Origin of the sequence: Streptomyces sp. NPDC088707 (genome assembly GCF_044752725.1) — a bacterium.
Taxonomy (GTDB): Bacteria; Actinomycetota; Actinomycetes; order Streptomycetales; family Streptomycetaceae; genus Streptomyces.
Genome location: NZ_JBIVLV010000006.1, coordinates 54,931 through 111,068, shown reverse-complemented (window position 1 = coordinate 111,068; position 56,138 = coordinate 54,931). Strand labels below are relative to the sequence as shown.

The window sequence follows — 56,138 nt, the reverse complement described above, 5'->3', positions numbered from 1 at the left end:
TGGGACAGCCGAGTGAGGACGACGCAGGTGGCGGCACAGGTGACGACGCAGATGACCGGAGAGACGGACGACGCGAGGCGATATGTGACGGAGGCCCGCAGGATCGTCATCAAGGTCGGCTCCTCCTCCCTCACCACCGCCTCCGGAGGCCTCGACGCCGACCGCGTCGACGCCCTCGTCGACGTGCTCGCCAAGGTCCGCAGCGGCGGCGAGAAGGAGATCGTCCTCGTCTCCTCCGGCGCGATCGCGGCAGGACTCGCGCCGCTCGGCCTCACCCGCCGCCCCAAGGACCTCGCCCGGCAGCAGGCAGCCGCCAGCGTCGGCCAGGGCCTCCTCGTCGCCCGGTACACCGCCTCCTTCGCCCGCTACGGCGTCCGCGTCGGACAGGTCCTCCTCACCACCGACGACACCAGCCGGCGCGCGCACTACCGCAACGCCTACCGGACCCTCGACCAGCTCCTCGCGATGGGCGCGCTGCCGGTCGTCAACGAGAACGACACCGTCGCCACCGACGAGATCCGCTTCGGCGACAACGACCGACTCGCCGCCCTCGTCGCCCACCTCGTCCGCGCCGACCTGCTCGTCCTGCTCTCCGACGTCGACGGCCTCTACGACGGCGACCCGTCCAAGCCCGGCACGTCGAGGATCGCCCAGGTCGCCGGTCCCGACGACATCGCCCATGTGGAGATCGGCTCCGCCGGGAAGGCGGGCGTCGGCACCGGCGGCATGGTCACCAAGGTCGAGGCCGCCCGGATCGCCGCCGCCGCCGGCATCCCCGTGGTCCTCACCTCCGCGAGCCGCGCCGCCGACGCCCTCGCCGGACGCGACACCGGCACGTACTTCCACCGCACCGGGCGCCGCTCCGCAGACCGGCTCCTCTGGCTGGCGCACGCCTCCACCCCGCAGGGCTCCCTCACCCTGGACGACGGAGCCGTACGAGCCGTCGTCGACGGCAAGAAGTCCCTGCTCGCGGCCGGTGTCGCGGGCATCGAGGGCGACTTCGTGGCGGGCGACCCGGTCGAACTGCGCGACACCGCCGGCCGGGCCGTCGCCCGCGGTCTCGTCAACTTCGACGCCAAGGAGATGCCCCGGATGCTCGGGCGCTCCACCCCCGAGCTCGCCAAGGAGCTCGGCCCCGAGTACGAGCGCGAGGTCGTCCACCGCGACGACCTGGTCGTCATCCGCTGACCCGCGCGCCCCTCCCGAAACGGCTGAAAGTGCGGCCATCCGGAAGGGACGTTTACCAAAACCGCCCCAAGTGCCGCCTCGGGCTGGTCAACTTTGTCTCGGGGGTAAGAGAGCAGGGGCGGGGTACAGCACCACACGCATCACACAGGAGGCCGCCGGTGAGACGAGCGCGCCCAGGGGCACCGCCCCGAGGGACTGCCGAACGCGCCCTGACCAGTGTCGAGGCCGGAGCCGACTTCGACGAGGCACGGGACAGGTCCACGGACACCAAGACCGAGACCACCACCGAGACACGCGAGGTTCGCGAGGCGCGTGAGGCACGCGCCAGGGAACAGCCCGTGTCCAAACTCTGGCACATCACGCTCAGCGTGTCGGGTGTGGAGTCACCCCTGAAGGAGGTGCGCCGCGGGCTCGAACAGCTGGCCCACGACCACCCCTTCCTGCTGACCAGCAGGTATGCCAACGACCACGCCGAGATCCGGTACTGGGAGGAGGCCCGCGACCTGCACGACGCCGCGGCCGTCGCCCTGCGCCTGTGGGGCGAGCACCGGCAGACCGCCAAGCTGCCGCCGTGGGAGATCGTCGGCCTCGAGGTCATCGACCGCGAGACCTACCACCAGCGGATCGCGGAGGGCTACGGCCCGCCGCCGGCCGCCCCCGTCGGCGTCCACCCGTACTGACGGGGGGCGTGTTCAGGACGCCTCCCCGTGCGGGCCGTCTCGGAACCGCCGTGGCACGTCTCGGAGTGCGGGATACGTGAGGGATGTCCGCAGGGGTGCCAGTACCCTGCGGGCATGACCTCGCTCACGCCCCTCGACAACCTGTCCCCGGTCACCCGGGCCGCCTACCGGGCCCGTGGAGCCGCCGCCGAAATCGCGCCACTCCCGCGTGCGACCAAGGACGATGCCCTGCTGGCGATCGCGGACGCCCTCGAAGTGCGCACCGCCGAGATCGTCGAGGCCAACGCCGAGGACATCGCCAAGGCCCGCGAAGCCGGGACCAGCGAGGCGATCATCGACCGGCTCACCCTCACCCCCGAGCGCGTCCGGGCCATCGCCGCCGACGTCCGCGACGTCGCCGCGCTGCCCGACCCCGTCGGCGAGGTCGTCCGCGGCTCGACCCTGCCCAACGGCATCGACCTGCGCCAGGTCCGCGTCCCCCTGGGCGTCGTCGGCATCATCTACGAGGCCCGCCCCAACGTCACCGTCGACGCCGCCGCCCTCTGCCTCAAGTCCGGCAACGCCGTCCTGCTCCGCGGCTCGTCCTCCGCCTACGCCTCCAACAGCGCCCTGGTGAAGGTCCTGCGCGACGCCGTCGGCGGCGCCGGACTGCCCGCGGACGCCATCCAGCTCGTCCCCGGCGAGTCCCGCGACTCGGTCCGCGAGCTGATGCGCGCCCGCGGCCTCGTCGACGTCCTCATCCCGCGCGGCGGAGCCTCCCTGATCCGGACGGTCGTCGAGGAGTCCACCGTCCCCGTCATCGAGACCGGCACCGGCAACTGCCACGTCTACGTCGACGCCCAGACCGATCTCGACATGGCCGTCGAGATCCTGATCAACTCCAAGGCCCACCGGGTCAGCGTCTGCAACGCCGCCGAGACCCTCCTCGTCCACCAGGACATCGCCGCGGCCTTCCTGCCCAGGGCCCTCGACGCGCTCGCCGAGGCCGGCGTCACCGTCCACGCCGACGAACGGGTGATCGCCTTCGCCGAGGGCTCCAAGGCCACCGTCGTACCGGCCACGCCGGAGGACTGGGAGACCGAGTACCTCTCGTACGACATCGCCGCGGCCGTCGTCGACTCCCTCGACAGGGCCGTCGAACACATCCGGACCTGGTCCTCCGGCCACACCGAGGCGATCGTGACCACCTCGCAGGCCGCGGCGCGCCGCTTCACCCAGCTGGTCGACTCCACCACGGTCGCCGTGAACGCCTCCACCCGCTTCACGGACGGCGGACAGTTCGGCTTCGGCGCGGAGATCGGCATCTCCACCCAGAAGCTGCACGCCAGGGGCCCCATGGGCCTTCCGGAGCTCACCTCGACCAAGTACATCGTCACCGGTGACGGTCACGTGCGGTAACCACTCCTTTCGGTACGGGCGGGGAGGGTTCGCACTCTCCCTGCCCAAAACCACCTCGCGGGTCTACTCTGAAGCCGTGCCGGACGACGTGGGGGGCACGCCGTTCCAGGACGGCGGGGACCCTGAGGACTCTGTCGACCGCGGAGGCGCCGACGAGGTCTACGCCGACGTGGTGTTCGACGAGGACTTCGTACGGGCCGCGACCGTGCACGAACCCACCGCCGTCGAGCGGCTCCTCGCCGCCGCCCAGGCCCGCGCGGAGGCCGAGTCGGCCCGCGCCCGCGCCGGCGGCGGATCGGGCGACGACGACCTCTACGAGGACTTCCACGATTCCTCCGGCCTCACGTACGAGCCGGACGACGTCGGCGACGACGCCAGCCCCTACGGCCGCCACGGCGGCGCTCTGCGCCCCTACCGGGGCCGCGCCCGCTGGCACCGGCCCGTCGCCTGGATCCTCGCCCTCGTCATGGGCATCGGCATGGTCGCCCTGGCGTTCAGCGCCGTCTACCGGGGCGCGGCCGCCAACCGCCAGGACCAGGTCCCGCCGCCGGCGACGACCGGCGTCGACACGCCCAACCCGAACCCGGCCCCGCCCGCCGCCCACGCCCCCGCGGCACACTCCGCGTCCCCGAAGTAGGCCCGTCCCACATTGCCTCGGCAGGCCTCGCCACACCACCTCGCAGGGCCCCTCCACACCGCCCCGGCAGGGGGCCCTCTATCGCCCGGCAGGCCTCGCCACATTGCCCCGGCAGGGCCCTCCACATCGCCCGGCAGGCACGCTCCGGGTCAGCCGTATCGCGGTCCGCGGCCGTCCCGGCGCGTCCCCGTCCCCCGGGTGGCCGAGCCGCGCGGCTCCACGGTGGCACGCAGACACCCTGACGGCGGAATTCTTCCGAACTTGTCGTGTACCTGGGCGTTTATCGAAGCCCCCGCAGACCTACCCTGAAGGTATGGCAGGGCGTGGCGACCCGCCTGAGGGGACACCCGAGGGTCTCCCCGGTGGTGAGGACGAGTACAGGTCCGTCGTCTTCGACGAGGCGTTCGTCCGCGCTGCCCACCTCCAGGAGTTCTCGGCCCGGGAGCGGATGGGCGAGCACACCGAGGCCGTCCGCAGCCGCCCCTCGTCCTGGGAGGGCCGGAGCGGCTCCCGCCAGGCCCTCATGCTGGTCCTGCTGATCCTCCTCGCCTTCGGTACCGCCATCTATCTGGGCGTCCGCAACCCCTACCAGCCGCCCGCCGACCAGCGGGCCGAGCCGCTGCGGACCACCGTGGTCCCGCTCGCCCCGCAGGGCCCCGTCGTCGGTGGTCTGCCCGACCGGCTCTTCGACCACAGCCCGGTCGCCGAGTACCGCACGGGGGCCGCAGGCATCAACCTCCCCGTCGCGGGGCGCACCACCCACTTCGCCGAGAGCCAGGTCGTCACCGCCCTGAGCATCGCCAAGGACTACCTGGTGGCCTCGTCCCTGGAACCCGACGTCCTGTCCGGGGCCACCGTCCGGCCCGCTCGCCTGCTGCTCGACCCCGACCAGCTGGAACAGTTCGACCGGAGCGTGGAGGCACCGGCCGACGACGGTCGGCACGCCCTCGCCGCCTGGCTGGTCCGCTTCGACCCGCGCCAGGCCGTCCTCGCGGACCCCTCGGCCCGTGTCCAGGGCACCCTCCGCTTCGAGGAGACCGGACCCGACACCCTGGACGTCACCGCGGACCACACGTACACCTACGCCCTCCGCCCGGCGGCCCAGGGCGCGGGACCGGTCGGTCAGGCCTCGCTCTTCACCGTCCACCGCGAGGTCCACTTCCGCTTCGACCGCGAGGACCTGCGCATGCACCGGGCCGAGCTGGTGACCAGCACCGCCGAGGCGGGCCCGCAGGCGTGCGGCGCGGACACCACCGGCTCCCTGAAGCCGCTCCTGGCCGGAGCGCGGGCCCCCGAGGCGGGCGGCGGACCGCCGGTCACCGACCCGTACGCCACGGGCCGGCCCGCAGCCCCCTCACTGTGCGGAGCACTGGCGCCGGACGCCCAGCCCTCGCTCTGAGACCGTGAGGGCCCCGCTCTCGCCACCGGTCCCGAGCGCCCGGTTCTCGCTGTTGGTCCCCGAGCGTCCGGTTCCGCTGGTCCCCGAGCGCCCGGTTCTCGCTACGGCGCGTCCCCGGTGCCGCTGTCCGGGCTGCTCTTGCCGTTCTCGGCGGTGCCGGAGGTCCCCTCGGTCCCCGTGGCGTCCGGCTTCTTGGGGCCCTGGCCGCCGCCGAAGGCGTTGCGCAGCTTCCCGCCCAGGTCGCCCGCCAGGTCACCGGCGCCACCGGCTATGTCGCCGACCAGCTTGATCAGCGGATCCTTGCTGGTCCGCACGGTGTCCGCGTAGTGCCCCGCCGACTCGCGGAAGGAGTCCGTGACCGAGGCGTCCTTGTCCTCCGAGCGCTTCGGGTAGTGGCCGTCCATGATCCGCTGGAAGTCGCGGCTCTCCGACCACTTCTTCAGCTCCGCCGCCCGGACGGTGGTGAAGGGGTGCGTGCGCGGCAGCACGTTGAGGATCTTGAGGACCGAGTCCCGCAGGTCCCCGGCCTTCTCGTACTCGTCGGCCTGGGCCAGGAACGCGTCCACGTTCATCTCGTGGAGGTGGTTGCCGCCGGCGATCTTCATCAGACCGCGCATCGAGGCCTGCACGTCCTGCCCGACGAGGAGCCCGGCCCGGTCGGCGGAGAGCTCCGACTTGCGGAACCACTCGCGCAGCGCCGTGACGATGGCCATGATCGCGACGTTCCCCAGCGGGATCCAGGCGATCTTGAGCGCCAGGCCCGTGAGGAAGAGCAGCACCGTGCGGTACACCGAGTGCCCGGACAGCGCGTGGCCGACCTCGTGGCCGACGACCGCACGCATCTCCTCCTCGTCGAGGAGCTCCACGAGGCCGGTCGTGACGACGATGATCGGCTCGTCCAGGCCGATGCACATCGCGTTGGGCTTCGGGTCCTGCGTCACGTACATAGGCGGGACCTTCTCCAGGTCCAGGATGTAACAGGCGTCCCGCAGCATGTCGTTGAGATGGCTGAACTGCGCGTCGCTCACCCGGACGGAGTCCGAGAGGAAGAGCAGTCGCAGACTGCGCTCCGGCAGCAGTCCGCTGAGCGCCTTGAAGACCGTGTCGAAGCCGCTGAGCTTGCGCAGCGCCACCAGCGCCGAGCGATCGGCCGGATGTTCGTAGGCCCGCGAGGAGATGCCGGGGAACCGCTTCCGCTGCCTGCTCGGCACGTTCCCCTGGTCGTTCTCGGTCATGGATGCCCCCTGTTCGTACGAGTCGGTGCTCGTCCCCCTGACGAACCCCAGCCTAGGTGCTGGCGCTACCGTGTGCCGGGGCCTGTGGATAACTCGGGCACCGAGGACGACCGAGGAGCACGACCGACATGCCGGACACCGCCGACACCGCCGCCGCCCTGCTCGCGGCCGCCGCGCAGGAGGGGCCGGGTGACACGCTCCGTATCGTGCTGCTGGTCTCGATCGTGGGCGGCGCGCTGCTCGCCTGGTTCCTGCTGCGCGGCTACCGCACCGACGACTCGGGCGACGCCGGGACCGGCGACGGTGCCGCCGCCGGCACCGAAGGCGGCCCGGACGGCAACACGGACCGTGACGCGAGTGCCTGAGTCGGCGTGAGCCCTTCCGGGCCGCCCGCATACGATGTGCGCGAAGTCTCCGCTCCCATCCCCGATCGATAGGTCTGCCGAAGATGAGCCTCCACAGCACCGCCGCCAACCTGGTCACTCTCGCCGAGGGCGCCGAGCACGGCGGCAACCACGACAGCCTCAGCCCCTACCTCACCGGCTTCGGCGCCTTCGGTGCCCTGCTCCTGCTGCTGTGGATCACCACTCGCTTCAACCGCGACCGCTGAACCGGCGACCCTGATCAGGCGTCCGCTGCCGTGCCAGTAGGCTCTGCACGCATGGGAGAGCAGGAAATGCCTACTGGCGGGCGCGGGAAGCGCCGACTCGGCGTGATGGGTGGAACGTTCGACCCGATCCACCACGGACACCTGGTGGCGGCCAGCGAGGTCGCCGCCCTGTTCCACCTGGACGAGGTCGTGTTCGTGCCGACCGGGCAGCCGTGGCAGAAGAGCGACCGTGCCGTCTCGGCGGCCGAGGACCGTTATCTGATGACGGTCATCGCGACGGCCTCCAACCCGCAGTTCTCGGTCAGCCGGATCGACATCGACCGCGGCGGCGCGACCTACACCATCGACACCCTGCGGGACCTGAGCTCCCTCAACAGCGACTCGGACCTCTTCTTCATCACCGGGGCCGACGCGCTGTCGCAGATCCTCACCTGGCGCGACGCCGAGGAACTCTTCTCGCTCGCGCACTTCATCGGCGTCACCCGGCCGGGCCACGACCTCACTGACGACGGACTGCCCAAGGGCGGCGTCTCGCTGGTCGAGGTGCCCGCGCTCGCCATCTCCTCCACCGACTGCCGGGCGAGGGTCGCACAGGGCGATCCCGTCTGGTATCTGGTCCCGGACGGCGTGGTGCGCTACATCGACAAGCGCCAGTTGTACCGCGGCGAGTGAGCTTCGGGGAGGGCCACCGGTGAACGACCAGCAGCATCCGTACGACCCGTACTATCCGCAGCCGCAGATCATCGGCTACGACGAGTACGGGCAGCCGGTGTACCAGCAGCCGCAGCAGGGATACGGATACGACCCGTACGCCCAGCAGCAGTACCAGGAACCGCAGCAGCAGTACCAGGAGCAGCCCTCGCAGTACCAGGGGCAGCCCCAGCAGCCCCAGCCGTCCCACGAGCCGCAGTACGACCCGTACGGGCAGCAGGGCTACAGCTACCCCTCCTACGACACGGGGCAGCAGTGGGCCGCCCAGCCCGAGGCCGCCGCGCCCGTCGCCCCGGTCGCACCCCCGGTGGCGCAGGCCGCGCCCCCCGTGGCTCCGGCCGCGCCCGTCGCGGCGCCCGCCGGGGTCCCCGGGCAGCGCCCCGCCTCCGAGCGCTCCGCGCCGGCCCGGCCCGCCCCCGACGACGACCGTGGGTACCGGACCGAGCAGTTCTCGTTCATCGAGGAGCCGGACGAGGACTCCGAGGACGTCATCGACTGGCTGAAGTTCACCGAGAGCCGTTCCGAGCGGCGCGAGGAGGCCAGGCGCCGGGGCCGCAACCGGATCGTCGCCCTCGTCGTCGTGCTCGTCCTCGCCGTCGTGGGCGGCGTCGGCTACCTCTGGTCCGCCGGGCTGCTCCCCGGGGCGTCCGAGGAGCAGCGGCAGGGGAGCACCGCGACCGGTCCGCAGAAGCGCGACACGATCGTCGTCCACCTCCACAACACCACGGGAGGCGGGACCTCCACCGTCCTGCTCGTCAACAACACCACCACCCGCCAGGGCACCTCGGTCCTGATTCCGAACTCCGTCGTCGTCGCCGACGGCGAGGGCGCCGCGACCACCCTCGGCAAGTCGGTCGAGGACGACGGGTCCAGCGGGACCCGCGAGGCGATCGGCAACCTCCTCGGCGCGCCGATCACCGGCACCTGGCGCCTGGACACGCCCTACCTGGACACCCTCGTCGACCTCGTCAGCGGTATCGAGACGGACACCGACACCGACGTGCCGGACCCGAAGAAGGGCGCCGACCCCCTGGTCAGGAAGGGCGAGAAGCAGTCCCTGAACGGCCGCGCCGCCGTCGCCTACGCGACCTACCGGGCCCCGGGCGAGGCCGAGACCAAGCAGCTCCAGCGCTTCGGCCAGGTCATGCTCGCGGTGCTGCGCAAGATCTCGGACAATCCGGAGTCCGCCACGATGACGGTCGAGAGCCTCACCCAGATCTTCGACCCCTCGCTCTCCGAGAAGGACCTGGGCGCCGCCCTGGCCAAGCTCGCCGAGCACGCCAAGGTCGGCGACTACAAGACGGCCCTGCTCCCGGTGGGCCAGGACGGCACGCTGACCGAGGGCGCGAGCGACAGTGTGGTGAAGGACATCCTGGGCGGAAAGGTCACCGCCCCCGAGGCGGGCGACGTGCCCCGGGTCTCGGTGCGGGACGCTTCCGGCAAGAAGGCGACCGAGGCGGCCCGGATCGTCCTGATCAACGGCGGCTACACCTTCGTGGGCGGCGGCGACGCGGACACCCGGGAGAAGTCGCAGGTCGTCTACGGTGACGACCTCCAGAAGGCGACGGCGGCCGAGGTGGCCAAGACGCTGGGTCTGCCGGCCGGCTCGGTCACCAAGGGCAAGACCTCGGGAGCGGCCACGGTGACCGTGATTCTGGGCCAGGACTACAAGGTGCCGGAGGCCCCGTAACGGCGCTCCGGAAAACGTTGGCGGGGCCGTCGGCGGTCCGTGAGACCCTGGAGGGGTACTGGACCGCCGACGAAAGCCTGCTTGTGACCGCCACGGATCGTTCCATCGAGCTCGTCAACGCCGCCGCTCAGGCGGCCGCCGACCGGCTCGCGCACGACATCATCGCGTACGACGTCAGCGATGTGCTGTCGATCACCGACGCCTTCCTGCTCGCCTCCGCGCCCAACGACCGCCAGGTCAAGTCGATCGTCGACGAGATCGAGGAGCGCCTCAACAAGGACCTCGGCGCCAAGCCGGTCCGCCGTGAGGGCGACCGCGACGCGCGCTGGATCCTTCTGGACTACGTCGACATCGTCGTCCACGTCCAGCACAGCGAGGAGCGCGTCTTCTACGCGCTCGAGCGCCTGTGGAAGGACTGCCCCGAGCTCGCGCTCCCCGAGGACGCGGCGAAGACCCGCGGCAAGGGCGCCGAGCACGCCGCCCTGACCGGCGTCGACCTCTCCGAGCACGCCGCGGGGCTGCCCGACGGACCCGACGGTGAGCTGAGCTGAGCACCACCAAGGGCGGCACTGGCCGCCGCATCGTTCTCTGGCGTCACGGCCAGACCTCCTGGAACCTGGAGCGCCGCTTCCAGGGCTCGACCGACATCGAGCTGACGGAGACCGGCGTCGCCCAGGCGCGCCGGGCCGCCCGGCTGCTCGCCGCGCTGAAGCCGGACGCCATCGTGGCCTCCGACCTGAGGCGGGCGGCGGCCACCGCCGCCGAGCTCGCCGTGCTCACCGGCCACGCCGTCGCCCACGACTCCGCGCTGCGCGAGACGTACGCGGGGGAGTGGCAGGGACTGACCCACGACGAGATCGTGGGGCGGTTCGGCGAGCAGTACGCCGCGTGGAAGCGTGGCGAGCCCGTGCGCCGGGGCGGCGGCGAACTGGAGACCGAGGTGGCCGACCGGGCCGCCCCGGTGGTCCTGGAGCACGCCGACAAGCTTCCCGAGGACGGCACGCTCGTCGTGGTCAGCCACGGCGGCACGATCCGCACCACCATCGGCCGGCTCCTCGGCCTGGAGTCCCAGCACTGGGAGAGCCTGGGCGGCCTCTCGAACTGCTGCTGGTCGGTCCTCGGCGAGGGTGCGCGCGGCTGGCGTCTGATGGAGCACAACGCGGGCACGCTGCCCGAGCCGGTCCTCGGCGACGACGACTGAGCCCCACGTCCGGCCTGCCGGACCCGGATTTCACTTTCCGGCAGGTCACAGGCTAAAGTTCTTCTTGTTCGCAGCGCAGAGCGCGAAGAACACGAGGGGCTATAGCTCAGTTGGTAGAGCGCCTGCATGGCATGCAGGAGGTCAGGAGTTCAATTCTCCTTAGCTCCACAATCACCGGATCCCGTCCCCAGCAGGGGGCGGGATTCGTCGTTCCCGGACCGTCGCTCGACGAGGTCCGTCCGCCCGTCGGCGGAGCCCGCCCGTCCTACGGGGTCCGTCGTTCCGTCATCTCCCGCAGGGACGCGAGCGCGTGGCGGCTCTCCTCGTCGTTCGGCGTGTAGGCCACGATCCGGCACTCCGGCATCCCGTTCACGGAGAGGGAGACCGAGGTCAGCCGGATCTCGCCGGTCCGCGCGTGACGGAAGGTCTTCACCCGCGTCCCCGGGGGGACCACGTCGCCGCTGCGCCACAGCCGGGCGAACTCCGAGCTGGCCTCCGCCAGAGCCCGTACGAACTCCTCCCAGGCCGGCTCGCCGACGTGGCGGCCGTACGCGCCCCGCAGCTGGGCCACCATGAGGGGCAGCTCCCGCTTCCGCTCGACCACCGGGCAGGTGGGCCCGGTGTCGCTGAACAGCGCCCACAGCACGTTGCGTATGCCGAACGGGCCGGTGTCCTGGTCGTCCCGGCCCTCCTGGAAGAAGAGCAGTTCGTACATCGCGTTGGTCGCGAGCACGTCGTACCGCGCGTTGTAGAGCACCGCCGGGTGCGGGTCCAGGGCGTCCAGGATGCCCTGGATCTCCGGGCTCACCACCGCCGCGTCCGAGCCCGACCGCTCCGGCGCGTACGGCACCTCGGCCAGGTGGTAGAGGTGCTCGCGCTCGGGCCGGTCGAGCCGGAGCGTCCTGGCCACCGCGTCGAGCACCTGCGCCGAGGCGTTGATCGGGCGCCCCTGCTCCAGCCACGTGTACCAGGTGACGCCGACGCCGGAGAGCTGGGCGACCTCCTCGCGGCGCAGCCCCGGTGTGCGGCGGCGGAGTCCCGGGGGCATCCCCACGTCCTCCGGTGTCACCCTGGCCCGGCGGCTGCGCAGGAACGCGGCCAGCTCCGGTCGTCGGCGTCGCTGTGTCGGTACCGCTGCCACGATCGTCACACCCCCATGGTCGAGTCCCCGTGCCGCCGCTGCCAGGTGGTGTCAGTACCAGCATCAGCGGGCTCTCGTTACCCGTATCCGATCGAGGTCACGCTCGGCGTATGACCTCGACCACAACACGTCCCGTACTCAGTAAAGACGGTGGCACCGACAACCGCCCCGGACTGTTGCTCGGCGTGGTCCTCGCCGCCCAGTTCATGGCGCTCCTCGACGTCTTCATCGTCAACGTCGCCGCGCCCACGATCCGTGTCGAGCTCTCCGCGTCCGGAGCCGCGCTCCAGCTCGTCATCGCCGGATACACCATCGCCTACGCGGTGTTGCTGATCACAGGTGCCCGTCTGGGAGCCCTCGTCGGGCACCGCCGGATGTACCTCGGCGGCCTCGCCCTCTTCACCGCGTCCTCCCTCGCCTGCGGACTCGCCGCCGGAACCGGCCAGTTGATCGCCTTCCGGCTCGCGCAGGGCGCGGGGGCGGCCCTGATGATCCCTCAGGTCCTGAGCCTCATCCAGCGCGAGTTCGCCGGCGAGCGCCGTGCGAAGGCGCTCAGCGCCTACTCCGCGGTCCTGGCCACCGGCGCCGCCGCCGGGCAGGTCGTCGGCGGGATCCTGGTGAGCGCCGACCTCTTCGGCACCGGCTGGCGGCCCGTCTTCCTCGTCAACGTCCCGATCGGCATCACCCTGCTGGTGCTCGGCGCCCGGGTCCTGCCCCGCGACGCCCGGACCGGAGCCACGCGTGCGCGTGCCCTCGATCTGCCGGGCCTCGTCCTGCTCGCCGGAGCCGTGTCCCTGCTGACCGTCCCCCTCGTCCTCGGCCAGGAACAGGACTGGCCCCTGTGGTCCTGGCTCTCGCTCGGCGGCTCCCTCGTGCTCCTCGCCCTCTTCGGCGCGTACGAGTCACGGCTGGCCCGGCGCGGCGGCGCCCCGCTCATCGCCCCGCGCGTGCTGCGGCTCCCGGGCATGGGACGGGCCGTCCTCTGGATCGCGGTGTCGATGGGGGTCAACGCCGGCTTCCTGTTCACCCTCACCCTGCATCTGCAGGGCGGCCTCGGCCACAGCGCACTGCGTGCCGGGCTCACCTTCGGCCCCGCCGCCGTCGTCTTCGGCACCGTCGGTCTGACCTGGCGGCGCTGGCCGGCCCGGCTCCACCGCGCGCTGATCCCGGGCGGGTTCCTGCTCGCCGCCGCGGGAGCCCTCGGCGTCGGCGGGCTGCTCGCGGACGGCGGTACGGGCGGCTGGGGGCTCTATCCGGCCCTCGGCGCGCTAGGAGCCGGCATCTCGCTGGCCTTCAGCCCCGCCCTGACCGGCGCGCTGGCCACCGTACGGCCGGAGGACGCGGCCGACGCGAGCGGGCTGCTCGCCACCGTCACCCAGCTCGGCCAGCTCATCGGGGTCGCCGCGTTCGGGACCCTGTTCCTCGCAGCGGCGGACGGATCCGGAGCACAGAACTCCGCTGACGCGCTGCGGACGACCATGATCGCCCTGGCCGTCGCCGCCCTCGCCGGCGCGGTGGCCGGACCGTGGCGTCGAGCACGCTGACCCCCTTGCGGGGCCATGGCAGAATCGGACGGCCGGAGGGGGACGAGGATCCGGACGGGAGGGTGGCCCAAGTGCTCGGCGACAACGGCGGGGTGTCCTATGGGTGCACGGCCTGCGGCCACAGCTGGAGCTGACTGATGGGTGCACACAGGCGGAAATGCGACTGGTGCGGCAGCGGCACGCCCATCGTGCGGGACATGGACCCCGTCAACCCGGGGTTCCAGTACTGGTGCGAGGAGTGCGCGCGGGCGCTGATCATAAAAGGCGACCCCATCGAGACGTACCGCGAGCTAGAGGGGGAGCCGATCTACGGCCGGCTCCTCGACGAGCACTGCACCCTCAAACGCTTCTACTCCTTCGCCACGGCCTGACGCCGAAGCGTCAGCACGTACCCCACGAGCAGGGCCGTGGTCGTCAGCGGATAGATCGCGGACAGCACCATCTGACCCGCGTTCTGGTCCAGTTCCGGCCGGCCCGGGTCGTGCGGAACCCACCACAGGGCGAACGAGGCGAAGGCCAGGGCCACGGCCCCCGTCACCGGCCACGTACGCGTGGCGCGGTCCGCGAGCAGGATCAGCAGGGGCACGCACCAGACCCAGTGGTGGGACCAGGAGATCGGGCTGATCATCAGCGCCGTGAACGCGCAGACGATCACCGCCACCGCCTTGTCCCCGCGCACCGCCGCCCGCACCGCGAGGACCATCGCCACGCCGCCCAGGACGGCCGCGGTCACCGCCCACCACATGCCCGGGTCGTCGGTGTGCATCAGCCGGGCCAGGACCCCGCGGATCGACTGGTTGGCGGTCTCCTCCGCGAAGCCCACCCGGCCGGTCTCGAACAGCGTCTCCGTCCAGAACCGCTTCGAGTCCGCCGGCAGCACGAGGGCCACGGCGAGCGTCGTCCCCAGGAACACCCCCGTCGCCGTCACCGCCGTGCGCAGCCAGCTGTTCCAGGTCCGGTCCCGGCGCCACAGCAGCACGCCCGCGACGAGCAGCAGGACCACGAAGAGCCCCGGTGTGAGCTTCACCGCGGTCGCCAGGCCGATGCCCAGGCCGGCCCAGCGGCTGCCCCGGCGCCGCGTGAGGTCCCAGAGCACCGCCACCGCTATGAGCAGGTTGATCTGGCCGTACCGGAGGGTCGTCCACACCGGCTCGCACCAGACCACCACCGCGGCGACCCACAGTGTCGTACGCCACAGGTCCGTACGCGACAGCGCGGGGCGGACCAGCTGGAGCGACAACTGCACCAGCGCGACCACCAGGAGCAGGTTCCCCGCGGTGGCGAGCGTCCGCATCACGGGCACGCTCACCAGGGTCAGCGGGACGAACAGCAGGGCCGCGAAGGGCGGGTAGGTCATGCCGAGGTTCGCCGAGGTCGCGCGCATCGCGTACAGATCACCGCCCGCCCGGACCGTCTCGCCCTCGGCCCGGTAGACCATCACGTCGAGCATGTTCACGTGGGCGAGGCGTTGCGCCACCCAGAAGGCCACGAACGAGAGCAGGCAGATCGCCGCGGCGGTGGCCAGGGGCCAGGGCCGGGCACGGGTCTTGGAGAGCACGGAGACGGACACAGTCGGCGACCCTACCCGGCAGGTCAGCGGGGCTCGGAGAATCGATTTGGAGATCTGCCGGGAAGCCGGTTAATGTTCTGTCTGTCGCCGCGAGGGAAACCGAAACGGAGACGGAAAGCAAGGGGCTATAGCTCAGTTGGTAGAGCGCCTGCATGGCATGCAGGAGGTCAGGAGTTCAATTCTCCTTAGCTCCACAGAAATGAAGCGGGTCACCCGGATCGGGTGGCCCGCTTCTTCGTTGTCCCGCTTCCCTCGTGTCCCGCCTTTACGGTGTCCCGCTTCCATGTCAGGCCTCACTCGCCGCGACTCCGCTCCGTGGAACGTCGGTGCGGCCCGCGCGGGCCCTGCGGTACCCTGGCGCCATGCGTGCCGTACGCCTTCTGCTTACCGAGCCGCGCTGATCAGTCCCGGCGGATGACAGACATCCGCCGGAGTCGGCGCGGCGTCCCCTCCTGTGCGAGGGGTTTTTTCATTTCACGGCAGTCCGTGGCAGTGGGCAGAGACGATCGATGGAGCTTCAAGGACCATGACCGAGATCAATACGGCCGCCGAGACGGCGGCCCCGCATCGCTACACGGCGGCCATGGCCGCCGACATCGAGGCACGCTGGCAGGACTTCTGGGACGCCGAGGGCACGTACGAGGCCCCGAACCCCACCGGTGACCTGGCGGGGGACCCCGCGATCGCCGCCCGGCCCAAGAAGTTCATCATGGACATGTTCCCGTACCCCTCGGGGGCGGGCCTGCACGTCGGCCACCCGCTCGGCTACATCGCCACGGACGTCTTCGCCCGCCACGCGCGCATGACCGGCCACAACGTGCTGCACACCCTGGGCTTCGACGCCTTCGGCCTGCCGGCCGAGCAGTACGCCGTGCAGACGGGCACGCACCCGCGTGTGTCCACCGAGGCCAACATGGAGAACATGAAGGTCCAGCTGCGCCGGCTGGGCCTGGGCCACGACAAGCGCCGGTCGTTCGCCACGATCGACCCCGAGTACTACAAGTGGACCCAGTGGATCTTCCTGCAGATCTTCAACTCCTGGTACGACGACGAGGCCGGCAAGGCCCGTCCGATCGCCGAGCTGATCGCGCAGTTCGAGAACGGCACGCGTGAGGTTCCCGGCACCACGCGCGCGTGGAGCGAGCTGACCGCCGCCGAGCGCTCCGACGTCCTGGGCGAGTACCGCCTGGCCTACGCCTCCGACGCGCCCGTCAACTGGTGCCCCGGCCTGGGCACGGTCCTGGCCAACGAGGAGGTCACCGCCGACGGCCGCTCCGAGCGCGGCAACTTCCCCGTCTTCAAGTCCAAGCTGCGCCAGTGGAACATGCGGATCACCGCCTACGCGGACCGCCTGCTCGACGACCTGGACGCGCTGGACTGGCCCGAGGCCATCAAGCTGCAGCAGCGGAACTGGATCGGCCGCTCCGAAGGCGCCCGCGTCGACTTCCAGGTCGGCGACACCGGTGCCATCACCGTCTTCACCACCCGCCAGGACACCCTGTTCGGCGCCACCTACATGGTCCTGGCGCCCGAGCACGACCTGGTCGAGAAGATCGTCCCGGCCACCTGGCCCGAGGGCACCCACGACGTGTGGACCGGCGGACACGCCACCCCGTCCGAGGCCGTCGACGCCTACCGCAAGCAGGCCGCCTCCAAGTCCGACGTCGAGCGGCAGGCCGACGCCAAGGAGAAGACCGGCGTCTTCACCGGCGCGTACGCGACCAACCCGGTCAGCGGCGAGCAGGTCCCGGTCTTCATCGCCGACTACGTCCTGATGGGCTACGGCACCGGCGCCATCATGGCCGTCCCCGCGCACGACAGCCGCGACTTCGCCTTCGCGCGCGCCTTCGAGCTGCCGATGCGCTGCGTCGTCGAACCGAGCGACGACCGCGGCACCGACCCGTCGACCTGGGACGACGCCTTCTCCTCGTACGAGGCCAAGCTGGTCAACTCCTCCAACGAGGACGTGGCGCTCGACGGCCTGGGCGTCGTCGACGCCAAGGCGCGGATCACCGACTGGCTGGCCGAGCGCGGCATCGGCGAGGGCACCGTCAACTTCCGCCTGCGCGACTGGCTGTTCAGCCGCCAGCGCTACTGGGGCGAGCCCTTCCCGATCGTCTACGACGAGGACGGCGTCGCCCACTCGCTGCCCGAGTCGATGCTGCCGCTGGAGCTGCCGGAGGTCGAGGACTACTCGCCGCGCACCTTCGACCCGAACGACGCGGACACCCAGCCGGAGACGCCCCTGTCCCGCAACGAGGACTGGGTCAACGTCACCCTGGACCTCGGTGACGGCGCCGGTCCGCGCCCGTACCGCCGCGAGACCAACACCATGCCCAACTGGGCCGGTTCCTGCTGGTACGAGCTGCGCTACCTGGACCCGCGCAACTCCGAGCAGCTGGTCGACCCCGCCGTCGAGCAGTACTGGATGGGCCCGCGCGAGGGCATGCCCACCGGCGGCGTCGACCTGTACGTCGGTGGCGCCGAGCACGCCGTGCTGCACCTGCTGTACGCGCGCTTCTGGTCCAAGGTGCTGTTCGACCTGGGCCACATCTCCTCGGCCGAGCCGTTCCACAAGCTCTACAACCAGGGCATGATCCAGGCCTTCGTCTACCGCGACGCGCGCGGCATCGCCGTCCCGGCGGCCGAGGTCGAGGAGCGCGACGGCGGCTTCTGGTACCAGGGCGAGAAGGTCAGCCGCGTCCTGGGCAAGATGGGCAAGTCCCTGAAGAACGCCGTGACGCCGGACGAGATCTGCTCCGAGTACGGCGCCGACACCCTGCGCCTGTACGAGATGGCGATGGGCCCGCTGGACGTGTCGCGTCCCTGGGACACACGCGCGGTGATCGGCCAGTACCGGCTGCTGCAGCGGCTGTGGCGCAACATCGTCGACGAGTCGACCGGTGAGGTCACCGTCGTCGACGCCGCGGCCGACGAGGACACGCTGCGCGCCCTGCACAAGGCGATCGACGGCGTCGCCCAGGACATGGTCGCGATGCGCTTCAACACCGCCATCGCCAAGATCACCGAGCTGAACAACCACCTGACGAAGTCCGGTGGCCCGCTCTCCCGGTCGGTCGCCGAGCAGCTGGTGCTGCTGGTGGCCCCGCTGGCCCCGCACATCGCGGAGGAGCTGTGGCGCCGGCTGGGCCACAACGACTCGGTGGTCCACCAGGGCTTCCCGGTCGCCGACCCGGCGTACGTCGTCGACGAGACCGTGACCTGCGTCGTGCAGATCAAGGGCAAGGTCAAGGCCCGCCTGGAGGTCTCCCCGTCGATCACCGACGCGAAGCTCGAGACGCTGGCCCTGGCCGACCCGCACGTGGTCGCCGCGCTGGGCGGCGCCGAGATCCGCAAGGTGATCGTGCGGGCGCCGAAGCTGGTCAACATCGTCGCGGGCTGACGCACATAGGGATGTCCCCTACGGGCAGGTTGGGGGTTCCGATGGAACCCCTGGCCTGCCCGTTCCGTTTACCGTGGAGGAACCACATCCGTGGGGACCGGACGGACGCCGGAGGGGCGCACATGGAAGCCGCGATTATCACGATCATGGCGCTGCTCTTCTTGTCCTTCGTGGCGCTGGGGGTCTACGCCACGGTGAAGGCGGCCAAGGCCGCCAAGCGCGGCGTCGACCGCACGATCGACCAGGCCCGGCGCACCGTCGAGGACACCACGCTGCGGGCCAAGAGCTTCGGCCAGGCCGGGACGGCGGGCGAGCTGGCCCGACTGCGGCTCTCGCTGCGCACCTCGATGCGGGCCACCCAGGAGGCCCTGCAGGCCGGGGTCGGCGAGGACGCCTCGCTGAGGGAGTCGCTCGAACTGTTCCACCGGCTCAGCGCGCACGGGCTCGAACTGGACGAGGACCTCAAGCGCATCGAGCGGGAGCCCGACCGGTCCTGGGTGGCCGGACAGCTCCCCGAACTCACCGCGCGGACCGAGCGGATCACCAGCTCGGCCGACGCACTGCGCCGCGCCGCCCGCGAGCGGGCCCTCAGGTTCGCCGAGGACGACCTGTCGTCGCTCAGCGCCCAGATCGACGTCGAAGCGGGCGCGCTGCGGCACTGGACGACCACGGAACCGGAGACGACCTCCGGGACGGCCGGGACGCCGGGCCACGCCGGCACGTCGGGGACGGCGCCCGGGAACTCGGCCCCGGGCGGTCAGGGTTCCGCCTCCGGGAGTTCGCGGCCGGGAGCCGGCGGTGAGCCGTCCGCGATCACCGCGCCCGACCCCCGGCTGACCTCCTACCCCTGGGAGAAGTCGGCCCGCCCCGAGACCACGACCTGACGAAACCACGGAGGGGAAGTCCGGCCGGGCGCCGGGTGGGACAGGGGCCCGGCGGTGCCGGGGCGCTCACGGCGGGGGCCGGGCTGCCGCGCGCCGGTCTCGGCGGGTAACCTCCCGCTCATGTCCCGGCATGTCGCGATCGTCACCGATTCCACGGCCTACCTGCCACACCAGACCAGAGAGCGGCACGCCATCACCACGGTCCCGCTGACCGTCGTCATCGGCGACCGGGCCCTCGAGGAGGGCACCGAGGTCTCGGCCAAGGCGCTGGTCGACGCCCTGCAGAAGAAGCGGGCCGTCACCACCTCGCGGCCCAGCCCCGAGGTCTTCGCCGAGGCCTACCGCGTGGCCGCGGAGGCCGGCGCGAAGGGCGTCGTCTCCCTCCATCTCTCCGCCGAGGTCTCCGGAACCTACGACGCGGCCGTGCTCGCCGCGAAGGACGCCCCCTTGCCCGTGCGGGTCGTGGACACCCGCATGATGGGCATGGCCCTGGGCTTCTGTGCCGTCGCGGCGGCCGAGGTCGCCGAGGCAGGCGGCTCGCTCGACGAGGCCGTCGCGGCCGCCGAGAAGCGCGCCGCGGGCACCTCCGCCTTCTTCTACGTCGACACCCTGGACTATCTGCGCCGCGGTGGACGCATCGGGGCGGCGCAGGCGCTGCTCGGCTCCGCGCTCGCGGTGAAGCCTCTCCTCGAACTCGACGGCGGGCGGATCGAGCTGCGGGAGAAGGTGCGGACGGCCTCGAAGGCCATCGCACGGCTCGAGGAGATCGCCGTGGAGCGCGCCGGCTCCGGCCCCGTGGACGTCGCCGTGCACCACCTCTCCGCGTCCGAGCGGGCCGCCGCGCTCGCCGACCGGCTCAAGGAGCGGGTGCCCGGCGTGGCGGAGCTGCACGTCAGCGAGGTGGGAGCGGTCATCGGCGCCCACACGGGGCCCGGGCTGCTCGCGGTCGTCGTCTCGCCGCGCTGAGTCCGTACGCGGTGCGTCCCCCGGGAGGGTGACGGAGTTTTCCACAGTGTGGGCCCTGTCCACGGAACGTGGGTGAGTCCCGCACGGCACGGCGGTGATTCCTACCGTCATCCGCATGACTCTTCCTCGACGTATCGCATCGACGACCTCCGGCGCTCTCGGCACGGTGGGCGCCTCGACCAGCGGTCCCGGCAGGACGCCCGGCTCCGACGGGAGGAGCCGCCCAGGAGCGCGTGGCGCGCCTCCTGGGCGGTCCAGGAGGCGGACCCGGGTGAGGAGGGCCGGGGCGGTTCCGGACGCTGCTGTGCGGCGGCGCGGGGATGAGCTGTTCCCGTCGGCGGCGGCAGCGTCGGTGTCGGCGGACGTGGCGGCCGCTGCGGGGGTGGACGCGGGTGCCGATCCGGAGGCCGAGGGACGGGGATCTCCGCCGGGGGTACGGGATCGGGCTTCGCCGCCCGGTGTGCGGGCGCGGTGTGCGGCGGTGCTGCGTGACCGGACCCCGGTGTGGGTGCAGACGCGGATCGGTCTCGAACCGAGGGCGCTGGCCGCGCTGACGGTGGTGCTGGTCGTGGCCGCGGGCCTCGCGGGCGGCTATTTCTGGACGGGGCGGCCGGAGCCGGTGCGGGCGCCGGAGCTTGTACGCGCCGCGCCGGTCGCTGCCGCACCCGCTGTGCCCGCCGTACCTGCTGTACCGGGAGCGTCCGCCACCAGGGCAGGGTCGGGGGCGGGCGTGGGTGTGGGTGCTGGTGTGGGTGGGGCGCGGGTGATCGTGGACGTCGGGGGCAAGGTGCACAGGCCCGGGGTGCTGACGCTGCCGGCCGGTTCACGGGTGGCGGACGCCCTGCGGGCCGCGGGCGGGGCGAAGCCCGGCGCCGATCTCACCGGTCTCAACCGGGCCCGCGTGCTGTTCGACGGCGAGCAGGTTCTCGTCGGGCTGCCGGGGACGCAGGTCGGGGGCTCAGGGCCTGGCCCGGGCGGCGGATCGGGCGCCGGTGGTGGCACCGGCGGGGGTGGCTCGGGGGCGCCGTTGAGCCTCAACACGGCCACGGTCGAGCAGCTCGACACACTGCCGGGCGTCGGTCCGGTTCTTGCCCGGCACATCGTCGACCATCGCGCGGAGCACGGCGGCTTCCGGTCGGTCGGGGAGCTGCGGGAGGTCAACGGCATCGGGGAGCGGCGATTCGCCGAACTCGAACGGCTGGTGCGGCCGTGAAGACGTACGAGGCAGCGGTGGACGAGGCGGCGGCGGACGGGCGGGGAGCACGGGCGCCGTCCTGGGAGGAGGGGCCGGCCGATCTCCGGCTGGTGCCGCTCGCGGTGGCCGCGTGGGCGGCGGCGGCGATCGCCGTGGGGGTTCCCGGCTGGTGGACGCTGGCGGGAGTCGTGGTCTGTCTGGTGGGAGGCGGTCTCCTCCTGACACCTGTGGCGGCGCGCCGGCTCGGCGGGACCACCAGGCCCGGAGAGCGGATCGTGGCGGCGGACGCGCCGACTCGGCGGGGCACCCCCGGGTGGCGGTTGCGGGCGACGGCGTTCGCCGGGGTCCTGCTCTGTGCCGCGGCCGGGGCCGCGTCGGCCGGGCTGCACACGGCGGATCTGCGACGCGGGCCCGTACCGGCCCTGGCGGGGGAGTATGCGCGGGCGCAGCTGGAGGTGACGGTGACCTCGGATCCCCGGCTGACCCGGCCCCGGGTGCGGGGCAGCGAGTCGGTGCCGGTCTCCGTCGTCCTGGACGGCGAGGTGACCCGCGTCGAGTGGTCGGACGGGACGGTCCACCGGACGAGGGCGCCGGTGTTGCTGATCGTGCCGCCCGGGGAGGGGCGGGCGGAGTGGCTGCGGCTGCTGCCGTCCACGCGCCTGAGGGTCGGTGCCCGGCTCGCGCCGCCCTCGCGTCCCGGCGATCCGTTCGCGGCGGTGCTCAAGGTCGGCGGCGGGGGACCGCCTCGGATCGTCGGCCCGCCGAGCGCGCTGCAGCGGACGGCGGGGGAGCTGCGGGCCGGCCTGCGGCGGGCGACCGACGGCCTCGACCCGGACGCGCGGGCCCTGTTGCCCGGTCTGGTGGTCGGGGACACCTCCCGGATCGGTTCCGAGCTGCGTGACGCCTTCGTGGCCACCGATCTCACCCACCTGCTTGCCGTCTCCGGAAGCAATCTGGCGGTCGTCCTGCTTCTGCTGGTCGGCCGTCCCGGGCGGGCGCATCAGGTGGAGCGCGGTGGGCTCGCGCCCCGGCTGGGGATGTCGCTGCGGGGCACGGCGGTGGCCGGTGGAGCGCTGACGCTCGCCTTCGTGGTGGTCTGCCGGCCCGAGCCGAGTGTGCTGCGCGCCGCGGCCTGCGGGCTTGTGGTGCTGCTCGCGATCGGCACCGGGCGGCGGAGATCGCTGATCCCCGCGCTGGCCGCGGCCGTGCTGCTGCTGGTGCTGTACGACCCGTGGCTCGCGCGGAGTTACGGATTCCTGCTCTCGGTCCTCGCCACCGGGGCCCTGCTGACGGTGGCACCGCGCTGGAGCGAGGCGCTGCGGCGGCGTGGGGTGCCCGACCGTCTGGCGGAGGCGTTGGCGGCGTCGCTGGCGGCGCAGGCGGTGTGCGCTCCCGTGGTGGTGGTCTTCGCCGCCCGGGTGAGCCTGGTGGCGATCCCGGCGAACCTCTTCGCCGAGCTCGCGGTGGCACCGGCGACGGTGCTCGGCTTCGCCACGCTCGCCGTCGCGGCGGTCTGGATGCCGGCCGCGGAAGGGCTGGCGTGGGTGGCGGGGTGGCCGGCCGGGTGGATCGCGCGGGTGGCCCGTACGGGCGCGGCGCTGCCGGGGGCGGAGCTGGGCTGGCCCGGTGGGTGGTGGGGCGGGTTCGCTCTCGCCCTGGTGACCGCCGGGGTGGTCGTCGCGGCGCGCAGATTGCCCTACCGGGGGCTGCTCGCCGGGCTCGTCGTCGTCCTGCTGCTGCTCGTGGTGGTGCGACCGGCGCCGCTGACGCGGTGGGCCACCGGATGGCCGCCGCGTGGCTGGGTGTTCGCGATGTGTCAGGTGGGGCAGGGGGATGCGACGGTCCTCGCGGCGGGCGGGGACGCGGCCGTCGTGGTGGACGCGGGCCCCGACCCCGTACCGGTGGACCGGTGTCTGCGGGATCTCGGGGTGCGCAGGGTGCCGTTGCTGGTGCTGACCCACTTCCACGCGGACCATGTGGCCGGGTTGCCCGGGGTGTTGCGGGGGCGGTCGGTGGGGGCGATCCAGACGACCGGCCTCGAGGAGCCGCCGGCCCAGGCGGCGTTCGTACGGCGGACGGCGGCGGCCGCGCGGGTGCCGCTGGTCCGTGCGGGGCCGGGCGAGCGGCGCAGGATCGGCGGGCTGGAGTGGACCGTGCTCTGGCCGACGGCAGGTGGCGGGTCGGCAGGTGGTGGGGCGGCCGGGGGAGGGCGGGCGGTGGTGGGCTCCGGTGGGGCGAACGACGCCAGTGTCGCGTTGTTCGTCAGGGCGGCCGGCGGGCTGACGCTGCTGCTGCTCGGCGATCTGGAGCCACCGGCCCAGCGGGGGCTGCTGCGGGCTCATCCGGGGCTCGCGCCGGTGGACGTGCTCAAGGTCGCCCATCATGGCTCCGCGCATCAGGACCCGGGGCTGATACGAGCCGTTCGGCCGCGGCTCGCGCTGGTGTCGACGGGGCGCGACAACCCGTACGGACATCCCTCGCCGCGGACGGTGGAGTCGTTGCGGGCCGGTGGGGCGCGGGTGCTGCGGACGGACCGCGACGGGGCGATCGCGGTCGTCGGGGCGGGGCCGGGGCTGATGGCCGTACCGGGGGGAGGGTGACCTGCCGCCGAGGAGAGTTCTTGTAAAGAAGTCTTTCTAAAGATATCTTTTCATTATGCCGGAGGAGATCATCGACCCGCAGCCCGAGGGTGAGCAGCCCCGCAGTATCCGACTCACCGACCCGCGCGCCCTGCGCGCCTACGCCCACCCCCTGCGGATGACGCTGGTGGGGCTGCTGCGCAGCAGCGGCCCCTTCACCGCCACCCGGGCCGCCGAACTGACCGGCGAGTCCGTGGCCAGCTGCTCCTACCACCTGCGGATACTCGCCAAGTACGGGCTGGTGGAGGAGGCGCCGGGCGGCCGGGGGCGGGAGAAGCCCTGGCAGGCCACGGCTCAGTACACGGAATGGCCGGAGTACAGCGAGGATCCGTCCATCGCCCAGGCGGCCGACGCGCTGAGCGCCGCCGTCGCCGAGCAGTACTTCGAGCGGGTCGCCCGGGCCATGGCGAACCGGCACCGGCTGCCGAGGGAGTGGCAGGAGGCCGAGCAGTTCGGCGACTCGCTGCTCCACCTCACGCACGAGGAGCTGACCGACCTCGGCGCGCGCATGGAGGCGCTGCTGCGGCCCTACGAGGCGCGGTCCTCCAACCCGTCCCTCCGCCCGGAGGGCGCCAGGCCCGTCAGTGTCCTGCGGATCGCCTACCTGGATCCGGACGTCCCCGACAGCGAGAAGGAGTGAGCGGGATGGCTCTCGTCGAACGCGTACCGGCGCTGCTGCGCGAGCGGACCTTCCGCCGCTACTGGACCGGGCAGACCATCTCCCTCGCCGGGGATCAGATATCCCTCATGGCGATCCCGCTCGCCGCCGTCCTCGTCCTCGGCGCCGACGCCGCGGCGATGGGCTGGCTCAAGGCCGCCGAACTCCTGCCCGCGCTCCTGCTCAACCTGCCCTTCGGCGCCTGGGCCGACCGGCAGGCCAGCCGCCGAAGGGCGATGATCGCGGCCGACATCGGGCGGGCGGCGCTGGTCATGACCCTTCCCGTGGCCTATCTGCTCGATGCGCTGACGCTCACCCAGCTGTACGTGGTGGCCTTCGGGATCGGTGCGCTCACCGTGCTCTTCGAGGTCTGCAACACCACGCTCTTCGTGGCGCTCGTGCCCACCGAGCGCTATGTGCAGGCGAACTCGCTGGTGAACGGCAGCCGTTCGACGGCGTGGCTGGCGGGGCCCGGGATCGGCGGACTGCTCGTGCAGTTCCTCACCGCCCCCTTCGCCCTGGTCGCGGACGCCCTGACCTACCTCGTGTCGGCCGGGTACCTGGCCCGGATCAAGCCGGTCGAGCCCCCGCCGGCCCCCGTGGCCAAGGGCCACTTCACCGAGGGGTTGCGCTGGGTGGTCCGGGAGCGCTCGATGAGGGCGCTGTTCGCCGCCTCCGGCACGGTCCAGTTCTTCAACTACATGTTCCACACCCTCTTCGTGCTCTACGTGACCACCGAACTCGGCCTCGGCGCCGGGCTGCTCGGCGTGATCCTCGGAGCGGGAGCCGTGGGCGGTCTCCTGGGGGCGGTCGTCAGCGGGGCGGTCGTCCGACGGATCGGCATCGGGGGATCGCTCGTCGCCGGTTTCCTCGGATTCACCCTGCCCCTGGTCCTGATACCCCTGGCCGACGGTCCGCCGGCGCTCGTGGTGTTCGTGCTGTTCGCGGCCGAGTTCCTCTCCTGTGTCGGCGTGATGATCGTCGACATCGCCGCCGGATCGTTCCAGATGGCGCTGATACCCGACGCCGTGCGGGCCCGGGTCATGGGCGCCTTCCGGACGCTGAACCACGGCTTCCGTCCGCTCGGCGCGCTCGTCGGCGGATTCCTCGGCACCGCGATCGGGCTGCGCCCGACGCTCTGGATCGCCACCGTCGGGGCCGTCTTCGCCGTGCTGTGGCTGCTGCCCTCGCCGCTGCCGAGGATGCGCGAACTGCCCTCTCCGACAGAGGAGTCGGAGCCGGTCGGGCAGCCGGGGGGAGGGAAGGGCTGACCGGGCAGACTGGCCGCATGACTACGCGACCGACCGCACCCGTTCCTTCCGGGCCGCCCTTGCCTTCGGAGCCCCCCGTTCCTTCCGGGTCCCCCGGTGCCTCCGAGCCGTTCGCCCCCGCGCCGGAGGACGTCCGGGCCTATCTGCGGCGCATCGACGCGGAGCGGCCGGACCGTGCGGACGCCGAGGCGCTGCGCGATCTGCATCTGCGTCATCTGCGCACCGTGCCGTTCGAGAACCTCTCGATCCACCTCGGCGAGGACATCGTCCTGGAGGAGAAGGCGCTGCTCGACAAGGTGATCGGCGCGCACCGGGGAGGGTTCTGCTACGAGGTCAACACGGCGTTCGCCGTGCTGCTGCGGGGCCTCGGCTACCGGGTGTCGCTGCTCCAGGCACGGGTCTTCGGGCCGGAGGGGAAGCCGGGCATCCCGTACGACCACATGGCTCTGCTCGTGGAGACGGCGGACGGGGAGCGTCTGCTCGCCGACGTCGGCTTCGGTGACCACAGCCACTTCCCGCTCCGGTACGAAGACCGCGGCGACCAGGCGGACCCGGGCGGTGTCTTCCGGCTCGTGGACACCGCCGAGGGCGACGTGGACGTGCTGCGGGACGGGAAGCCGCAGTACCGGGTGGAACTCCGGCCACGCCACCTCGCCGACTTCGCGGCCGGCGCCTGGTACCACCGGACCTCGCCCGACTCGCACTTCCCGCGCAGTCTCGTCTGCTCGCTGCTCACCGAGGAGGGCCGGATCACCCTCAGCGACCGGAAGCTGATCACGCGGGCCAAGGGCGAGCGCGACGAGCGGACCCTCGACGGTGAGGACGCGGTGCGGGGCGCGTACCGGGATCTGTTCGGGATCGAGCTCGACGCGCTGCCGGTCGTTCGCGGTGGAATTCCCGATTCGAACCCTCGGTAACGCTTGCTCACTGCATGACCGGTTTGCGTCGAACGCCCCAGCGGTGATCGAATGCGACTTCGTTGCACAGTGAACGAGTCGCGCGGGGGTGCGTGAAGAATGCTCGATCGTCTCTTCGGGAAGCGTGCGGCGGGCGCCGTGCGAAGCGGCCCGCTCGCCGGACTCACCGTCCCCGCCTCGGCGGGAATGCTGAGCTGCCGGGTGCTCGACCCCGTGCACGAACCGGTCCGGCAGGCCGAGTTCGTCCTCAGCGACGCCGCCGGACGCAAGGTGATCGCCGGGGAGACCGACCCGTATGGCACGGCGCTCGCGACCGTGCCGGCGGGCGAGTACCGGCTCGCGGTCACCGCCGAGGGCTACACCCCGCACCACGGCAGGGCCGTCGTCGTCGAGGGCGGCCACACAGGCCTCGACGACGTGCTGCTCCAGATCGCCCCGCAGCCCCAGCTCCCCGAGCCCGGTGACTGGGAGATCGACCCGACGCACTCCCAGATCGGCTTCACCGCACGCCACATCGGGCTCGCGCGGATCCACGGCCGGTTCAACAGCTTCGCCGGAGCGGTCCGGATCGGCGATCGCGTGGAGCGCTCCGCGATGCACGTCGTCATCGACGCGGCCTCCATCGACACCGGCGTGCAGATGCGCGACGACCATCTGCGGTCCGGTGACTTCCTCGACGTCGGGGCGTACCCGACGCTGGAGTTCTTCAGCGAACGCTTCACGCACAAGGGCGGCAGCCGTTGGGCCGTCACCGGGGCGCTCACCCTCCACGGGGTGAGCCGCACGGTCACCCTCGACACCCAGTACCTGGGCCTCGGGAACGGTCTGGAGGGCGAGACCCGGTGCGCCTGCCGGGCCACCACCGAACTGCACCGGGAGGACTTCACGCTCACCTGGCAGACGCTGCTGGCGCGGGGGATCGCGGCGGTGGGGTCGAGCATCAGCATCGATCTGGATGTGCAGATCGTGCCCAAGGCGGCGCGGGGCTGAGACGGGGCCGGGCGGAGGTGGGCCGGGGCTGAGACTGCCAGGGGGCTGGGGGCGGCTGCCGGGCGGCTGCCGGGCGGTTCTCCAGGGACGGGCGGGGCCTACGGGGCCTCCAGCCAGCCCTCGTACTCCGCCGCGAGGGAGTCGAGCGCGGTCGGGTCGAGCCTGCCGTCCGGGTCCTCGACGACCACCAGCCACTGGGCGTCCTCGGCGTCGTCCTCCCCGGCCAGGGAGTCCCGTACGAGCTGCGGTTCCTCGGCGACGCCGAAACGGTCGGGGAGTTCCCCGGCGACCTCCTCGGCGGCGTCGCGGTCGGGGAGTACCAGTACGTGTCGTTCACTCACCCCGCCATTCTCGGGCATCGCCGTGCTGTCAGTGGTCCGTGGGATGCTGGACGGCGATGGCCACCAGAAAGACTTCCCCCGATGACCTCCTCGGCCCCCTGACGCTCGCCGTCGGGCAGGAGGACCTGCTTCTCGACCGCGCCGTCCAGGCGGTGGTGGCGGCCGCGCGTGCCGCCGACGCCGACACGGACGTGCGCGACCTCACGCCCGACCAGCTCCAGCCCGGTTCGCTGGTGGAGCTCACCAGCCCCTCGCTGTTCGCCGAGCGCAAGGTGCTGGTCGTGCGGAACGCCCAGGATCTGTCCGCGGACACGATCAAGGACGTCAAGGCGTATCTCGACGACCCGGTCGAGGACATCTCGCTCGTCCTGCTCCACGCCGGCGGCGCCAAGGGCAAGGGGCTGCTCGACGCGGCGCGCAAGGCTGGGGCGCGGGAGGTGGCCTGCCCGAAGACGACGAAGCCAGCGGAACGGCTGACGTTCGTACGGCAGGAGTTCCGGGCGCTGGGGCGTTCGGCCACGCCCGAGGCCTGCCAGGCGCTCGTCGACTCCATCGGCAGCGACCTGCGGGAGCTCGCGTCCGCGGTCGCGCAGCTCACGTCCGACGTGGACGGGACGATCGACGAGGCGGTCGTCGGGCGCTACTACACGGGCCGAGCCGAGGCCTCCTCCTTCAACATCGCGGACCGCGCGGTGGAGGGGCGTGCGGCGGAGGCCCTCGAAGCGCTGCGGTGGTCGCTCTCGACCGGGGTCGCGCCGGTGCTCGTCACGAGCGCGCTGGCGCAGGGCGTACGGGCGATCGGCAAGCTGTCGTCGGCGCGGGGCGGGCGGCCGGCGGATCTGGCGCGGGAGCTGGGCATGCCGCCGTGGAAGATCGACCGCGTACGGCAGCAGATGCGGGGCTGGACCCCCGACGGGGTGTCGATCGCGCTGCGGGCGATCGCGGAAGCGGACGCGGGGGTGAAGGGCGGCGGGGACGACCCGGAGTACGCCCTGGAGAAGGCGGTGGTCGCGGTGGCTCGGGCGGCGAGGATGCGGCGGGACGGGTAGCGGTTGGGGCGTTGGGCCGTGCCGTGCCGTGCCCTGTCGTGCCGGCTGCGGTCTGCCGGTGCCGGTGCGTGCCGTGCCTGTGGCGGAGCGGCCGGGGGGCTGGTGCCAGGGCGGTTTCCCCCACCCCACCCCTTCCCGAAACCCTGCCGGGGGCTGGTGGTGGGCGAGGGAGAGAGCCCCGGGGGCTGCGCCCCCGAACCCCCGCTCGGGGCTGCCGCCCCGCACCCTGCTGGGGCTGCGCCCCGGACCCCCTCGGGGGCTGCGCCCCGGACCCTGCTTGGGGCTGCCGCCCCGCACTCTGCTGGGGCTGCGCCCCGGACCTCCCTCGGGGCTGCCGCCCCGGACCCTGCTGGGGTTGCGGCCCGGACCCGCTCGGGCTGTGCCCCGGACCCCTGCCTAGCGCTTGCGTCCCGGACCCCCTCGGGGTTGTGTTCCTGGCCTCCGCTCGGGGCTGTCGGCCTCGGGCCCTGCCCAGGGCTTGCGCCCCGGATCCCGCCGGGGCTCTGTCCTGGACCCGTTGGGGTTGCGTTCCGGGCCCCCGTTCGGGGCTGCCGCCCCGGACTCTTGCCTAGCGCTTGCGTTCCGGGCCCTGCCTGGGCTGACGCCCCGGGCCCGCCCGGGGCTCTGTCCCTGGACCCGTCGCGCTCTGGCCCCCGCTCGGGGCCGCCGCCCGGGACCCTGCCTGGGGCCTGCCGTCCCGGACCCCTGCCGGGGGTTGCGGGCCCCTGCTTGGGGCTGCGCCCCGGGCCCCTGCTTGAGGCTGCGCCCCGCACCCCCTCAGGGTTGCGCCCCGCACCCCCCAGGGCTGCGCCCCGCATCCCCCAAGGCCGCGCCCCGCACCCCCTCAACCGCACCCCGCCTCGCCGGGGTTCTGTCTCCGGGCCCGTCGGTGGGTGGCGCCCCGCACCCCGCCTCGCCCGGGGTGCTGGCCCCCGGCCCGTCGGTGTGCCGGTTCGTGATCCGGCTGGGTTTCTTCGGCATCGGCCTGGGTGTATGCCACAGGCCCCGCACCTCCTGGGGAAGGAGGTGGCGGGGCCTGTGGTGTTTGAGCTGGTGGGCTCGCACCCGCGTGGCGAACGCGTCCGCGTGCGAGTCCTGGTGGCCGGGTGGGAGCGGGAGAGAGGGCCCGCTGGGTCCCGTGCGGCCGGTTACATCAGAGCTCAGCCCTGGAGAGCGGCAACCTTGGTGGCCAGCGCCGACTTCTTGTTGGCGGCGGCGTTCTTGTGGATGACACCCTTCGAGACAGCCTTGTCGAGCGCGCGGGAGGCGGCGCGGGAAGCCACGGTGGCCTTCTCGACGTCACCCGCGGCGACGGCCTCGCGGGCCTTGCGGATCGCGGTCTTGAGCGAGGACTTGACGGCCTTGTTGCGCAGGCGCGCCTTCTCGTTCGTCTTGTTCCGCTTGATCTGGGACTTGATGTTCGCCACGAAAAGAGCCTTTACAGGTTCGATGTTCCTTCTGGATGCGTCTCGCAGGCTGAGAGGGCACACGAGACACAGCTGTCCACAGTATCAGCCACTCTCGTGCCCGCCCAAACCGGGCGCAGGGCGACGGGCATGGGACCATGGAGCCTACGTATCGATCCGACATCGCCCCGAGACGAGACCCTGCGTGCCCGCGACTCCTACCAACGTGCCCGAGCCGAGCCGTACCGACCCGGCTCTGATCCGCAACTTCTGCATCATCGCGCACATCGACCACGGCAAGTCCACGCTCGCCGACCGGATGCTCCAGCTGACCGGTGTGGTCGACCAGCGGCAGATGCGTGCCCAGTACCTCGACCGTATGGACATCGAGCGGGAGCGCGGCATCACGATCAAGTCCCAGGCGGTCCGGCTGCCGTGGGCGCCGACCGAGGGGCCGGGTCAGGGCGACACGCACATCCTGAACATGATCGACACCCCTGGGCACGTCGACTTCACCTATGAGGTGTCCCGGTCGCTGGCCGCCTGTGAGGGCACGGTCCTGCTGGTCGACGCGGCCCAGGGCATCGAGGCGCAGACGCTGGCCAACCTCTACCTGGCCATGGAGAACGACCTCACGATCGTTCCCGTGCTGAACAAGATCGACCTGCCGGCCGCCCAGCCGGAGAAGTTCTCCGAGGAGCTGGCCAACCTCATCGGCTGCCAGCCGGAGGACGTCCTCAAGGTCTCCGCGAAGACCGGTGTCGGTGTCGACGCGCTGCTCGACCGGGTCGTCCGGGACGTCCCGGCCCCGGTCGGTGTCGCCGACGCGCCCGCCCGCGCGATGATCTTCGACTCCGTGTACGACTCGTACCGGGGTGTCGTGACCTACGTACGAGTGGTCGACGGTCAGCTCAACAAGCGCGAGCGCATCAAGATGATGTCGACCGGCGCCACCCACGAGCTGCTGGAGATCGGTGTCTCGTCCCCGGAGATGACGCCGTCCGACGGTCTCGGCGTCGGCGAGGTGGGCTACCTCATCACCGGTGTGAAGGACGTCCGCCAGTCCAAGGTCGGTGACACGATCACCTCCCTGAACAAGGGCGCCACCGAGGCCCTCGGCGGGTACAAGGACCCGAAGCCGATGGTCTTCTCGGGCCTCTACCCGCTGGACGGCTCGGAGTACCCGGACCTCCGCGAGGCCCTGGACAAGCTGCAGCTCAACGACGCCGCGCTGGTCTACGAGCCGGAGACCTCCGCCGCGCTGGGCTTCGGCTTCCGCGTCGGCTTCCTGGGGCTCCTCCACCTCGACGTGATCCGCGAGCGCCTGGAGCGCGAGTTCGGGCTCGACCTCATCGCCACCGCCCCCAACGTGGTCTACCGCGTGGTCATGGAGGACGGCAGCGAGCACACGGTCACGAACCCGAGCGAGTTCCCCGAGGGCAAGATCGACGACGTGTACGAGCCCGTCGTACGCGCCACGATCCTCGCCCCCAGCGAGTTCATCGGCGCGATCATGGAGCTGTGCCAGACGCGTCGCGGCACCCTGATCGGCATGGACTACCTCTCCGAGGACCGGGTCGAGATCCGCTACACCCTGCCCCTCGCCGAGATCGTCTTCGACTTCTTCGACCAGCTGAAGTCCAAGACGCGCGGTTACGCCTCCCTCGACTACGAGCCCACCGGCGAGCAGGCCTCCAGCCTGGTCAAGGTCGACATCCTGCTGCACGGCGACAAGGTCGACGCCTTCTCGGCCGTCACCCACAAGGACGCCGCGTACGCCTACGGTGTGCGGCTCGTCGCGAAGCTGCGCGAGCTCATCCCGAGGCAGGCCTTCGAGGTGCCGATCCAGGCCGCGATCGGCTCCCGGGTGATCGCCCGTGAGACCATTCGCGCCATCCGCAAGGACGTCCTCGCCAAGTGCTACGGCGGTGACATCTCCCGTAAGCGGAAGCTGCTCGAGAAGCAGAAGGAAGGCAAGAAGCGCATGAAGATGGTCGGCTCGGTGGAGGTGCCGCAGGAGGCCTTCATCGCCGTTCTGTCGAGCGACGAGTCCTCCGGCAAGAAGAAGTAGTCCAGGGCGCCCCACGTAGCTGTCCTGTACATGCAACGGGTCCACGCGCCACATGCGCGCGTGGGCCCGTTCGTTATGAAGCGGCGCCCCGTAGGCCCTTACGCGCCGGACCTCGGGCCTTTACTCTGATCCCGGCTCGAAGGTTACTCGCCAGTTAGTTACGAACCACCAGAAGGCACCGCCGCCGCCCGGAGGACGTCGTGAGCGACACACAGACCCAGATCGAGAATCGGCCGCCCTCCGTGGCGACCCTCTTCCTTGAGCGCGTCGAGCGGACCCCGGATGCGGAGGCGTACCGCTACCCGGTGCCCGCCGCCTCCGGCTCCGGCCCGGACGACTGGAAGTCGCTCAGCTGGGGGCAGGCCGCCGAGCGGGTCTACGCGATCGCCGCCGGGCTCGTCGACCTCGGCGTCGAGTCGGAGGAGCGGGTCGCCCTCGCCTCCGCCACCCGGGTCGAGTGGATCCTCGCCGACCTCGGGGTCATGTGCGCGGGCGCCGCGACCACCACGGTCTACCCGCAGACTAACGCCGAGGAGTCGGCGTTCATCCTCTCCGACTCGGAGTCGCGGGTCCTCATCGCCGAGGACGCCGCGCAGCTCGCGAAGGCCGTCGAGCGCCGCGCCGACCTGCCGAACCTCCGCCATGTCGTCGTCATCGACGCCACCGGGGTGGAGAGCGACGGTGAGTTCGTCCTCACGCTCGCCGAGCTGGAGGCGCGCGGCAAGGGCTACCTGGAGAAGCACCCCGGGGCCGTCAAGGAGCGGGTCGCGGCGATCACCGCGACGCAGCTCGCGACCCTCATCTACACCTCGGGCACCACGGGCCGCCCCAAGGGCGTCCGCCTCCCGCACGACAACTGGTCGTACATGGCCAAGGCCATCGCCGCCACGGGTCTCGTCACCCAGGTCGACGTGCAGTACCTGTGGCTGCCGCTCGCCCATGTCTTCGGCAAGGTCCTGACCTCGGGCCAGATCGAGGTCGGGCACGTCACCGCCGTCGACGGCCGCGTCGACAAGATCATCGAGAACCTGCCGGTCGTCCAGCCGACCTACATGGCGGCCGTGCCCCGCATCTTCGAGAAGGTCTACAACGGGGTCGCCGCCAAGGCCCGCGCCGCCGGCGGAGCCAAGTACAAGATCTTCCAGTGGGCGGCCGGCGTCTCCCGCGAGTACGCCAAGGCCAGCCAGGACAACTTCCGCCGCACCGGGACCGCCTCCGCGCCCTTCGGCCTCACCGCCAAGCACAAGGTCGCCGACGCCCTCGTCTACGCGAAGATCCGTGAGGCCTTCGGCGGCAACCTGCGCGCGTGCATCTCCGGATCCGCCGCGCTCGCCCCCGAGATCGGCTACTTCTTCGCCGGCGCCGGCATCCACATCCTGGAGGGCTACGGACTCACCGAGACGTCCGCCGCCTCCTTCGTCAACCCGGGCGAGGCCTACCGCACCGGCACCGTCGGCAAGCCGCTCCCCGGCACCGAGGTCCGGATCGCCGACGACGGCGAGATCCTGCTGCGCGGCCCCGGCGTCATGGAGGGCTACCACGGGCTGCCGGAGAAGACGAACGAGGTCCTGGAGTCCGACGGCTGGTTCCACACCGGTGACATCGGCGAGCTGTCCGCCGACGGCTACCTGCGGATCACCGACCGCAAGAAGGACCTGATCAAGACGTCCGGCGGCAAGTACATCGCGCCGGCCGAGGTCGAGGGCCAGTTCAAGGCCGTCTGCCCGTTCGTCTCGAACATCCTCGTCCACGGCGCCGACCGGAACTTCTGCACCGCGCTGATCGCCCTCGACGAGCCCACCCTCCTCGGCTGGGCCGCCGAGCACGACCTCGCGGGCAAGTCGTACGCCGAGATCGTCGCCGCCCCGCAGACCGTCGCGATGGTCCAGGGCTACGTCGACCGCCTCAACGAGGGTCTCCAGCGCTGGCAGACGATCAAGAAGTTCCGCCTGCTGCCGCGCGACCTCGACATCGAGCACGGCGAGCTGACCCCGTCCCTGAAGCTGAAGCGGCCGGTGGTGGAGCGCGAGTACAAGGGCCTCATCGAGGAGATGTACGCGGGGTCGCGCGAGTCCTGACCCCGCCGCCGCGGACGCGGCCCGCGCCCCTGTGGAGAGGTTGTCCACAGGCCGGGCGTTCACCTCGGGCAGTACGGGACAATGGGGCTCATGCCTTCCGTACTGCCCGATGGTGAGTCCGTTCCCGACGACGGGGCGCTGCCCCCGCACGCCCTCGAAGGGGCGGGGCAGCGGCCGCTCGGGTTCTATCTGCACGTGCCCTACTGCGCGACGCGCTGCGGGTACTGCGACTTCAACACCTACACGGCCAGTGAGCTGCGGGGTACCGGGGGCGTGCTCGCCTCCCGGGACAACTACGCCGAGCAGGTCGTCGAGGAGATCCGGCTGGCCCGCAAGGTCCTCGGGGACGACCCGAGGCCGGTGCGGACCGTCTTCGTGGGCGGCGGTACGCCCACGCTGCTCGCCGCCGGTGACCTCGTACGGATGCTCGGCGCCGTCCGCGAGGAGTTCGGGCTCGCCGACGACGCCGAGGTGACCACCGAGGCCAACCCCGACTCCGTGAACCCGGCCTATCTGGCGGAGCTGCGGGCCGGTGGCTTCAACCGGATCTCCTTCGGCATGCAGAGCGCCAAGCAGCACGTCCTGAAGATCCTTGACCGGACGCACACCCCGGGCCGCCCCGAGGCCTGCGTCGGGGAGGCGCGGGCGGCCGGGTTCGAGCACGTCAACCTCGACCTGATCTACGGCACCCCCGGCGAGACCGACGACGACTGGCGGGCCTCGCTCGACGCGGCCCTCGGCGCCGGGCCCGACCACATCAGCGCCTACGCCCTGATCGTCGAGGAGGGGACGCAGCTGGCGCGGCGCATTCGGCGCGGCGAGGTCCCCATGACCGACGACGACGTCCACGCCGACCGGTACCTGATCGCCGAGGACGTCCTCTCCGGGGCCGGTTTCGACTGGTACGAGGTCTCCAACTGGGCCACCTCCGAGGCCGGGCGCTGCCTCCACAACGAGCTGTACTGGCGCGGGGCGGACTGGTGGGGCGCGGGTCCCGGCGCCCACAGCCACGTCGGCGGTGTCCGCTGGTGGAACGTGAAGCATCCCGGTGCGTACGCCGCCGCACTGGCCGCCGGGAAGTCGCCGGGGGCCGGGCGGGAGCTGCTGTCCGAGGAGGACCGCAGGGTCGAGCGCGTGCTCCTGGAGCTGCGGCTCAGGGAGGGCGTCGAGCTGTCCCTCCTCAAGCCGGCGGGCCTCGCGGCCGCCCGCAGGGCCCTTGACGACGGGCTGCTCGACGCGGGGCCGTACGCCTCGGGGCGGGCGGTCCTGACCCTGCGCGGACGGCTGCTCGCGGACGCGGTGGTCCGGGACCTCGTCGACTAGCCGGCACGCCGCCGATCGCGCGGGGCTGATCGACGACACCGAGCCCTACGGGGCCGTCACGAAGTCGATCAGTTCCTCCACCCGGCCCAGCAGCTCCGGTTCCAGGTCCTTGTACGTCGTCACCCTCGACAGGATGTGCTGCCAGGCGGCGCCCGTGTTCGGCGGCCAGCCCAGGGCCTCGCACACGCCCGTCTTCCAGTCCTGGCCCCTGGGCACCCGCGGCCAGGCCCGGATGCCGACCGACGCCGGTTTCACCGCCTCCCAGACGTCGATGTACGGGTGGCCGACGACCAGCACGTCCGGCGAGGTCACCTGAGCGGCGATCCTCGACTCCTTCGAACCCGGGACCAGATGGTCCACCAGGACGCCCAGCCGGGCGTCCGGCGCGGGGGCGAACTCCGCGACGATCGACGGAAGGTCGTCGACGCCCTCCAGGTACTCCACGACCACGCCCTCGATACGGAGGTCGTCGCCCCAGACCCGCTCCACCAGCTCCGCGTCGTGGCGGCCCTCCACGTAGATCCGGCCCGCGCGCGCCACCCGGGCCCGCGCCCCCGGGACCGCCACCGAGCCCGACGCCGTACGGGTGGGGCGGGCGGGACCGGCCGCCGGGCGGATCAGCGTCACGACCCGGCCCTCCAGGAGGAAGCCGCGCGGATCCAGCGGGAACACGCGGTGCTTGCCGAACCGGTCCTCCAGGGTCACCGTGCCCGCCTCGCAGCGGATCACCGCCCCGCAGAAGCCGGTCGTGACCTCCTCGACGACCAGATCACGGTCGGCCGGCACCTCGGGAACGGGCGCCGAGCGCTTCCAAGGGGGTGTCAGGTCCGGGTTGTAGCTGCGCATTCGGGCGACGTTATGCGACGGAGAAGCGCGTTGCCAGTTCCTCCCGCTGGAGTCGTACGAACGTGGCGTCCACCACCGCCCCGTGCCCCGGCACGTACACCGCGTCCTCGCCGCCGAGCCGCAGCAGCCGGTCGAGCGCGTCCGGCCAGCGGGAGGGGATCGCGTCCGGGCCCGCCTGCGGTTCGCCCGACTCCTCGACCAGGTCGCCGCAGAAGACCACCTCCCGCGCGCCCGGCACCAGGAGCACCAGGTCGTGACCCGTGTGGCCGGGGCCGACGTTCGCGAGGAGGACCTGCCGGCCGCCCAGGTCGAGCGTCCACTCGCCGGAGACCACGTGCCGCGGGGCCACCAGGACGTCCACCGCCTCCGCCGCCGCCCTCTCGTCGAGCCCGTGCCGTACCGCGTCCGCGCGCAGCGCCTCGCGGTCCCGCACCCGGCCGAGGAGCTCGTCCGCGCCCACCGCGCCGAAGACCTCCGCGCCCGAGAACGCCGCCGTGCCGAGAACGTGGTCGAAATGGGGGTGGCTCAGTGCGATGTGCGTCACTCTGCGGCCGCCCGTGAGGTCCGCGATCCGTGTCCGCAGTTCGGCGCCCTCCGCGAGCGAGGAGCCCGTGTCGTACAGCAGCACCGCCCGTTCGCCCAGTACCAGTCCGACCGTGGCGTCCCACCCGGGCAGCCGTCGCCGGCCCACCCCGTCGGCGAGCCGCTCCCATCCGTACGCTTCCCAATCCACGTCCATGCGGCGACGCTAACCGGTGCAGGCGCCGCCACCTTGCCAGGAGCGTCGCCCGCCGCCGTACACTGGCCGGGGGATCGCTGGCACTCGGACAGGGCGAGTGCCAAAAGCGGAGCAACCGGAACGACGACGACAGCTGGAGGTGCGCACGATGCTCAGCGAACGCAGACTCGAGGTCCTGCGCGCCATCGTCCAGGACTACGTCGGCACGGAGGAGCCCGTCGGCTCCAAGGCGCTCACCGAGCGCCACAAGCTCGGCGTCTCGCCCGCCACCGTGCGCAACGACATGGCCGTCCTGGAGGAGGAGGGCTTCATCGCCCAGCCTCACACCAGCGCCGGCCGCATCCCGACCGACAAGGGCTACCGCCTCTTCGTCGACCGGCTCGCCGGCGTCAAGCCGCTGTCGACGCCCGAGCGCCGGGCCATCCACAACTTCCTCGACGGCGCGGTCGACCTGGACGACGTCGTCGGCCGTACGGTCCGGCTGCTCGCCCAGCTGACCCGTCAGGTCGCCGTCGTCCAGTACCCCTCGCTGACCCGGTCGACCGTCCGGCACGTGGAGCTGCTCTCGCTGGCCCCCGCCCGCCTGATGCTGGTGCTCATCACGGACACCGGCCGGGTCGAGCAGCGGGTCATCGACTGCCCCGCGCCCTTCGGCGAGACCTCGCTCGCCGACCTGCGGGCCCGGCTCAACAGCCGGGTGGTCGGCCGCCGGTTCGCCGACGTGCCGCAGCTGGTGCAGGACCTCCCCGAGTCCTTCGAGGAACCCGAGGACCGCGGAACGGTCTCGACCGTGCTCGCGACCCTCCTCGAAACGCTCGTCGAGGAGCACGAGGAGCGGCTGATGATCGGCGGCACCGCCAATCTCACCCGCTTCGGACCCGACTTTCCCCTGATGATCAGGCCCGTCCTCGAGGCTCTGGAGGAGCAGGTCGTGCTCCTCAAGCTGCTCGGCGAGGCCAAGGAATCGGGCATGACCGTACGCATCGGGCACGAGAACGCCCACGAGGGGCTGAGCTCCACGTCCGTCGTCTCGGTCGGCTACGGTTCGGGCGGCGAGGCAGTCGCCAAACTCGGCGTGGTCGGACCGACCCGCATGGACTACCCCGGAACGATGGGAGCGGTACGCGCAGTGGCACGTTACGTCGGACAGATCCTGGCGGAGTCGTAAGTGGCCACGGACTACTACGCCGTACTCGGCGTGCGCCGCGACGCTTCCCAGGACGAGATCAAGAAGGCCTTCCGGAGGCTCGCGCGCGAGCTGCACCCGGACGTGAATCCCGATCCGAAGACGCAGGAACGCTTCAAGGAGATCAACGCCGCCTACGAGGTCCTCTCGGACCCGCAGAAGAAGCAGGTCTACGACCTGGGCGGCGACCCGCTCTCGGCCTCCGGCGGAGGCGGCGCGGGCGGCTTCGGGGCCGGTGGCTTCGGCAACTTCTCCGACATCATGGACGCCTTCTTCGGCACGTCCCAGCAGCGCGGCCCGCGCTCGCGGACCCGCCGCGGCCAGGACGCCATGATCCGCCTGGAGATCGACCTCAACGAGGCGGCCTTCGGCACCACCAAGGACATCCAGGTCGACACGGCGGTCGTCTGTACGACCTGCTCGGGCGAGGGCGCCGCACCCGGCACCTCCGCGCAGACCTGTGACATGTGCCGCGGCCGCGGCGAGGTCTCGCAGGTCACCCGGTCCTTCCTGGGCCAGGTCATGACCTCGCGCCCCTGCCCGCAGTGCCAGGGCTTCGGCACCGTCGTCCCGACCCCGTGCCCCGAGTGCGCGGGCGACGGGCGGGTCCGGTCCCGCCGCACCCTCACGGTCAAGATCCCGGCCGGTGTCGACAACGGCACCCGGATCCAGCTCGCGGGCGAGGGCGAGGTCGGCCCCGGCGGCGGCCCCGCCGGCGACCTGTACGTCGAGATCCACGAGACCCCGCACGACACCTTCCAGCGGCGCGGCGACGACCTGCACTGCACGGTCACCCTCCCGATGACGGCGGCCGCGCTCGGTACCAAGGTGCAGCTGCAGACCCTCGACGGCCTTGAGGAGATCGACGTCCGTCCGGGCACCCAGTCCGGCCAGTCGATCCCGCTGCACGGCCGCGGCGTCACGCATCTGCGCGGCAACGGCCGGGGCGACCTGATCGTGCACGTCGAGGTGCAGACCCCGGGCAAGCTCGACGCGGAGCAGGAGCGCCTCCTGCGCGAACTGGCCAAGCTGCGCGGCGAGGAGCGGCCCACGGGGCAGTTCCAGCCGGGGCAGCAGGGGCTGTTCTCCCGGCTGAAGGACGCGTTCAACGGGCGCTAGGCGGGATTTCCGTACGGAAGGGGCGGCGACCGCGGACTGCGGACGCCGCCCTCCTCCGTACCTGACGTACGGATTCGGCCCGGAAGCAGGGGCATGACACGATGCCCATATGTCCACCACCGCACTGAACGATCTCTCTCGGGTTCCGATCGTGCAGGCCCCCATGGCGGGTGGCGCCTCCTCCCCCGAGCTGGTCGGAGCCGTGTGCGCGGCCGGGGCGCTCGGCTTCCTGGCCGGCGGGTACAAGACGGCCGGAGGCCTCTACCAGGAGATCAAGCAGGTGCGTGGGCTCACCGCACGCCCCTTCGGCGTCAACCTCTTCCTGCCGGAGTCCGGACGGCCCGCCGACCCCGCCTCCGTCGAGGTCTACCGGCATCAGCTCGCGGGCGAGGCCACCTGGTACGAGACCCCGCTCGGCGAGACCGACGACTGCCGTGACGACGCGTACGACGCCAAGCTGGCGATCCTCCTGGAGGACCCGGTGCGTGTGGTCTCCTTCACCTTCGGCTGCCCCGCGCCCGAGGTACTCGCCTCCTTCGCGCGTGTGGGAACGTTCACGATCGTCACCGTCACCTCCGCCGAGGAGGCCCTCGCCGCCCAGCAGGCCGGGGCGGACGCCGTCTGCGTGCAGGGCGCGGAGGCGGGCGGACACCAGGGCACGTTCCGCGACGACCCCGCCGACGACGCCCCGGGCACCGGGCTGCTCACCCTGGTCAGCCTGGTCCGCGAGAGCGTCGCCCTGCCGATCGTCGCGGCCGGCGGCATCATGCGCGGCGCGCAGATCGCCGCGGCCCTGGCCGCCGGGGCGGACGCCGCCCAGCTCGGCACGGCCTTCCTCTGCTGCCCCGAGTCGGGCGCCCACCCGCTGCACAAGCGGGCCCTGACCGACCCGCTGTACACCCGGACCGCCCTCACCCGGGCCTTCACCGGCCGGCCGGCGCGCGGCCTCGTCAACCGCTTCATGCGCGAGCACGGGCCGTACGCCCCCGCCGCCTACCCCGAGATCCACCACCTCACCGCCCCGATCCGCAAGGCCGCCGCCACCGCCGGCGACGCCCAGGGCATGGCCCTGTGGGCCGGTCAGGGCCACCGGCTCGCCCGCGAACTCCCCGCCGGGCAGCTGGTCGAGGTACTGGCCGCCGAACTCGACACCGCTCTCTCCGAGCTGCCCCACAGGAGCGCCTCATGACCGCACCCGTCTTCGTCGTCGACGCCGTTCCCGGCCCCGGGAGCTTCCTCCTGGACGGTCCGGAGGGCCGGCACGCCGTCTCCGTGAAGCGGCTGCGGGCGGGCGAGGAGCTCGTCCTCGCCGACGGGCTGGGCCGCTGGGCCGCGTGCGTGGTGCTGGCCGCCGAGGGCAAGGACCAGCTCACCGTGCGGGTCGACGAGGTCCACGAGGACCCCGAGGAGGAGCCCCGGATCACGGTCGTCCAGGCGCTGCCCAAGGGCGACCGGGGCGAACTCGCCGTCGAGACCATGACGGAGACCGGGGTGGACGCGATCGTGCCGTGGGCCGCCTCCCGCTGCATCACGCAGTGGAAGGGCGACCGGGGCCTCAAGGCGCTCGCCAAGTGGCGGTCCACCGCGCGCGAGGCCGGGAAGCAGTCGCGCCGCTCCCGGTTCCCCGGGGTCGCGGACCTGATGACGACCAAGCAGGTCGCCGCGCTGCTGGCCGGCGCCGACTTCGCGGCCGTGCTGCACGAGGACCGCGACCACCCGAGCGGCGCGCTCGCCACCGCCGAACTCCCCGGGAAGGGCTCGATCGTGCTGGTCGTCGGACCCGAGGGCGGGGTCTCCCCCGAGGAGCTCGCGGCGTTCGAGGCGGCCGGGGCGAAGCCGTACCGGCTCGGCCGGAGCGTGCTGCGGACGTCGACGGCGGGCACGGCGGCGACGGCGCTCGTCCTGGGGCGCACGGGCCGCTGGAGCTGACCGCTCCCGGATTCGGCCGCTCCCGGGGTCGCACGCTCAGGCCTCCGGGGCTCCCGGCGTCGCGCGCTCCCGGATTCGGCCGCTCCCGGCGTCGCACGCTCAGGCCTCCGGGGCTCCCGGCGTCGCGCGCTTCAGGCTTCAGGGCTCCCCGCGGCCCCGGCGCCCGCGGGTGCTTGCCCTGTCGTCAGGGTGTCGTAGAGGGGCCAGCCGTCCTCGTCGTGGATGCCGTGGGCGGTCGGGAGCAGGCCGCGGGCCGCCGCCTCGTCCAGGAAGCGGCGTGCGACGCCCGGCTCGTTCAGGTTGAGGATGGCGCCGGCACCGGCCGCGGCGATGTCGCCCGCGCCGAAGGGGTAGCCGGCCACGATGCGGCCCGGGCCCTCCCGGAAGACCAGCCGGAGCTGGGCGTGGCGGTTCTCGGCGCGGCGCAGGGTGAGGAACGTCAGGCAGTCCGGGGTGTGGTGGTGCCCGACCGTCCACAGCCACACCGTGGGCCCCACCGTCAGCCTGCGCGGTACGCGGTCGCGTCTCATCCGGCGAAGTGTACGGAGTGCGCGACGGACCGAACCCGGTGGACATCCGGCCCCGCGCGCTCCTTAGGCTGGCCGCATGGCCGACGAGTCCCCCCTGATCCGCAGTCTGCGCGCCGCCGTGGCCGCCGCCCCCGGTGACGTACCCCTGCGTCTTCACTTCGCCGAGCTCCTCCTCTCCGAGGGACGGAACGACGAGGCCGTCGCGGAGGCGGCCGTCGCGCTCCAGCACGCGCCGGGGGACGCGGACGCGCGTGCGCTGATGGTGCGGGCCATGGGGATGCCGCCGGCCGCGGCCGCCGCTCCCGCGGAGCGCGCCCCCGAGCCGACGGGGCCGGCCGAGCGGCCCGAGCCGACCGCGGGCAGGACCCCCGCCTTCGACTGGGACGCCGCCGAGCAGCAGGTGCAGGACGTCGTCGGGCCCCGTTTCCTGGAGGACCCGCAGGCCGCCGGCGGCGACGGAGCCGCCGGGGACGCCGACGCCTGGGACGTCGACGCGCCCGGCGCCGTGCGCCTCGCGGACGTCGGCGGCATGGACGAGGTCAAGGAGCGCCTGGAGGCCGCCTTCCTCGCCCCCATGCGCAACCCCGAACTGCGCAGGCTGTACGGCAAGTCGCTGCGCGGCGGTCTGCTCCTCTACGGGCCTCCCGGCTGCGGCAAGACCTTCATCGCGCGGGCCGTCGCGGGCGAGCTGGGCGCGAACTTCCTCACCGTCTCGCTCTCCGACGTCCTCGACATGTGGATCGGGGCCTCCGAGAAGAACATCCACGACATCTTCGAGACCGCCCGCCGCCAGGCCCCCTGCGTCGTCTTCCTCGACGAGCTGGACGCCCTCGGCGCCAAGCGCTCCCGCACCCACCACAGCGGACTGCGCAACGTCGTCAACCAGCTCCTCACCGAACTCGACGGCATCGCGAGCGGCGCGGGCAACGAGGGCGTGTTCGTGCTCGCCGCCACCAACGTGCCCTGGGACGTGGACATCGCGCTGCGCCGCCCCGGTCGCCTCGACCGCACGCTGCTCGTGCTGCCGCCCGACGCCACCGCGCGCGAGGCGATCCTCCGCTACCACCTGCGCGAGCGGCCCATCGAGGCCGTCGACCTCGGCAAGCTCGTCAAGGCCACCGAGGACTTCTCCGGCGCCGACCTCGCCCATGTCTGCGAGTCGGCCGCCGAGGCCGCGCTGCTCGACTCCGCCCGCAGCGGTTCCGTGCGGCTGATCACCACCAGGGACCTGCTGGGCGCGGCCAAGCAGATCAAGCCGTCCACCGAGCCGTGGTTCGCGGCCGCGCGGAACGTCGCCATGTTCGCCAACGAGGGCGGCCTGTACGACGACCTCCTCGCCCACCTCAAGCGGAAGCGCAAGCTGTGACCACGCCGACCACGCTGCTGCGCGCCGAGGCCCTGTACGACACCGGGCGGTTCACGCAGGCCGGGGAACTGGTCGCCCAGCACCTGGCGAGCGAACCGGAGGACGCGGAGGCGCTCGTCCTGCTCGCCCGCTGCCATCACCGCGCCGAGAAGCACCAGGCCGCCCTGGAAGCCGTGGACGGGGCGCTGCGCGCCGAACCCGAGCTGCTCATGGCCTGGCTGATGCGCGTCCAGATCCTGCTCGCACTGCGGCGGTTCCAGGAGGCGGAGGCCGCCGCCCGGTACTCCGTGCAGCTCGCCCCGCAGTACTGGGGCACCCACTACGCCCTCGGTACCGCCCTCGCGCAGTTCGCGGAGCACGCGCGTACACCCGCGCGTACCGTCGAGGCGTACGAGGCGGCGCGGGCCGCCGTCAGCCTCGCACCCGAGGAGGACGCGGCCCACTTCCTGGTGGGGCTCACCGCCCAGCGCCGGGGCGACCACGCCACCGCGCAGCGGGCGTACGAGGCCGCTCTGCGGCTCAACCCGCAGAGCAGTGAGGCGCACAACAACCTGTCGCTGCTCCGGCTGCGGCGCCGCTGGTTCCGGCGCGGGGCCTGGACCCAGGCCGCCGAGGGCTTCGTCGCCTCCGCCGCGCTCGACCTCCAGGACCGCAAGGCCCGCTACAACCTGGAGGCCATGGCCTGGAACACCGTCGCCGGGGCGCGCTGGGTGGCGCTGCTCGGCTTCATCGCCTCGACGTTCGGCGCCGCCCCGGCCCGGAGCGGTGGCACCGGCGCGGACGCGATCGTGCCGTTCCTGATCGGCGCGGCCGTGATCGCCGGCGCCTGGGGCGGTTGGGCGCTGTGGATGAGCCGCCGGGTGCCGCCCCGGCTGCGCCGCCCGATGTTCCTGGTGGCGCGCTCCTGCCGGCCGGTGATCGCGATGGCCGTCGCCGTGGGGCTGCTCGGGCTGTACTCGGTGGTGTCGATGGCCCTCTGGTCCTTCGACGCCGGAGTGGTCGGCGGGCTCGGGACGCCGCTGTTCTGGGCCGTGATCATCACGTACTGGGTGAGCCGCTCGGCCCTCAACCGGCGCGCGCCCGAGGACTGACCTGGGACACGGCGGCGGATAGCATGCGCGTGTAGCGACCGACGAGGCGAGGAGGCCCGGGCCATGGCCGGAGAGCCGCAGAGCGACTGCCTGTTCTGCAAGATCGTGGCGGGGGAGGTCCCCGCGACGATCGTGCGCGAGACGGAGACCACGCTCGCGTTCCGCGACATCAACCCGCAGGCGCCCAGCCACGTCCTCGTGATCCCGCGCCTCCACTACCCGGACGCGGCGTCCCTGGCCACCGCCGCCCCGACCGTCGCCGCCGACATACTGCGCGAGGCCGGAGAGGTGGCCGCCCAGGAGAAGGTCGAGGGCAGCGGCTTCAGGATCATCTTCAACACGGGCGCCGGCGCGGGCCAGACCGTCTTCCACGCCCACGCGCACGTGCTGGGCGGCCGCGGCCTCAACTGGCCCCCCGGCTAGACCGGCAGCACCCATGTCCGTACGGGAACTCGTCGTGCTCGGGACCGCAAGCCAGGTCCCGACCCGGCACCGCAACCACAACGGCTACCTGCTGCGCTGGGACGGACAGGGCATCCTCTTCGACCCCGGTGAGGGCACCCAGCGCCAGATGCTGCGCGCCGGGGTCGCCGCGCACGACATCGACCGGATCTGCGTCACGCACTTCCACGGCGACCACTCGCTCGGCCTCGCCGGGGTGATCCAGCGGATCAACCTCGACCAGGTCCCGCACCCCGTCACCGCGCACTACCCGGCGAGCGGGCGGCACTTCTTCGAGCGGCTGCGGTACGCCACGGCCTACCGTGAGACCGTGCGGCTGGCCGAGGCGCCGGTGGCCGCCGACGGGCCGCTCGCCGTCACCGACGCGTACACCCTCGACGCGTGCCTGCTCTCGCACCCGGTCGAGTCGTACGGCTACCGGCTCACCGAGCCCGACGGGCGCCGCATCCTGCCCGAACGGCTCGCCGCGCACGGCATCGAGGGCCCCGACGTGGGCCGTCTCCAGCGCGAGGGCGCCCTCGGCGGCGTGACCCTCGACGACGTCAGCGAGGTCCGGCGCGGGCAGCGGTTCGCCTTCGTCATGGACACCCGGCTCTGCGACGGCGTGCACGCGCTCGCCGAAGGCGCCGACATGCTCGTCATCGAGTCGACCTTCCTCGACGAGGACGTCCGCCTCGCCACCGACCACGGCCACCTGACGGCCGGACAGGCCGCGGCGGTCGCCCGGGACGCGGGCGTACGGCACCTCGTCCTGACCCACTTCTCGCAGCGCTACTCCGACCCGGCCGAGTTCGAGCGGCAGGCGCGGGCGGCCGGGTTCGACGGCGAACTGAGCATTGCCCAGGACCTCATGAGGGTCCCCGTACCGAAGAGATAGAGCACCACCCATGCCCCTCCCCGCGGCTCTCCCCAAGGCCGAACTGCACCTCCACATCGAAGGCACCCTCGAACCCGAGCTGGCCTTCGCGCTCGCCGCGCGCAACGGCGTCACCCTGCCGTACGCGGACACCGAGGCCCTGCGCGAGGCGTACCGCTTCAGCGACCTCCAGTCCTTCCTCGACCTCTACTACGGCCTGATGGCCGTCCTGCGCACCGCCGAGGACTTCACCGAGCTCACCGACGCCTATCTGGAGCGGGCCGCCGCCCAGGGCGTCCGGCACGCCGAGATCTTCTTCGACCCGCAGGCGCACACCGCCCGCGGCGTCCCCATCGGCACGGTGATCGAGGGCCTGAGCTCCTCCCTCGAACGCTCCGAGGAGCGGTACGGGGTCTCCACCCGGCTCATCATGTGCTTCCTGCGCGACGAGTCGGCGGAGTCGGCGCTCGCCACCCTGGACGCCGCGAAGCCCTATCTGGACCGGATCACCGGCGTCGGCCTGGACTCGGCGGAGGTCGGCCACCCGCCGGCCAAGTTCCGCGAGGTGTACGAGGCCGCCGCGGCGCTCGGGCTGCGCCGCGTCGCCCACGCGGGCGAGGAGGGTCCGGCGGAGTACGTCCGTGAGGCGCTCGACGTCCTCGGGGTGGAGCGGATCGACCACGGTCTGCGGTGCATGGAGGACCCGGAGCTCGTCGAACGGCTCGTGCGGGAGCGGGTGCCGCTGACGCTCTGTCCGCTGTCGAACGTGCGGCTGCGGGCGATCGACGTGCTGGGTGATCACCCGCTGCCGGCGATGATGGCGGCGGGGCTGCTCGTCACCGTGAACTCGGACGACCCGGCGTACTTCGGCGGGTACGTGGGGGACAACTTCGACGGGGTGCGGGAGGCCTTGGGGCTGTCGTCGGAGCGGTTGCGGGAGTTGGCGCGGAACTCGTTCGAGGCGTCGTTCCTGGAGGATGACGAGCCTCGACGGGCGCGGTACCTGGCCGAGGTCGAGGCGTACGAGTTCGGCGGGGAGTAGGCGGGCAGGCGCCCCCCTCAGCCCCGGTCGCTCGGCCTCGCCAGTCGGTAGGCCGACTTCACGAGGCGGCGGCGGCCCGTCGGGACCCGGACCGGGGTGATCTCCTGTTCCGGCGCGCCCATCTGCGGGACCGTCGGCGGGGTCGCCGCCGCCGTGCCCGCCAGGACCGCGCCCGCCGCGCCGCCCCGTCGTCGTACCGAGCCGGGGACCAGCGGGCGGCCCGAGACGTGGCGGGCCACCGCCGTCATCGGGATCGCGACCAGGACGAGCAGGGCGCACAGGACCGCGCCCATGCCCGGGTACCCCGCGCCCTCCGACAGGAGGCTTCCCGCCAGGGGGCCGCAGGCCACGCCCAGGGAGGACGCCGCGCCGACCAGGACCGCCCAGCGGCCCCGGGGGTCGAGGGAGGCGGCCAGGCCCAGGAGGTAGGAGAGGACCACCGGGTAGCAGGCGTTCCACAGGATCTCGCCGGTCGCGAAGGAGGCGAGGTCCTCCGCCGCCGAGCTGAGCAGGACGCAGGCCGCGATCACGACCGTGCCCACGCCGATCGGTACCGCCCGGCCCAGGCGCGAGCCCAGTGCGCCGGCCGCCGTGACCCCCAGGAGTCCCGCGCCGAGCGCCGCCGCGAAGACCGCGCCGACCGTGACCTCGGAGAGACCGGCCTGGGTGAGGCCGATGCGGCCGCTCACGCCCCACAGGGCGTTCTGGGAGAGGGACCAGAGGAGGATGCCGCCCGCCAGGGCCGCGCCCGCCGTGCGGTGGGGGAGGGGGCCGGTCGGGGCGGACTCGCGGGGCTCCCGGACCGCGCCCGGCAGCCTGCTGGTGAGCGGCCACACCAGGGCCGCCGCGCAGGCGATCGCGAGCAGCGGCGGGGCGTGGCCGCCGGACAGGTGCGGGAGGGTGAGGTAGAGCGCGCCCGCCGTGGCCGAGACCGAGAGCAGGCCGAGGGTGGAGGCCCGGTGGGGGTCCCGCTGCCCGGCGATGCCGGCCGCGGCCACCGCCGTCGCCGTACCGGAGCCGAGGCCGCCGAGGACCGCGCCCGCGACCACCAGGGGCACGATGCCGGTCGCGGCGGCGGAGCCGTAACCCACCGCCATCGCGAGCAGGCCCGCGCGGGCCGCCCGGCGGGGGCCGATCCGGTCCCCGCGCGCGGCGAGCGTGAAGCCCGCGGTGGAGGAGCCGAGGAGCAGGACGGACCCGACGAGGCCCGCCTGTGCCGGGGTGAGGCCGAGCCCGGCGGAGAGCCGGCCGACGACGGTCGGCAGCAGGTACGGGGCCAGGTAACCGGCGGTGAAGAGGGAGACGAGGGCGGCGAGGGCCCCCGGGACGCGCGGGCGCGACGACATGGGCGTTCCAGGAACTGAACAGGGAAGTGAGACGGCGCCCGGTGAGCCACGGGGTCGCGGCACCATGTGTATCAAGCATCCGAGTGGCCGGAGAAGGTGGATTCCCCCGATTCGGTCCGTGATACGGGTCACAATTGGTTTGGGGTCCAGTGGGATGGGTACCGCGCGAGCGTCGTGTGGTGTCCCCCCGCCTCTCAAGCCCCATCGGGCACACTGTCCAGATCGGCACCACGGTGCCGGTCCACGCACCACGACCGGGGAGTCCGCCGTGACCACAGCAAGGGGAGACCAGTCGCAACAGGACGCCGGGGTCGACCCGTTGGTGTGCCTGCGCGAGCCCACCGATCCCGCCTGCGACGTCTTCCTGACCGGCACGGTCTTCCTCGACATCATCTTCACCGGCCTCGACTCCGCCCCCGTCCGCGGCACCGAGTCCTGGGCCCGCGGCATGGGCTCCAGCCCCGGCGGCGTCGCCAACATGGCCACCGCCCTCGCCCGGCTGGGGCTCCGCACCTCCCTCGCCGCCGCCTTCGGCGACGACCACTACGGCGAGTACTGCTGGGACGCGCTCGAACAGGGCGAGGGGATCGATCTGTCGCTCTCCCGCACCGTCCCCGGCTGGCACTCCCCGGTCACGGTCTCCATGGCCTACGAGGGCGAGCGCACGATGGTCTCCCACGGCCACGAGGCCCCGCCGCTCGACGGCGCCCTGCCCGCCTACCCGCCGCACGCGCGCGCGGCCGTCGCCTCCCTCGTCCCCGGCCGGGACGAGGACTGGGTCGCCCAGGCCGCCCGCGGCGGCGCCAAGGTCTTCGCCGACGTCGGCTGGGACGACACCGGCCGCTGGGACCTGGCCGGCCTCACCGGCCTCGCGCACTGCGAGGCCTTCCTGCCGAACGCCGCCGAGGCGATGCGCTACACCCGGACCGACTGCCCCCGGGCCGCCGCCCGCGCCCTCGCCGACAAGGTCCGCTACGCCGTCGTCACGCTCGGTTCCGAAGGCGCCTACGCCGTAGACGGCGGCACCGGCGAGACCGCCGAGGTCCCCGCCATCCAGGTCTCCGCCCTCGACCCCACCGGCGCCGGGGACGTCTTCGTCGCCGGGTTCGTCACCGGCACCCTCGCCGACTGGCCGCTCGCCGACCGCCTCGCCTTCGCCGGGCTCACCGCCGCCCTCTCCGTCCAGGAGTTCGGCGGCTCCCTGTCCGCCCCCACCTGGGGCGAGATCGCCGCCTGGTGGCAGCAGGTCCAGGGCCACGAGAGCCAGGACCCCGAGGCCCTGCGCGACCGCTACGCCTTCCTGGAGCGGCTCCTGCCCGCCCCCGCGCGCGCGTGGCCGCTGCGCCGGGCCGTGCCGACGATCGGGTTCAGGGCGACCCACTCGTAAACCGCTACAGCCTGTCGGACCCGAGTCGTAGGCTTGGTAGCCCAGAGGCGGTCGAGCGGCGACAGCCCTGCATCGGGAGGTGTGTGCAGGCCACAGTGCCGGCCCATGACTCAGACGCCCACATCCCACAACGGCGCGCCCGGCGAAGCCCGCGCCCAGTTCACCGTCCCCGCCAAGCACCCGATGGTCAGCCTGCTCGGCTCCGGTGACGCCCTGCTCCGCGTGATCGAGCGCTCATTCCCTGAGACCGACATCCACGTCCGCGGCAACCAGGTCAGCGCGGTCGGCGACGCGGCGGAAGTCGCGCTGATCCAACGCCTGTTCGACGAGATGATGCTGGTGCTCCGCACCGGTCAGCCGATGACGGAGGACGCTGTGGAACGCTCGATCGCCATGCTCAGGGCGAGCGAGAACGGTTCGGAGGGCGGGGAGGAGACCCCCGCCGAGGTGCTCACGCAGAACATCCTCTCCAACCGCGGTCGTACGATCCGTCCCAAGACCCTCAACCAGAAGCGGTACGTCGACGCGATCGACAAGCACACGATCGTCTTCGGCATCGGTCCCGCCGGTACGGGAAAGACCTACCTGGCCATGGCCAAGGCGGTCCAGGCCCTGCAGTCCAAGCAGGTCACCCGGATCATCCTGACCCGCCCGGCCGTCGAGGCCGGCGAGCGCCTCGGCTTCCTGCCCGGCACGCTCTACGAGAAGATCGACCCCTACCTGCGCCCGCTCTACGACGCGCTGCACGACATGCTCGACCCCGACTCCATCCCCAAGCTCATGGCGAGCGGGACGATCGAGGTCGCCCCGCTGGCATACATGCGGGGTCGCACCCTCAACGATGCGTTCATCATCCTGGACGAGGCGCAGAACACGAACCCCGAGCAGATGAAGATGTTCCTCACCCGCCTCGGCTTCGACTCGAAGATCGTCATCACCGGTGACGTCACCCAGGTCGACCTGCCGAACGGGACGAAGAGCGGTCTGCGGCAGGTCCGCGACATCCTGGAAGGGGTCCAGGACGTCCACTTCTCGACGCTCACGTCGCAGGATGTCGTCCGGCACAAGCTCGTCGGCCGTATCGTCGACGCGTACGAGCAGTACGACCTCCGCAACGAGAGCCGCGACGACCGCCGCGGCGAGCACCGTCGCGGCCGTAACGGGAAGTAGAACGCAGAACACATGTCGATCGACGTCAACAACGAGTCCGGCACCGAGGTCGACGAGCAGGCGATCCTCGACATCGCCCGCTACGCGCTCGCGCGCATGCGCATCCACCCCCTCTCCGAGCTCTCGGTGATCGTCGTGGACGCGGAGGCGATGGAACAGCTCCACATCCAGTGGATGGACCTGCCGGGTCCGACGGACGTCATGTCCTTCCCGATGGACGAGCTCCGTCCGCCGGCGAAGGACGACCAGGAGCCCCCGCAGGGGCTCCTGGGCGACATCGTGCTCTGCCCCGAGGTCGCCACCCAGCAGGGCAAGGACGCGCCGACGGAGCACTCCATGGACGAGGAGCTCCAGCTGCTCACCGTCCACGGCGTGCTCCACCTCCTCGGGTACGACCACGAGGAGCCCGACGAGAAGGCCGAGATGTTCGGCCTCCAGGCGGCGATCGTCGACGGCTGGCGCGAGGAGAAGGGCCTGACCGGCCCGTCCCCCGCCCCGACCGTCTCCTGACCCCGATGGACGTCTCGCTGATCCTCGGCGCCGTCGCGCTGGTCGTCGTGGCCTGGCTCGCCGCCTGCGCCGAGGCCGGTCTCGCGCGCGTCTCCAGCTTCCGGGCCGCCGAGGCCGTACGGTCCGGCCGGCGCGGGGCCGAGAAACTCGCCCAGGTCGCCTCCGACCCCACCCGCTATCTCAACGTGGCGCTGCTGGTGCGCGTCGCCTGCGAGATGGCGGCCGGCGTCCTCGTCACCTATGCCTGCCTCGAAGCCTTCCCGGAGACCTGGGAGGCGCTGCTCGTCGCCATCGCCGTGATGGTCCTCGTGTCGTACGTGGCCGTGGGCGTCTCACCGCGCACCATCGGCCGCCAGCACCCGCTGAACACGGCGACGGCCGCCGCGTACGTCCTGCTGCCGCTGGCCCGGATCATGGGGCCGATCCCGCAGCTGCTGATCCTCATCGGCAACGCGCTGACGCCGGGCAAGGGCTTCCGCAAGGGCCCCTTCGCCTCCGAGGCCGAGCTGCGGGCCATGGTGGACCTCGCCGAGCAGGAGTCGCTGATCGAGGACGAGGAGCGCCGCATGGTGCACTCGGTCTTCGAGCTGGGCGACACGCTCGTACGGGAGGTGATGGTGCCCCGTACCGATCTCATCTGCATCGAGCGGTACAAGACGATCCGTCAGGCCCTCACCCTCGCGCTGCGCTCGGGCTTCTCCCGCATCCCCGTCACCGGGGAGAACGAGGACGACATCGTCGGCATCGTGTATCTGAAGGACCTGGTCCGCAAGACGCACATCAACCGGGACTCCGAGGCGGACGTGGTGTCGACGGCGATGCGGCCCGCCGCCTTCGTGCCCGACACCAAGAACGCCGGCGACCTGCTGCGCGAGATGCAGCAGGAGCGCAATCACGTCGCCGTCGTCATCGACGAGTACGGCGGCACGGCCGGGATCGTCACCATCGAGGACATCCTGGAGGAGATCGTCGGCGAGATCACCGACGAGTACGACCGGGAGCTGCCGCCGGTCCAGGACCTCGGCGGGGGCAGTCACCGGGTCACCGCGCGCCTCGACATCGGCGACCTCGGCGAGTTGTACGGCCTGGGGCCCGACGAGTACGACGACGAGGACGTGGAGACCGTCGGCGGACTGCTCGCGAAGGCGCTCGGCCGGGTCCCGATCGCGGGCGCCAAGGCGGTCGTGGAGCTGCCGGACGGGCGCTCGCTGCGACTGACGGCCGAGTCCCCGGCCGGCCGCCGGAACAAGATCGTCACCGTTCTCGTGGAACCCCTGGAACCGGAGGAGAAGCCGGCATGACCCCCGACGAGCTGCGCGCGTTCTGCCTGGACTTCAACGACGCGGCGGAGGAGTTCCCGTTCGGGCCCGACATCTCCGTCTTCAAGGTCGCCGGGAAGCTGTTCGCGCTCTCGTCGCTGGAGACCGCGCCGCTGCGGGTCAACCTCAAGTGCGATCCGGACGACGCCGTACGGCTCCGCGAGGAGCATCCGGCGATCGCCCCGGGCTATCACATGAACAAGCGGCACTGGAACACGGTGACCGTCGGAGAGCTCCCGGACCGCATGGTCCGGGAGCTCGTCGAGGACTCGTACGACCTGGTGGTCGCGGGTCTGCCGAAGGCCGTACGGCTCCGTCTCGACCGGCCGTAGCCCTCGACCTGCCGTAGCCCTCGACCGGCCGTAGCCCTCGACCGGCCGTAGCCCTCGACCGGTCATGGCGCCCGACGGCCGGCTCCCCGGCCGGCCGTCGCTCTCCCGCCGGCGTGGTTCAGGACCGGCGTCGCAGGCCGAGGCCGACCAGGACCGCCGTGCCGAGGACGATCGCCGCGTCCAGGACGAGGACCGTGCGGACCCCTCCGAACAGGTCGCCGCCCGTGGTGGCGAGCACGCCGAGCAGCGGGATGCCGATCGTGAGGCCGACCTGCTGGGTGGTCGTCACCAGACCGGTCGCCAGGCCCTGCTCCCCGTCCGGGACGCCCGAGGTGACGGTCAGTCCGTACGAGATGATCGCGCCCAGGTGGCACATCGAGGCCAGTGAGACGGCGACGGTGGCCAGGGCCACGCCCGACTCCTCGCCCAGGCCGAGCAGCGCTGCCGTCAGCACGCCCTGGCCGGCCAGCGAGCCGACCAGGGTGGCGCGGGCGCCGATCCGGCCGATCACCTTCGGCGCGAGCATGCCGGCCACGACCGACATCACGCCCTGCACACCGAAGACCAGTCCGGTCGCGAAGGCCGACAGGTCCAGCGTCTCCTGCAGGTACAGGGTGAGGACGAAGATGACGGTCGACATCATCGAGAAGGTGATCAGACCGCCCAGGTTGCCGAAGGCGACGGTGCGGCGCCGCAGCATCGGCAGCGACACCAGCGGCGCCGCGTGCCGGGACTCGACCCGCACGAACACCGCGAGCAGCACGATTCCCGCCACCAGGGTGACCAGCACGTCCGTGCCGCCGAAGCCGCGCTGGGCAGCCGTCGACAGGGCGTAGATCAGGGCGAGCAGACCGCCGGTGACGGTCACCGCGCCGGGCACGTCCAGGCGGGGCCGCTCGGGGGTGCGGGACTCGGGGAGCAGGCCGGGGGCCAGCGGCAGCACGATCACGGCGAAGAGCGCGAGCAGGCCCATGGTGGAGCGCCAGCCGAGGGTGTCCGTCATGACGCCGCCGAGGACCATGCCGACGGTGAAGCCGAGCGAGAGCAGGGTGCCGGAGATGCCGAGCGCCTTGTCGCGCAGCGGCCCCTCGGGGAAGGTCGTGGTCAGCAGGGACATGCCGGTGGGCACGATCGCGGCGGCACCCATGCCCTGGAGGGCGCGTGCGGTGAGGAAGGCGGCCGGGTTCCAGGCGAAGGTGGCGAGCAGCGACGCGAGGCCGAAGAGGGCGAGTCCGGCGAGGAACAGCTTCTTGCGTCCGTAGAGGTCGCCGACGCGGCCGAAGAGGAGCAGGAAGCCGCCGGAGGGCAGCGCGAAGGCGGTGACCGCCCACTGCAGGGCGGACTGGCCGAGGCCGAGGTCGGCGCCGAGGACGGGCAGCGCCACGTTCAGCACGGAGAAGTCGAGCGCGACCATGAACTGGGCGGCGCACAGGACGAAGAGGATGAGCCGGGTGCGGCCGGTGAGGACCGGGGGAGCGGCCGGAGGGGCGGCCTCGGTGCCGGTGCCCGCGGGGGGAGAGGTCAGGGTTGCCATGACCCCACCTTCGGCGTCCGGGAACAACGCTGGGGAGCGGGAACTTATCCTGTTGGTCGTACCACCAGGCATCCAGGGGGAGGAAGCACACGTGGCCACCGCTCTCGAGAGCACCACGGCGAAGCAGCACCGACTCGGCGAGCTGCGCGAGTTCCTGATGAGTCGTCGGGCCCGGGTGAGCCCCGCGGAGGCGGGCCTTCCGGACGGTGGCGCGCGTCGCCGCACGCCGGGGCTGCGCCGTGAGGAGGTCGCGGTCCTCGCGGGCGTCGGGGTCTCCTGGTACCAGTGGCTGGAGCAGGGCCGGGACATCACGGTCTCGCCGCAGGTGCTCGACTCGGTGGCGCGGGTGCTGCGGCTGAGCCCGGCGGAGCGGCGCCATCTGTACGTCCTTGCTGCGCTGAACCCGCCGGCGCCGGAGACGGCCCCGGAGGACCGGGACATGTGCGAGGGGCTGCGGCGGCTCATCGACGCGTGGATGCCGTTCCCCGCCCACATCATGGACGCGTACTGGAACACCGTCCTCTACAACGACGCGGCGGCGATCGTGCTCGGGATGGGTCCGGAGAGCGCCCAGAACTGCCTGGTCACCTTCTTCACCGACCCGCTGTACCGCACCCGCATGGGCCACTGGGAGGAGATCGCCCCCCGGGTCGTCGCCCAGTTCCGCTCGGCGTGCTCGGAGAGCCCCGAGGACGAGGGGTTCCGGCAGGTCGTCGAGGAGGTCAGGGAGCTGAGCCCGGAGTTCGCGGAGCTGTGGGAGCGGCGGGACATCCTGCCCGGCGGCCAGAACCGCAAGGAGCTGGAGCACCCGCTGGTCGGCACGTTGTACGTCGAGGCGACCCAGCTGAGGGTCCCGGCCCGGCCGGACCTGGTGATCGTGCTCCACACCCCGCTGCCGGAGGCCGGTACGGCGGAGAAGCTGGAGTGGCTGGTGTCGCCCGAGGGACGCCGCGGGGCGATGTACCCGGTCGCGGGCTGACCGCCCGGGCGTCGGCGGCTGAGCGCCCGGGCCTCGGCGGCTGAGCGCCTGGGCGTCGGCGGCTGAGCCCCGGGGTCGTCGTCGGCTGCGCCCCGGGGCCGTCGCGGGCCGCGGTCCGCAGCGGACCTATGCTCGGGGCATGACACTCAGCAGCGAGCACGGCGACCTCGGCGCCGAGGACCTCAAGATCATCACGCTGG

The 56,138-nt window shown here is 72.4% G+C and carries 52 protein-coding genes and 2 tRNA genes (1 of these 54 running past the window's edge); 44 read left to right on the top strand and 10 right to left on the bottom strand.

Features of this window, described 5'->3' with window-relative positions:
• Nucleotides 1-51: 51 nt before the first annotated feature.
• The 5 genes from proB to ACIP84_RS19570 all read left to right on the top strand — a co-directional run bounded on the left by proB (nucleotide 52) and on the right by ACIP84_RS19570 (nucleotide 5,302).
• A complete protein-coding gene (proB, locus tag ACIP84_RS19590) occupies nucleotides 52-1,188 on the top strand; it encodes a glutamate 5-kinase (RefSeq protein WP_355960880.1) in 1,137 nt (378 codons plus the stop codon).
• A 158-nt stretch (nucleotides 1,189-1,346) separates the two neighbouring features.
• The gene (locus ACIP84_RS19585; RefSeq protein ID WP_355960877.1) at nucleotides 1,347-1,868 is read left to right on the top strand and encodes a hypothetical protein; all 522 of its coding nucleotides are present in this window, start codon (nucleotides 1,347-1,349) and stop codon (nucleotides 1,866-1,868) included.
• A gap of 114 nt (nucleotides 1,869-1,982) precedes the next feature.
• Entirely contained in the window at nucleotides 1,983-3,266 is a 1,284-nt protein-coding gene (locus ACIP84_RS19580; RefSeq protein WP_401798965.1) for a glutamate-5-semialdehyde dehydrogenase, read from the top strand.
• Nucleotides 3,267-3,342: 76 nt separating this feature from the next.
• Nucleotides 3,343-3,903, top strand: coding sequence for a hypothetical protein (locus ACIP84_RS19575; RefSeq protein ID WP_355960872.1), 561 nt, complete (start codon nucleotides 3,343-3,345; stop codon nucleotides 3,901-3,903).
• Nucleotides 3,904-4,216: 313 nt separating this feature from the next.
• Entirely contained in the window at nucleotides 4,217-5,302 is a 1,086-nt protein-coding gene (locus ACIP84_RS19570; RefSeq protein WP_401798963.1) for a hypothetical protein, read from the top strand.
• Nucleotides 5,303-5,403: 101 nt separating this feature from the next.
• Here the strand turns inward: ACIP84_RS19570 and ACIP84_RS19565 are convergent, their stop codons facing one another.
• Nucleotides 5,404-6,537, bottom strand: coding sequence for a M48 family metallopeptidase (locus tag ACIP84_RS19565; RefSeq protein WP_355960866.1), 1,134 nt, complete (start codon nucleotides 6,535-6,537; stop codon nucleotides 5,404-5,406).
• A 128-nt stretch (nucleotides 6,538-6,665) separates the two neighbouring features.
• Here ACIP84_RS19565 and ACIP84_RS19560 point away from each other — a divergent pair, with 128 nt between their 5' ends.
• From ACIP84_RS19560 to ACIP84_RS19530, 7 genes are all read left to right on the top strand, one after another.
• Nucleotides 6,666-6,902, top strand: coding sequence for a hypothetical protein (locus ACIP84_RS19560; protein ID WP_355960925.1), 237 nt, complete (start codon nucleotides 6,666-6,668; stop codon nucleotides 6,900-6,902).
• A gap of 83 nt (nucleotides 6,903-6,985) precedes the next feature.
• Nucleotides 6,986-7,147 (top strand): hypothetical protein, encoded by a 162-nt coding sequence (locus tag ACIP84_RS19555; RefSeq protein ID WP_015033566.1) that lies wholly within the window; start codon nucleotides 6,986-6,988, stop codon nucleotides 7,145-7,147.
• Nucleotides 7,148-7,198: 51 nt separating this feature from the next.
• Nucleotides 7,199-7,819 (top strand): nicotinate-nucleotide adenylyltransferase, encoded by a 621-nt coding sequence (gene nadD, locus ACIP84_RS19550; protein WP_030317550.1) that lies wholly within the window; start codon nucleotides 7,199-7,201, stop codon nucleotides 7,817-7,819.
• A 19-nt stretch (nucleotides 7,820-7,838) separates the two neighbouring features.
• Nucleotides 7,839-9,548, top strand: a complete 1,710-nt coding sequence (locus ACIP84_RS19545) for an LCP family protein (RefSeq protein ID WP_401798960.1) — start codon at nucleotides 7,839-7,841, stop codon at nucleotides 9,546-9,548.
• Nucleotides 9,549-9,631: 83 nt separating this feature from the next.
• A complete protein-coding gene (rsfS, locus tag ACIP84_RS19540) occupies nucleotides 9,632-10,099 on the top strand; it encodes a ribosome silencing factor (RefSeq protein ID WP_319309319.1) in 468 nt (155 codons plus the stop codon).
• Nucleotides 10,096-10,749: a histidine phosphatase family protein gene (locus ACIP84_RS19535; protein ID WP_401799383.1), complete on the top strand. Its 654-nt coding sequence runs from the start codon at nucleotides 10,096-10,098 to the stop codon at nucleotides 10,747-10,749. The genes rsfS and ACIP84_RS19535 overlap by 4 nt, the downstream gene beginning before the upstream one ends.
• 95 nt (nucleotides 10,750-10,844) lie before the next feature.
• A tRNA-Ala gene (locus ACIP84_RS19530) sits at nucleotides 10,845-10,917 on the top strand.
• Between the two features lie 97 nt (nucleotides 10,918-11,014).
• Here ACIP84_RS19530 and ACIP84_RS19525 read toward each other — a convergent pair.
• Nucleotides 11,015-11,899, bottom strand: coding sequence for a helix-turn-helix transcriptional regulator (locus ACIP84_RS19525; protein ID WP_401798959.1), 885 nt, complete (start codon nucleotides 11,897-11,899; stop codon nucleotides 11,015-11,017).
• A gap of 101 nt (nucleotides 11,900-12,000) precedes the next feature.
• Between ACIP84_RS19525 and ACIP84_RS19520 the strand changes: the two genes are divergently transcribed.
• Nucleotides 12,001-13,434, top strand: a complete 1,434-nt coding sequence (locus ACIP84_RS19520) for an MFS transporter (protein ID WP_401798957.1) — start codon at nucleotides 12,001-12,003, stop codon at nucleotides 13,432-13,434.
• 137 nt (nucleotides 13,435-13,571) lie between these two features.
• The gene (locus ACIP84_RS19515) at nucleotides 13,572-13,805 is read left to right on the top strand and encodes a hypothetical protein (RefSeq protein WP_015033559.1); all 234 of its coding nucleotides are present in this window, start codon (nucleotides 13,572-13,574) and stop codon (nucleotides 13,803-13,805) included.
• Here ACIP84_RS19515 and ACIP84_RS19510 read toward each other — a convergent pair.
• Nucleotides 13,784-15,004, bottom strand: coding sequence for a glycosyltransferase 87 family protein (locus ACIP84_RS19510; protein WP_355960853.1), 1,221 nt, complete (start codon nucleotides 15,002-15,004; stop codon nucleotides 13,784-13,786). The genes ACIP84_RS19515 and ACIP84_RS19510 overlap by 22 nt on opposite strands.
• A 121-nt stretch (nucleotides 15,005-15,125) precedes the next feature.
• Between ACIP84_RS19510 and ACIP84_RS19505 the strand changes: the two genes are divergently transcribed.
• The 10 genes from ACIP84_RS19505 (at nucleotide 15,126) to ACIP84_RS19460 (ending at nucleotide 27,927) form a co-directional block, all read left to right on the top strand.
• Nucleotides 15,126-15,198: transfer RNA gene (locus ACIP84_RS19505), tRNA-Ala, on the top strand.
• A 332-nt stretch (nucleotides 15,199-15,530) separates the two neighbouring features.
• On the top strand, nucleotides 15,531-18,407 hold the full coding sequence (gene leuS, locus ACIP84_RS19500; RefSeq protein ID WP_401798954.1) for a leucine--tRNA ligase: 2,877 nt from the start codon (nucleotides 15,531-15,533) through the stop codon (nucleotides 18,405-18,407).
• Nucleotides 18,408-18,529: 122 nt separating this feature from the next.
• Nucleotides 18,530-19,291 (top strand): hypothetical protein, encoded by a 762-nt coding sequence (locus tag ACIP84_RS19495; protein ID WP_401798953.1) that lies wholly within the window; start codon nucleotides 18,530-18,532, stop codon nucleotides 19,289-19,291.
• Between the two features lie 120 nt (nucleotides 19,292-19,411).
• A complete protein-coding gene (locus ACIP84_RS19490) occupies nucleotides 19,412-20,257 on the top strand; it encodes a DegV family protein (RefSeq protein WP_355960844.1) in 846 nt (281 codons plus the stop codon).
• Between the two features lie 481 nt (nucleotides 20,258-20,738).
• Nucleotides 20,739-21,470 carry a helix-hairpin-helix domain-containing protein gene (locus ACIP84_RS19485; RefSeq protein ID WP_401798951.1) on the top strand — a complete coding sequence of 244 codons (732 nt, stop codon included), beginning with the start codon at nucleotides 20,739-20,741 and terminating at the stop codon, nucleotides 21,468-21,470.
• Nucleotides 21,467-24,052 (top strand): ComEC/Rec2 family competence protein, encoded by a 2,586-nt coding sequence (locus tag ACIP84_RS19480; RefSeq protein ID WP_401798949.1) that lies wholly within the window; start codon nucleotides 21,467-21,469, stop codon nucleotides 24,050-24,052. The genes ACIP84_RS19485 and ACIP84_RS19480 overlap by 4 nt, the downstream gene beginning before the upstream one ends.
• Nucleotides 24,053-24,107: 55 nt before the next feature.
• On the top strand, nucleotides 24,108-24,731 hold the full coding sequence (locus ACIP84_RS19475; protein WP_401798947.1) for a winged helix-turn-helix domain-containing protein: 624 nt from the start codon (nucleotides 24,108-24,110) through the stop codon (nucleotides 24,729-24,731).
• A 5-nt stretch (nucleotides 24,732-24,736) separates the two neighbouring features.
• On the top strand, nucleotides 24,737-26,020 hold the full coding sequence (locus tag ACIP84_RS19470; RefSeq protein WP_401798945.1) for an MFS transporter: 1,284 nt from the start codon (nucleotides 24,737-24,739) through the stop codon (nucleotides 26,018-26,020).
• A 17-nt stretch (nucleotides 26,021-26,037) separates the two neighbouring features.
• Nucleotides 26,038-26,937 carry an arylamine N-acetyltransferase gene (locus ACIP84_RS19465; RefSeq protein WP_401798943.1) on the top strand — a complete coding sequence of 300 codons (900 nt, stop codon included), beginning with the start codon at nucleotides 26,038-26,040 and terminating at the stop codon, nucleotides 26,935-26,937.
• A gap of 99 nt (nucleotides 26,938-27,036) precedes the next feature.
• The gene (locus ACIP84_RS19460; RefSeq protein WP_401798941.1) at nucleotides 27,037-27,927 is read left to right on the top strand and encodes a YceI family protein; all 891 of its coding nucleotides are present in this window, start codon (nucleotides 27,037-27,039) and stop codon (nucleotides 27,925-27,927) included.
• A 98-nt stretch (nucleotides 27,928-28,025) separates the two neighbouring features.
• On the opposite strand, the gene ACIP84_RS19455 is transcribed toward ACIP84_RS19460, so the two are convergent.
• Entirely contained in the window at nucleotides 28,026-28,286 is a 261-nt protein-coding gene (locus ACIP84_RS19455) for a hypothetical protein (RefSeq protein WP_245389554.1), read from the bottom strand.
• Between the two features lie 38 nt (nucleotides 28,287-28,324).
• Here ACIP84_RS19455 and holA point away from each other — a divergent pair, with 38 nt between their 5' ends.
• Nucleotides 28,325-29,317 carry a DNA polymerase III subunit delta gene (gene holA / locus ACIP84_RS19450; protein ID WP_401798940.1) on the top strand — a complete coding sequence of 331 codons (993 nt, stop codon included), beginning with the start codon at nucleotides 28,325-28,327 and terminating at the stop codon, nucleotides 29,315-29,317.
• 1,160 nt (nucleotides 29,318-30,477) lie between these two features.
• On the opposite strand, the gene rpsT is transcribed toward holA, so the two are convergent.
• Nucleotides 30,478-30,744 (bottom strand): 30S ribosomal protein S20, encoded by a 267-nt coding sequence (gene rpsT / locus ACIP84_RS19445; protein ID WP_030317512.1) that lies wholly within the window; start codon nucleotides 30,742-30,744, stop codon nucleotides 30,478-30,480.
• Between the two features lie 184 nt (nucleotides 30,745-30,928).
• Between rpsT and lepA the strand changes: the two genes are divergently transcribed.
• The 3 genes from lepA (at nucleotide 30,929) to hemW (ending at nucleotide 36,195) form a co-directional block, all read left to right on the top strand.
• Nucleotides 30,929-32,794 carry a translation elongation factor 4 gene (lepA, locus tag ACIP84_RS19440; RefSeq protein WP_030317510.1) on the top strand — a complete coding sequence of 622 codons (1,866 nt, stop codon included), beginning with the start codon at nucleotides 30,929-30,931 and terminating at the stop codon, nucleotides 32,792-32,794.
• 200 nt (nucleotides 32,795-32,994) lie between these two features.
• A complete protein-coding gene (locus tag ACIP84_RS19435; protein WP_401798937.1) occupies nucleotides 32,995-34,872 on the top strand; it encodes an AMP-dependent synthetase/ligase in 1,878 nt (625 codons plus the stop codon).
• Between the two features lie 90 nt (nucleotides 34,873-34,962).
• The gene (gene hemW, locus ACIP84_RS19430; protein ID WP_401798935.1) at nucleotides 34,963-36,195 is read left to right on the top strand and encodes a radical SAM family heme chaperone HemW; all 1,233 of its coding nucleotides are present in this window, start codon (nucleotides 34,963-34,965) and stop codon (nucleotides 36,193-36,195) included.
• A gap of 45 nt (nucleotides 36,196-36,240) precedes the next feature.
• Here the strand turns inward: hemW and ACIP84_RS19425 are convergent, their stop codons facing one another.
• Nucleotides 36,241-37,041, bottom strand: coding sequence for a DUF3097 domain-containing protein (locus ACIP84_RS19425; protein WP_355960811.1), 801 nt, complete (start codon nucleotides 37,039-37,041; stop codon nucleotides 36,241-36,243).
• 10 nt (nucleotides 37,042-37,051) lie between these two features.
• Nucleotides 37,052-37,780: an MBL fold metallo-hydrolase gene (locus tag ACIP84_RS19420; protein WP_401798934.1), complete on the bottom strand. Its 729-nt coding sequence runs from the start codon at nucleotides 37,778-37,780 to the stop codon at nucleotides 37,052-37,054.
• 148 nt (nucleotides 37,781-37,928) lie between these two features.
• On the opposite strand from ACIP84_RS19420, the gene hrcA reads away from it, so the two are divergent.
• From hrcA to ACIP84_RS19400, 4 genes are all read left to right on the top strand, one after another.
• Nucleotides 37,929-38,948, top strand: coding sequence for a heat-inducible transcriptional repressor HrcA (gene hrcA, locus ACIP84_RS19415; RefSeq protein WP_355960805.1), 1,020 nt, complete (start codon nucleotides 37,929-37,931; stop codon nucleotides 38,946-38,948).
• On the top strand, nucleotides 38,949-40,085 hold the full coding sequence (dnaJ, locus tag ACIP84_RS19410; RefSeq protein WP_355960802.1) for a molecular chaperone DnaJ: 1,137 nt from the start codon (nucleotides 38,949-38,951) through the stop codon (nucleotides 40,083-40,085).
• Nucleotides 40,086-40,194: 109 nt separating this feature from the next.
• On the top strand, nucleotides 40,195-41,274 hold the full coding sequence (locus tag ACIP84_RS19405) for a nitronate monooxygenase (RefSeq protein WP_355960799.1): 1,080 nt from the start codon (nucleotides 40,195-40,197) through the stop codon (nucleotides 41,272-41,274).
• Nucleotides 41,271-42,014 (top strand): 16S rRNA (uracil(1498)-N(3))-methyltransferase, encoded by a 744-nt coding sequence (locus tag ACIP84_RS19400; protein WP_401798931.1) that lies wholly within the window; start codon nucleotides 41,271-41,273, stop codon nucleotides 42,012-42,014. Before ACIP84_RS19405 ends, ACIP84_RS19400 begins: the two co-directional genes overlap by 4 nt.
• A 131-nt stretch (nucleotides 42,015-42,145) precedes the next feature.
• Here the strand turns inward: ACIP84_RS19400 and ACIP84_RS19395 are convergent, their stop codons facing one another.
• Complete coding sequence (locus ACIP84_RS19395) at nucleotides 42,146-42,544, bottom strand: hypothetical protein (RefSeq protein ID WP_401798929.1); 399 nt, start codon at nucleotides 42,542-42,544, stop codon at nucleotides 42,146-42,148.
• A 76-nt stretch (nucleotides 42,545-42,620) separates the two neighbouring features.
• On the opposite strand from ACIP84_RS19395, the gene ACIP84_RS19390 reads away from it, so the two are divergent.
• The 5 genes from ACIP84_RS19390 (at nucleotide 42,621) to ACIP84_RS19370 (ending at nucleotide 47,361) form a co-directional block, all read left to right on the top strand.
• Nucleotides 42,621-43,910 (top strand): ATP-binding protein, encoded by a 1,290-nt coding sequence (locus ACIP84_RS19390; protein WP_401798927.1) that lies wholly within the window; start codon nucleotides 42,621-42,623, stop codon nucleotides 43,908-43,910.
• Nucleotides 43,907-45,001 carry a tetratricopeptide repeat protein gene (locus ACIP84_RS19385; protein ID WP_401798925.1) on the top strand — a complete coding sequence of 365 codons (1,095 nt, stop codon included), beginning with the start codon at nucleotides 43,907-43,909 and terminating at the stop codon, nucleotides 44,999-45,001. Before ACIP84_RS19390 ends, ACIP84_RS19385 begins: the two co-directional genes overlap by 4 nt.
• Nucleotides 45,002-45,064: 63 nt before the next feature.
• Nucleotides 45,065-45,424: a histidine triad nucleotide-binding protein gene (locus tag ACIP84_RS19380; RefSeq protein WP_355960784.1), complete on the top strand. Its 360-nt coding sequence runs from the start codon at nucleotides 45,065-45,067 to the stop codon at nucleotides 45,422-45,424.
• Nucleotides 45,425-45,437: 13 nt separating this feature from the next.
• On the top strand, nucleotides 45,438-46,340 hold the full coding sequence (locus tag ACIP84_RS19375) for a ribonuclease Z (protein WP_401798923.1): 903 nt from the start codon (nucleotides 45,438-45,440) through the stop codon (nucleotides 46,338-46,340).
• A gap of 10 nt (nucleotides 46,341-46,350) precedes the next feature.
• A complete protein-coding gene (locus ACIP84_RS19370; protein WP_401798921.1) occupies nucleotides 46,351-47,361 on the top strand; it encodes an adenosine deaminase in 1,011 nt (336 codons plus the stop codon).
• Nucleotides 47,362-47,378: 17 nt separating this feature from the next.
• Here ACIP84_RS19370 and ACIP84_RS19365 read toward each other — a convergent pair whose 3' ends face one another.
• Nucleotides 47,379-48,707, bottom strand: a complete 1,329-nt coding sequence (locus tag ACIP84_RS19365) for an MFS transporter (RefSeq protein ID WP_401798919.1) — start codon at nucleotides 48,705-48,707, stop codon at nucleotides 47,379-47,381.
• Between the two features lie 268 nt (nucleotides 48,708-48,975).
• Here ACIP84_RS19365 and ACIP84_RS19360 point away from each other — a divergent pair, with 268 nt between their 5' ends.
• The 5 genes from ACIP84_RS19360 to ACIP84_RS19340 all read left to right on the top strand — a co-directional run bounded on the left by ACIP84_RS19360 (nucleotide 48,976) and on the right by ACIP84_RS19340 (nucleotide 53,425).
• Nucleotides 48,976-50,094 (top strand): carbohydrate kinase family protein, encoded by a 1,119-nt coding sequence (locus tag ACIP84_RS19360; protein ID WP_401798917.1) that lies wholly within the window; start codon nucleotides 48,976-48,978, stop codon nucleotides 50,092-50,094.
• A 105-nt stretch (nucleotides 50,095-50,199) separates the two neighbouring features.
• Complete coding sequence (locus ACIP84_RS19355; protein ID WP_355960770.1) at nucleotides 50,200-51,264, top strand: PhoH family protein; 1,065 nt, start codon at nucleotides 50,200-50,202, stop codon at nucleotides 51,262-51,264.
• 12 nt (nucleotides 51,265-51,276) lie between these two features.
• Nucleotides 51,277-51,774, top strand: coding sequence for an rRNA maturation RNase YbeY (gene ybeY / locus ACIP84_RS19350; protein ID WP_030317475.1), 498 nt, complete (start codon nucleotides 51,277-51,279; stop codon nucleotides 51,772-51,774).
• Nucleotides 51,775-51,779: 5 nt separating this feature from the next.
• Nucleotides 51,780-53,075, top strand: coding sequence for a hemolysin family protein (locus ACIP84_RS19345; RefSeq protein ID WP_355960767.1), 1,296 nt, complete (start codon nucleotides 51,780-51,782; stop codon nucleotides 53,073-53,075).
• Nucleotides 53,072-53,425, top strand: coding sequence for an MmcQ/YjbR family DNA-binding protein (locus tag ACIP84_RS19340; RefSeq protein ID WP_401798914.1), 354 nt, complete (start codon nucleotides 53,072-53,074; stop codon nucleotides 53,423-53,425). The genes ACIP84_RS19345 and ACIP84_RS19340 overlap by 4 nt, the downstream gene beginning before the upstream one ends.
• A gap of 118 nt (nucleotides 53,426-53,543) precedes the next feature.
• Here the strand turns inward: ACIP84_RS19340 and ACIP84_RS19335 are convergent, their stop codons facing one another.
• On the bottom strand, nucleotides 53,544-54,959 hold the full coding sequence (locus ACIP84_RS19335) for an MFS transporter (protein WP_401798912.1): 1,416 nt from the start codon (nucleotides 54,957-54,959) through the stop codon (nucleotides 53,544-53,546).
• A 157-nt stretch (nucleotides 54,960-55,116) separates the two neighbouring features.
• Between ACIP84_RS19335 and ACIP84_RS19330 the strand changes: the two genes are divergently transcribed.
• Together ACIP84_RS19330 and ACIP84_RS19325 are read left to right on the top strand one after the other, a co-directional pair.
• Nucleotides 55,117-55,938: a helix-turn-helix transcriptional regulator gene (locus ACIP84_RS19330; protein ID WP_401799382.1), complete on the top strand. Its 822-nt coding sequence runs from the start codon at nucleotides 55,117-55,119 to the stop codon at nucleotides 55,936-55,938.
• A 139-nt stretch (nucleotides 55,939-56,077) separates the two neighbouring features.
• On the top strand, nucleotides 56,078-56,138 hold the 5' end (the start) of the coding sequence (locus ACIP84_RS19325) for a cytidine deaminase (RefSeq protein WP_073914334.1). 302 nt of this gene lie beyond the right edge of the window; 61 of the gene's 363 nt are visible here — the first part of the coding sequence; it begins with the start codon at nucleotides 56,078-56,080; its stop codon lies beyond the right edge, outside the window.

Bases quoted from the DNA above. Each gene is read 5' to 3' on its own strand.
- proB (WP_355960880.1), top strand. From the start codon at position 52: ATGACCGGAGAGACGGACGACGCGAGGCGATATGTGACGGAGGCCCGC.
- ACIP84_RS19580 (WP_401798965.1), top strand. From the start codon at position 1,983: ATGACCTCGCTCACGCCCCTCGACAACCTGTCCCCGGTCACCCGGGCC.
- ACIP84_RS19570 (WP_401798963.1), top strand. From the start codon at position 4,217: ATGGCAGGGCGTGGCGACCCGCCTGAGGGGACACCCGAGGGTCTCCCC.
- ACIP84_RS19565 (WP_355960866.1), bottom strand. From the start codon at position 6,537: ATGACCGAGAACGACCAGGGGAACGTGCCGAGCAGGCAGCGGAAGCGG.
- ACIP84_RS19560 (WP_355960925.1), top strand. From the start codon at position 6,666: ATGCCGGACACCGCCGACACCGCCGCCGCCCTGCTCGCGGCCGCCGCG.
- ACIP84_RS19555 (WP_015033566.1), top strand. From the start codon at position 6,986: ATGAGCCTCCACAGCACCGCCGCCAACCTGGTCACTCTCGCCGAGGGC.
- nadD (WP_030317550.1), top strand. From the start codon at position 7,199: ATGGGAGAGCAGGAAATGCCTACTGGCGGGCGCGGGAAGCGCCGACTC.
- ACIP84_RS19520 (WP_401798957.1), top strand. From the start codon at position 12,001: ATGACCTCGACCACAACACGTCCCGTACTCAGTAAAGACGGTGGCACC.
- ACIP84_RS19515 (WP_015033559.1), top strand. From the start codon at position 13,572: ATGGGTGCACACAGGCGGAAATGCGACTGGTGCGGCAGCGGCACGCCC.
- leuS (WP_401798954.1), top strand. From the start codon at position 15,531: ATGACCGAGATCAATACGGCCGCCGAGACGGCGGCCCCGCATCGCTAC.
- ACIP84_RS19495 (WP_401798953.1), top strand. From the start codon at position 18,530: ATGGAAGCCGCGATTATCACGATCATGGCGCTGCTCTTCTTGTCCTTC.
- ACIP84_RS19490 (WP_355960844.1), top strand. From the start codon at position 19,412: ATGTCCCGGCATGTCGCGATCGTCACCGATTCCACGGCCTACCTGCCA.
- ACIP84_RS19475 (WP_401798947.1), top strand. From the start codon at position 24,108: ATGCCGGAGGAGATCATCGACCCGCAGCCCGAGGGTGAGCAGCCCCGC.
- ACIP84_RS19470 (WP_401798945.1), top strand. From the start codon at position 24,737: ATGGCTCTCGTCGAACGCGTACCGGCGCTGCTGCGCGAGCGGACCTTC.
- ACIP84_RS19465 (WP_401798943.1), top strand. From the start codon at position 26,038: ATGACTACGCGACCGACCGCACCCGTTCCTTCCGGGCCGCCCTTGCCT.
- ACIP84_RS19460 (WP_401798941.1), top strand. From the start codon at position 27,037: ATGCTCGATCGTCTCTTCGGGAAGCGTGCGGCGGGCGCCGTGCGAAGC.
- ACIP84_RS19455 (WP_245389554.1), bottom strand. From the start codon at position 28,286: ATGCCCGAGAATGGCGGGGTGAGTGAACGACACGTACTGGTACTCCCC.
- holA (WP_401798940.1), top strand. From the start codon at position 28,325: ATGGCCACCAGAAAGACTTCCCCCGATGACCTCCTCGGCCCCCTGACG.
- hemW (WP_401798935.1), top strand. From the start codon at position 34,963: ATGCCTTCCGTACTGCCCGATGGTGAGTCCGTTCCCGACGACGGGGCG.
- ACIP84_RS19425 (WP_355960811.1), bottom strand. From the start codon at position 37,041: ATGCGCAGCTACAACCCGGACCTGACACCCCCTTGGAAGCGCTCGGCG.
- ACIP84_RS19420 (WP_401798934.1), bottom strand. From the start codon at position 37,780: ATGGACGTGGATTGGGAAGCGTACGGATGGGAGCGGCTCGCCGACGGG.
- hrcA (WP_355960805.1), top strand. From the start codon at position 37,929: ATGCTCAGCGAACGCAGACTCGAGGTCCTGCGCGCCATCGTCCAGGAC.
- ACIP84_RS19405 (WP_355960799.1), top strand. From the start codon at position 40,195: ATGTCCACCACCGCACTGAACGATCTCTCTCGGGTTCCGATCGTGCAG.
- ACIP84_RS19400 (WP_401798931.1), top strand. From the start codon at position 41,271: ATGACCGCACCCGTCTTCGTCGTCGACGCCGTTCCCGGCCCCGGGAGC.
- ACIP84_RS19395 (WP_401798929.1), bottom strand. From the start codon at position 42,544: ATGAGACGCGACCGCGTACCGCGCAGGCTGACGGTGGGGCCCACGGTG.
- ACIP84_RS19390 (WP_401798927.1), top strand. From the start codon at position 42,621: ATGGCCGACGAGTCCCCCCTGATCCGCAGTCTGCGCGCCGCCGTGGCC.
- ACIP84_RS19380 (WP_355960784.1), top strand. From the start codon at position 45,065: ATGGCCGGAGAGCCGCAGAGCGACTGCCTGTTCTGCAAGATCGTGGCG.
- ACIP84_RS19375 (WP_401798923.1), top strand. From the start codon at position 45,438: ATGTCCGTACGGGAACTCGTCGTGCTCGGGACCGCAAGCCAGGTCCCG.
- ACIP84_RS19370 (WP_401798921.1), top strand. From the start codon at position 46,351: ATGCCCCTCCCCGCGGCTCTCCCCAAGGCCGAACTGCACCTCCACATC.
- ACIP84_RS19365 (WP_401798919.1), bottom strand. From the start codon at position 48,707: ATGTCGTCGCGCCCGCGCGTCCCGGGGGCCCTCGCCGCCCTCGTCTCC.
- ACIP84_RS19355 (WP_355960770.1), top strand. From the start codon at position 50,200: ATGACTCAGACGCCCACATCCCACAACGGCGCGCCCGGCGAAGCCCGC.
- ybeY (WP_030317475.1), top strand. From the start codon at position 51,277: ATGTCGATCGACGTCAACAACGAGTCCGGCACCGAGGTCGACGAGCAG.
- ACIP84_RS19345 (WP_355960767.1), top strand. From the start codon at position 51,780: ATGGACGTCTCGCTGATCCTCGGCGCCGTCGCGCTGGTCGTCGTGGCC.
- ACIP84_RS19340 (WP_401798914.1), top strand. From the start codon at position 53,072: ATGACCCCCGACGAGCTGCGCGCGTTCTGCCTGGACTTCAACGACGCG.
- ACIP84_RS19335 (WP_401798912.1), bottom strand. From the start codon at position 54,959: ATGGCAACCCTGACCTCTCCCCCCGCGGGCACCGGCACCGAGGCCGCC.
- ACIP84_RS19330 (WP_401799382.1), top strand. From the start codon at position 55,117: ATGAGTCGTCGGGCCCGGGTGAGCCCCGCGGAGGCGGGCCTTCCGGAC.